Consider the following 50310-nt stretch of genomic DNA (forward strand, 5'->3'; position numbering starts at 1 on the left):
TCGAGCATCAAGCGATCACTGCTGCGGGGCCTGCCCCTGACGTGGACTGCCGTAAAGAGGTCGGCGACCACCTCCCATGCTTCATCAGAGAGCTCATAACGCTTTGCCATCACAGAATTCCTTTCCGTTGATGGTCGGCGACTGTACCGAACACAGGCTGTTCCGCGGCCACATTTCAGTTTCTTGGGATTTCAGACAGAGCCTAGCCAGCGCCAACACCGGGCCCAAGTGCGCCAGATCATTGCCGGCCGTCTGCGGCTTGTCCTTCCCCCCCTTCAGGACTCATGCGCCACAGGGCATAGGCCACCAGCACCTGCTGACTTATGTCGAAGTCAACCTTATCCCCAAAGTATCTGTTCTTGATAGCGTACAGTGTATGTCGCTTCGACTCGCCCAACGGCCGAGCTTTCTCTTCCTCCACCAGATAACGGTCGATCATCTGCTTGACCGTGTGCGCAGCTCGGGTGGCGCGCTCGATAGCACCAGGTTCAGCTAACTCGGTTTCCCGTCGCTTCGCTCAGGCCACTGCAGCCTGTTTGCGGGCGAACGTTTGGCTCTCTTGGTAGACTGTCACCTTGTCGCGATTGATGCGGATCTGGACGAGATAGCTGCTGCTGCCATCGGCCTTTTACGCGTTCTGATCGTTGCCATCTGAGATTGGTACACGTCTGTACCAAACGTTTGGTAATAACGCCTCAAAACCCCGAAAATTGGTACAAAACACGTTGAACGAAATGACCGCAATATCAGGCTACAACCCAGAAAATATGCGCCCTGAGCCGTCACGCCGCTTCAGCGTTGCACCTATGATGGATCGGGTCGATTAATTGGGCTCGCCGAATGATTACTGGGGCTAGAGGGTGCTTGATAATTTGCTGTAGCAAAAAATAAGCAAGTTAGGCGGGATGACCATGCAATTGGTCATTTTTTAGGCAGGTAAATAGGCAGCACTCCGGTCTGGCACTGCCGGTGTTTCTCAGGTGGTCATGACCGGTCATGATCCCGCACGCTGAACCGGACCACACCCCACACCTCGAATGTATCCCCCTCCATGATGTACCGCGACGGGTACTTGGGGTTCTCCGACCGCAGGACCAGCACACCGTGCTCACGGCACATGCGCTTGCAGACCGGTTCGCCGTTCACCGCCGCAATAACGATGTCGCCGTGCTTGGCCTCGACGCTTCGATCAACGACCAGAAGGTCACCGGAGTACATCCCGATACCCTGCATGCTTTCGCCCTCGATCTTGACCAGGTAGGTCCAGGGCGCACGCACCTGCATCAGGTCGTCCAGGCTGAGCTGGGGCATGTCGTCGATTTCGAAGTCAAGGGCGGTGTTCATTGGCGGGGCCTCCATACTGTATTAATGAACAGTATGGTATTGGCCTGGGATGGCGCCGGCAACTGCCGACAAGCGGGATGTGCTAGTGCAGCGGGGGAAGTTTTTTGCCCATCAACTTGGAGACAGTGCGAAGCTGGTAGTCGGAAACCGCCTGGGCCAAGGACTCGGAATGGAGCCGCAGACGCTCTACCTCCTCCGCCGGCGCGCCATAGTCTCTGGCCTCCCAGTACCGTTTGAGAGCTTGCATCGACTGCTCGATCAGCGGTTCGCCTGCCTCAACGGCAGCGGCAAATTCATCCTTGTCCATCGGGGATACCCTTATTTGGTCAGGGCAGTATAGGCGTACTGGGCTAAGACCAGGAATATCGCGCTGACGCTAGCGGCATGCGCCTGCGGCTGCCGCCAGTTCCTTCTCGTACCCGATGCGCTGTCTGCGCTCTGCCAGCAGGGCCCGCACCTTCACCTCAAGGCTGTCGGTCTTGCGCAGGCTGGCGGCAGCCCAGGGCGGTACGGCCACGTCAGGAGTGTGGCAAGGGACCTGCACAGGCACCTCGACGCGCACGGTACGAATCTCCGGCTCGGCCCGGCCTGCACAGCCCGCAAGCAGGAGAAAGCCTGCTAGCACCCCCACCCCGTGCAGGGATCGGCTTGCAATGTTCATAGGCCAAGCTCCTTGTCGATGATCGAGGTTGCAGCCGTGCATTGGTCGCCACCAGTGCGCTCCTGCTGGATGCGGTTTGCAGCTTGGTAGTCCGGCTCGGCACTGGCGCGGGCTTCGGCTAAAGCTTTCTCGGCGGCAGCCTGGCGCTGCTGGGCGGCCAGCTGCAGGTCACCCAATGCCTTCCCCTGCTCATTGGCCAGGGCGACCAGGTTGTCTCTGGCCTGCTGGCACTGGCCGACTTGCTGCGCCAGGTCAGCAGCTTCGCCGCTCGCCTTCTGGATCTGGCCATGCTGCCACCAGATAACGCCGGCGGCGGCCAAGGCCAGCAACAGCCAGAGCGGTATGGCCTTCAATACCGCAAGCACGGCGTTCATGCCAGGGCCCGCCGCACACCTTCGTCGATGATCGCCGGCGTGTACGGGTTGCTGCCGTTCTCGTGGATGATGATGCTGACCACCATCCCGCGCAGGACGGCAGGGTCTTTGATGTTGATCACGTCAGTTGGCCTCACACCGATGCGCTTGGCCACCGCCGAAGCATAAGCCTGGGTGTCGTTCTCGTTGCTCGGCGCCCAGCGATTGATCGTTTCGAGCACGGTGTCGATGCCCTTCCCGCCCACGCCGGGCATACCGTCCTTACCTCGGTAGTTGATGAGTAGCTTGCCTAGAGCACGGATGCCGTTCTCTGGCGTGTCGAAGATGGCAAAGCGGCCGCCCGGCTCCTTGCCGATCTGGCCTTGCCAGTCATTGCGGGGGTTGTAGTCGATGTTGCCGGGATTGCGATTGCGTATGCCGCGAGGTGTGGACATGCTTTTCTCCAGGCGAAAAAACCCGCGCTGGGCGGGCTAATAACGTACTTGCTGGTTAGGCAGCTGCGGCCGCTTCCATCAGCATTTTTTCGAGCGATGCCAGCTCGGTGCCAGCAAGTGCCGTATTGAAGGCTGAGAATGCGTTGCTGGTCATTTGCCGCGAAGCCGCGCTACCGGTGTTGGCCACGCGCAGCGCACCCATATTGAGTTCAGGCATCAGGCTGATGGCCTTGACCAGGTCGTTCGTGTACGACCACATTTCCACGCCGTCATAGCGGATGCTGATCCGGCCCAGGTTGCGATCAAAGATCAGCACCACCGCAGTCATCTTGGTGGCGCTGAGCTTCTTAGCCCATCCGTTGGATGTGGTCTCGGCAACCGAGATCGTGCCGAAGTTTGCGGTTACAAGGCCCGAGCCGCTAGCGTTCGAGTACATGCCCCACGGTGCTGGGGTGTCGTTGTTCAGGCCTGCCGAGGTGCTGCCGAAGGCCAGGTGCTCGGCACATACCAAGCCGACCGTGAACGATCCAGACGTGACGAACGGGTTCATTACCAGTGCCTGAGCAATCGCATTGACCTTGTAGCCCGTCTTGCCGTTGACCATCGTCACGAAGTTGGCCAAGGCGTTGGATGATCCGTAGCTGGGGATGGCGAACTGCTCTACCCGGTCGAGCACCACGCCGCCCTTCGCGCCATACGGCGCCAGGCACGGCCAGAACTTGATGCTGGGGATGTTGACCACCTCGTCTTCCGCTTGCGAGTAGTCGATCTTCGGGGCGCCTGGTACGGATGCCGAGCCAGGGGTACGCAGAGCATAGAGGGCCATTATTGAAGCTCCATGGAGAAGGCACACAGCCAGTTGTAAAGGGGTTTGTTGTCGAAGCGGGAGAAGTCCCGAAGGTCCGTGTCTCGGATACAGCCGCGGCGCCCGGCGCCGTTCTGTGGTGAGCTGAGCAGCGGTTGCAAGGCGTACGTCAGCACCGTGCCCGCAGCGATTGCAGCAGTTGCAGTGATGACGATGGATGCGCCGTCAGCGCCCATCACGATCGATTCAATGGTTCCGGCCGAGAGCTGGAAGCCCAGCTTGCCTGGGTCGGTTACCAGGGTGGTGTCGGCAGCCAGCCGGCCAATGGGGCCTGGCGTTCCGGCATTGCCATTGGGCATGTTATTCAGGCGCAGCGTGATGACAGCCCCTGCGAGCGTGGCCGACAGCACTTTGAGCGGCTGCCACTTGCCGCTGACTTGGGTCAGTCGCTCGGCTCTAGCCTCCAGCTCACCGGTCTTTATGTAGCCCTCGGCCTGCATGTGATACGTGTCGAAGTAGGGGTAGGCGTACTTCGGCCCAACCATGACGACGTTGGGGTTCTCGTTGTGCGACTGAAGTTGTGCCAATGGAATTGCCGGGATGGTCCCGGTTTCCCCAGTCAGCATCTGGGTGATGTAGGCCAGCGGCGCGATGGCTTGGCCGGTGATAGCCAGGATGTCGGCACGATAATCGCTGATCCACTCCGCCATGATCGCAACGTATTCCGCCTGCGTCGTGTTGACCTGACTTTCGCCATGCACGATGGACAGGCTTTGGACCTGGTAGTCCCAGCCGTTGGCGGCGGCAATGTTCTTGGCTGCAGTGACGTGGGCCAGCGCGTTGTTGTAGATGGTGGTGCCTTTCTTCAGGCCGGCATACGCGGTACCGCCGAGCGCAGAAATGCTGTACAGCAGTCGCGGGCTGATCGAGCTGGTGCGCTCATGCCAGCGGCGGAACGCCAGCATGTAGGAGGTTGCAGGGGTTTCGCCTGCGACACCGGAGACGTACTCGCGGACTGGCTCCAGGGTTGTGGCCCCGACCCAGGATGTAGGGCGCGGGCCACCTGGCAGGGTGAACAGGTTGTCGGTGTAACCCTTTGGCGTGAACGGGGAGAACAGGTTGCCCTTCTTCCCGTCGATCGTGTACTCGCCGTTTGCATCGAGGACCAGGCCGCGTGAGCCAAGGGTCAGGGACTGACCGGTAGCCAGCTTGTGCAGCAGTACTTGACCGTCACGCAATACGCGACCGTCCGTGAGGATCGTGTGCGGTTGCGCAGATCCCGCAGAGATCTTTAGCGCCCGAACCATGTCGAAAGCCACTGCCTGGGCTACCAGCCAAGTTCCCATCTGGGTTAGCTGAGTGGCTCCAAGGGGGTCGTAGGACCAAACCTGATCGCTTACGACCGCCGCCTGGCGCTTTCCTTGAGGCTTCTCATTTTGCTCCTGGACCAGCTTGGCATCGTAGGTGGCTGACGGTGTGATCTGGGCTGAATCGCCCGACTGCATCATCACCGACTCGCCAGACAGGAAGAGTGTGGCTTGCTGGTATGCCTCAGTCAGGGGCCGCTTGCGGGCTTCAACTGTCTGCACAACCGTGTCGCCCATGGTGAGGAAGGCACCTTGACGCAGATCGGGGCCAAGCGGGCGTTTCTTTTGCACGGGTAGCGTCAGCAGCATGTTGCCAATGCTCCAGATGATAGGGGCCTCGCCTGTTACAGGGCCGAGAGGTCGTTTTCGTGGGGTGATATCGAGCAGGCGTGCGGGCTGATTGGTGAACCTCACCCACTTTTTGGTGTTGTTGTTCCAGGAGTACCAGCCGTTCAGATTCGCGTCGGGATCACCGTCGACAACGGCTACAACCGCATCACGCGTCTGCGGGTCTGCATTCATGGCTGCGTACGACGCATAACGCTTGTTGTTGAGGTCGTCACCGAGAGCGGCGGCCGTTGCGAGCATATCGGCCTTTGCTTCGGCCTCCGCCGCGTCTACTGCATCAACTGACTCACCAATGTCCTGGATGCCTTCGTCGCGTGCAGCATTCACTGCGGATTTCGCCGCAGCTACGGTTGGGCCAACCTCGTTCTTGGCGTTAATCACCAGGTTGTGGAAGGCCTGATACGTGTTGCGTGGGCGGCCGAACCTGTCGAGGAAGGTTTCCTCGGTACTGTTCATTCCCTCGTCGAGGTGCTTGGCGTTGTCGAACAAATCCCGTGGGTCGCTCGAACCGAGAGGGTTGTTGGTGTTGTAATCCATGTGTACTCCGGGCACAAAAAAGTCCGCACATGGCGGGCTGGCTCGTCGGGTTCCGGTCAGGCCGGCGGGAACTGGTGGTCGTAGGTGTAAACGCGGGCGTCGTAGGGCATGCCCTTCATGGCCACGTTTCCGTTTGCCGGGTCAGAACTGGTGATCAGCGTTGGGTAAGCCCAGCGAGAAGCCGGGGCGAACAGGATGTGCGGCGGTTCGAGCGGGCCGTCCACCACTGGGGTGAAATCGAGCGACTCAACCCGGGCGGTGTATTCGTCCACGATCACAGCGTCCCACGGCCCCGACAGCGTGCCGTCCAGGCGGCGCACGCCGATCAGGTTTTGCTCAGTGAGCGACCATGGCAGCGGCTCGGATGAGCGGAGAAGCGTTCCCGCGTCCGTTACCATGAAGTCCAGCAGGATCGAGCTGTAGCAGCGCCTGTCATCGGCAACTGCTGCAAAGCTCAGGTAGCCGCTGTTGCTGCCATCCATCTCGGTTTCCCAACTGTAGATGTCGGTCCGGAACTTCTGGTGGCCACGCCTGCGCATGCCGAACCGCCATGCTCGGGTCTTGTCGCTGAAACCGGGCATCTTGATCTTCTCGACCTTGAAGCCTTGGTCGCCTGGCCAGCGGCACTCGACCGTTTCCCATGCCCAGGTATCGCGGGAGAAGTACTCCACATCGACACCATCGAAATCGTTGATCGACGGCATCGAGCCGCTGATCTTCAGCATCTTGGTCATGTTCTGCGGCGAGTAGGTCTGGGTCTTGGGGCCATAGCTCACGTCGAAGATGGACCGGGCACTGTCCCGCACCGGGCGCAGCAGGCCCCGAAAGGTCACCAGCTCGGCAAACCCACACGCCAGCGCGTTGTTGACCATGTCCTTCACGGTGATCGTCGCGTCTAGCGTCTCGTCGTAGGTATCGCCCCTGGCTACGCAGATATCGTGGAAGGCCTGCCACTCCGGCATATCGAGGTCACCGTCCGTGTATCCCCTCTGCTTGAGCTGGTAGATGCACCAAGGTGCGATGTCCCGCGTCGGCCCTACCCCACCCTCAAGCAAGGGCAGGATGCGGGTCACCTCGGCGCTCACCTGGCTCTCGGACTGGGCCGAAAGCCGGTCGCCACCCCGGATGTCCGCCGTCATCACGGTCAAACCTGGGTAGCTGGTGGGCGAGCTCTGCAGCAGCCCGCGCAGGTCGTACCAGGTAGTGTCGTCCTGCAGTTCTGGCTCAACCCGGCCGGGGAAGTACTCGTTGCGCTTCTTGATCCTGGCCTCGGCCCGCATTGGGTATGGAAGCGAGATGCGGTTAGTGAAGCCCTGGGCATCCCGGCTGCCCCCGGTGTGCTGCATGTTTATGACCGTCCAGGCACCGCCGATATCGGCATCCCGGTATTCGAAGGTGTGGAACGCCGGGATTTTGTAGATCAGTCCGGTGGTGCCGATGCCGCACAGGCCATTGGCAAAGAACACGCTCCACTCCAGTTCGGTGACCTTCTCCCCTTCCGGGCAGCAGGCAATCGGGCCCCGGTAGCCGCCCTGCAGGTTGGTGCTGTCCAGGCTGATGTTGCCGTTCACCGTCTCCATGGCGTCGAAGCCTGGCCACGAGGTGTCAGCGCTTCCGCTGGAGGACAGTCGTTCAACCTCCATAAGCGAGGTGCTGAACGCAGTGATCCGGTACCGCAGGCCGCGCGGGCCGATGCTGGCCAGGCCCTGACCCAGCGCCAGCCCCACAACCGGGGCGCCGCCGTCGTAGTCCAGCGTCATTTCGGCTGGCTGCTCGGGCGTGCCGCTGGTAGTGGTCGTGCCGGTGGTGCGCGCTGGGGATGAGCCCAGGATGACCGAGGCACCCGTGGCGTTGATGGCCTGCCCAGCAAAAGGGCTCAGCTCCACAAAACGAAGGCGCCCGCTGCTCTGCTGCGCCTGGAACGGCATGCCGCTCAGTAGCGAGTTCAGCGTGTTTACCAAGCCAGCGAGGTCCGTGGTCGCCGTGTTGAGCGTGATTGGGTAGTTGGTCGAACCGCGCACCAGCGTGAAGCTGAGCGGCGTGGCGTCGAAGTTGTAGCGTGTGGGCGCCGCCGAACCGGTCATGGTCGATGCGGTACCAGGGTTGGCCGGTACGGCTGGGCTGTAGGGCGTGTAGCTGTGCACCACGTAAACACCAGCGTTCGCCCCGGCCACCTCGATCGCCATGCCTGGGGTCGGGTTGAGCATGCCAAGCGGCCCGCGCACGATGTCCCGGCCTGCGCCGCCGTCGATCACGGTGTAGGTGTACGGGGCAACGACCCGAATGATGATCCCGCTGGACCAGTCAGTAGGGAAGCCGCCGGCACCTGAAGGCACCGCGATGTTGTCGCCATCGAACCGATAGGCCGAGGCCGAAGCGCTCTTGGTCAGGTCCGTGGATACGGTCAGCTCTAGGCCGGCAGAGCCGCTGGAACTGGCCCCCACCTCAGGCGCGTTGTACCAGAGCTGGTGCGCCGGATCGCCGGACAGGTCAGCCCCAGGCGGGTAAATTGCGAACGTCGCATCCGATCCCAGCGAGATCAGCGGGGTTTCGCCCACGCGGACCTTGGAGATTGGAATGTCGTACTCGCCTTCGCCCACATAAAGCAGCATTTGCACGCGCTGGTCACGCGGGGCAAGGAACCGGCGCCGGGGCTGGGCCAGGTACGACGGATACGTGCGCTGGTGGCCCGCGATCTGCCGCACCGGGTCGCCCAGCTTGACCTTGTTGCCCTTGGCGCTGGCTTCAGACAGAGGGTCACCCTGCTGCGTGCCGAGGTTCGAGGGCATGCCGGGCATCTTGGGCATGATGGCCTTAACGACCGCCTGGGCGCCTTTGAACAGGGCCACGGTGATCGAGAATGGATCGGTACCCTTGGGCTCGCGGTAGATTTGGAGCAGATCCGAGGGCCTGAATTCGACCAGGTGCCACTGATCGTGCTCGATCACCTCCTCGTTCAGCAAGATGCTGATGGGCGGGCTTTCGCGGTGCTCGTAGGATGGTGCCTGCTCGCGCAGCCAGGCCTCGATGGTCATGCGGCGGTCGGTCTTCCACGTACCAAGGGGCGCCGTGTTACTGATCTTGTTCGGGTAAAATTCGATCACGGTAGTACACCACCTTCGGGTTCGCGGCTTCGAACTCGCCAGTTGTCCGCAGGCATGCGCCTCCGGGGTTTGTGTCCAGCACCTTCAGCCGGCCCTCGCTGTGCACCACCACGCCCACGTGCAGGCACAGCGCGCCCCGGAACACAGCGGCAATCGCCCCAGGCTCAGGCTGGCATTCCTCCATGCCCTGGCGCAGGTCGTGGTAAGCGGTGGTGTTGGCCTTCAGCCTGTTCTTGCCTACATCGCCCAGGCTGGGCAGCAGCGGCAGGCCGAACACCTGGTGGCGCACAGCGATGCACAGGCCCCAGCAATCGAAGGCAATAGGACCCCGTGCACCCTCGCGGTACGGGGCGCGCATGAATTTCTCGATCATGGTCAGATGTACTTCAGGCCGGGTGCCAGGTTGGTGGTCAGGATGGTGCGCAGACCGTTGGTGTTGAGCAGGTCGAAGAAGCCGGCGGTGAGCTTGGCGATGTCCTCGTCATACTCCCTACTCAGCAGGGTCATGCGGTACTTTTCCTGGGGAAACGACAGGTCCTCGGCCAGGTACCGCCGGAAGGTGATGATGAAGCGGCTGCCGGCGGCGCGGGCGGCCTCTACAGCCTCTTGAACCTCACCGGTCACGTTGTCCAGGCCCAGCACCAGGTTCTGGAACGCGCTGTTGTCGTTCTTGGGCAGGGCCAGGTCCATTGCCATGGCGATGAAGGTCAGGGTCCGGCCGTCTTCGGTGGTGCACACCCTGTCCTCGTACCCGGAGCAGAAGTAATGGGCGATGGTGCCGCCCTCCTCCTGGGCCTCGATCGTGTCGACTAGTTCGCCGCGGCCCGAGGCGTAGCACTCTTCAATCAGGCTCATGCTTCAGGCCACTCCCTGTTGACGGCGAGGTCGATGATGTCCTTGTTCAGCCAGTACTGCGGGAACTGCTCCCACGGTGCTGGGATGAGTGGCCGCTCTTTCAGCTCAACGACCGCCGAATAGCGCCAGCGGGTGATTTGCGTCAGGTCCGGGCCGGACGGGATGCTCTTGAAGTGGGCTTGGTACAGCGCGAACCCCGCGGGGGTCTGCAGGCGTATCTCGAACCACTCCAGTCCGTTGTTGATGCTCCGGGCATACCACGCCTCGAACAGCCCCGCCTCGGCCTGGCTGAAGTTGAAGTTGAACCGCACCTCGGTGGGAACGTAGCGGTGCCGGAGCCGGTACCGCGTTCGCCCCGTCACCATCTGGGTGGCCCGCATCGGGTCCACCGTGCTCAGGCCATACCCCTCCTGAAGAGGAAGCGGCAACTCTGCCGGGTATTGAATCATTGCCATTCCTCAGCTGGGCTGGTGTGGGTTATGTGAGGGGCTTGAGCCCCAGCGCTTCCTCGAGTCGAGCCAGGCGGCGTTGCAGCAGCTGCTCTTTCTCGTCAACGGGCTCCGGGGCCTGGTCGCCCTGCTTTTCGTCCTGCTGGTCTGTGTCGGCCATGCCATTCCTCGCTATGTGCCTTGGCGCTTGAGGCCGTAGGTGCTTTCGAGCGCCTGGGCCCGGTCACCGCCGCCGTAGATGTCGGCCACGAATAGTTCGACCTCTGCTGTGCCGTCATCCCGCGTCTTCTGATTCACGGTGCCAGCGCGTGACTGGTCCTGAATCAGGTTGACGTAGACGTTGGTGTTCTGGGCAACAGTGCTGCCATTGCTTGCAGAGCTCGATGACGACGAAGCCGAACGGGCAGATGCGATGGGTGTGACGTTGCCAGTGCGCAGCGCCTCCACAGCTGACACGCCACCAAAGCGGCGAATGTCAGCCTGCGACCACACCACCTCGCCCTTGTGCACCACACCAGCTGGCTCGTACTTGCCACCAGGCCCGGTGTAGCCGCCCTCGGCAAACCCGCCGCTGATGCCCCGAATCAGCGCATAGGCAGCGATCAGCGCAGTACCGCCGACAACCGCCGCAGCGCCGAAGGAGCCAATCGATGCGACAAGTGCCGCTGGCGCCCAGGAGGCAAGAGTTTCCACGGCCGCAGATACGTTCGCCGCCAGGGTGGTGGCGATCGTGGAAAGGGTCGAGGCTTCGGCGATGCCGTCCGCCGCAACCTTCGCGGCAGCCTTTTCGCCTTCGGCGACCACCACGGCGCCCTTTTCCGTCTCGATGCCCGCAAGTTTCAGCGCCTGCATGACCAGGAATCTGGCTGTGATGTCGGCGAACGCTGTCAGCATCGTGTTGGCAATGGTGCCCGCCAAGTTGCCGAAGGCATCGCCCAGGCTTTCCGTGCCCTTGACCAGTCCCTGAATGCTGCTGGAGATCGAGGAAGTGGTCTCACCCAGGATCGACTCAGTGGCCGCCCTGGCCTGTGAGTTGTAGTCAGTAGCGATGTCGACGTAGTTCTGCCACGACTCCGATACACCCACCAGCCACTGGCTGCGCATCGCGTCCTGCGCTGCGTAGTAGTTCTGCTGGTCGACCATGCGGGTAGCGAGGGCCGCCCGCAACGCGTCAGTCTCGCCCTTGTACAGGTCGGTGTCGTTGGCCGTAGGGTTGTCGAGCTTGTTGTAGTCGCGGGTCAGCTTGTCCAGTTGCTTCTGATAGTCCTGACGGATTTTCAGGTCTTCTTGAAGGCGCTGACGCAGCCGATCGCTCTGCCCTGCACCGGCCAGCTCGTTCTGCTGTCCCTCGCGGGAAAGCTCGAGCTGCGAGTTCAGGTTTTCCACGAAGGCCTTCAGCTTGGCCTCGTTCTGGAACCGCTCCTTGGTCAGCTCGTTGGCCCGCTCCAGCGCCGCGTTCTGCTTCTGCTGCGCCAGGTTGAGCTCAGCCATCGCCAGGACCTGCTTCTGCGATGCAGTGAGGGTCTTCCTCTCCTTGAGGCTGGCAATCTCAGTTTCGAGCTCGATCAGCTTCCTGGCTTCGGTGCCTAGCTTCTGGGTCTGGTCTACCTCGCCGGCAATTACGCGGCTCTGTTGTTGCAAAACGGCGTAGCGCTGGCGAGCCTCGTCCAGCATTCGCTGACCGGCATCATCGCGAACCGTCGGGGCTTTGGGCGACTTGGGATCCTTGAATTGTTCGGCTATGTTCGCTTTTACCCTGGCCACAGTTTCTGCCGCGAGGCGCGAGTCATTCGGGTTGTTTTTCCGGATAACATCAAGCGACTTCTCGTATTCCTTCAGCGCCTCAGTGCGCTTCCTTGCGTTCGTCCAGGCAGACTTTTCAAGGGCGTCCACCTTGGCCATCGCGTTTACAGTTCGCTCATTCGCATCAGCTGCATCCTTGTCGAACTTCGCTATGTCGTCTTGGGCGGCTTTTTTGTCTTTGAGGAACTGGAGCTCGTCGGTATAGAACTCCACCATCTTATCTTTGTCTTGGAAGAACCCAACGTCGCCACGCTGAGCGCTTGCTAGATTGGCTTGGGCCTGCGCGATATCTGCATCAATGTTGGGACGACCTATATCCTTGAGGCGGTCCGCAGCATTTGCCACAGCGTTGTATCCACGCTCCCAGAAACTCAGATTTTCAATGATTTTGGGGGTGCGATTATTGATCGCATCAGCAAAAGCATCAGTCGCTAGCTTGACCGCATCCGCGTGTTTGCCTTGCTGCTCAAGCGCAGTGATCTGGGAGTAAACAGCAGCCGTCAAGTAGTGATATTGCTTGTTGAGCTCTGCCGAAGCCTTGACCGGCTCATCCGCGAGCCTGGTGAACTCTGCCACTGTGTCAGATACGGCCTTGCCTGTGGCAACCTCCATCGATACCGCAGCCTGGGCAACCTGCTCGAAGCTTTCGCCGGCGATCTTCCCGCCACCGGCTATCTCGGCGAGGGCCGCAGCTGCCGCACCAGTAGAGCCAACAGTTGAGCTGATCTGGCGGGCCATGCTGCCAAGCCGGTCGGCCGTAACCCCTGACGCGCTCCCTGTTAGGATTAGGGCATTATTGAATCGGTCAGCCTCTTCCGATCCCTTATAGAAGGCATACCCAAGTGCCGCGGCGCTTGCTACCGCAACGCTAAGGGGTGTTAACAGTCCAAGGATGTATCCGCCCATGGCCCTGGCTGCATCACCGATGCCTCCGAAGGAGTCCTTGATCTGCGAGCCCTGCTGAAGGAATACCGTAAGAGGTGCTTGACCGCCCTGCAGGCTAATGAAAATGTCAGAGAACTGCGCCGGAAGCATCCGCAGAGCGGCTGCGTTCTGCTTGGCAGTGTTTCCTGTGCGATTGAGGCTGTCGTCGAACCCAGTAAGCGCAGCGCGCGACTGGTCAATACGGGTTTTGTACGACGCAAAAGTCTCGGCATCTAGGTTGCCAAGCTTGTTTTGTTGGGCGAGCTTTCGCTCCTGCTCGTCCAGCTTGTTCAGAGCTCGAGTGGTTGGGTCAATGCTGGCAAGAAGGTCTTCAAGGCTTTCAGCTTGGCTTGAGCTAGCTGATTCTGCCTGTTTTGTGGCAGCTGTGACTTTCTGGGTTGATTCCGTCAGACGAGCCTGGCTCGACGCAAGGACCATGTTACCTGACAGCAGGCCCTGCTCAGCCTCCGAAAGGCCAGTCGCAACATTTGCGAGGTTTCGCTGCTCTTGGGCCGCTCGAACTGATGCATCAGCAATCGCAAGGATCCGGGCCCGAGCCTGGTCGGCGGTCTCTCCTACTTGAGTCTGCGCACGAGAAACCCCAGAGAGTGATGCCAAAGATTCTTGGATCTTTCTGTTGTAGGCGTCATAAGCTGCGCCGTTGATCTGCCCCGATTCCCTGGCCTGGGCCAGAGCCGCTTCCTGCGCAGCAAGGTCATTCAATTTTTTGGTTAGCGGGTCAATCTTGCCAAGAAGACTGTCTAGCTCCTTCCGCTGATTCGCAGCAGCCTTGGCTGCGGCATCTGCGCTTTTTGCAGCTGCGTCAGTCGACGAAGATGCCTTGTCGTTGGCTGCTTGTACTTTCGACAGGGACATCGCGAGGTTGGAGTAATCGCCGCCTGACTTGCGCAGGGTTGAGCTTGCCCTGATGCCAGCCTGTTCAAGGGCTTCGAGGGCGGCTCGAATATCTGTTACTTGCTGCTCTGCGCTGCGCCCATCTACCTCGAGCTCTAGGCGGGATTTGAGTGCCATGCTTTTCTCCGGGCAACAAAAAACCCGCACTGGGCGGGTTTCTATGGTGTTCTGCTGATTGTCAGATGGCTGGAAGCTCGCTGCCGCAATGCTTACACTTGATGGCTGCTGCCATCACCTGCTCAGCGCAGAATGGGCAGGTCTTCTTTTCCGAGGTATCTGCAGCTATACCTGGCTCTGGGCTCGCTGGAGCGACCACTACGGCTTCTTCTGGCTTTTTAAAAGCCCAGATCAGCGCGGCAACCCAACCAATGATTGTCCAACCAAGAAAGAGGTTGAGAACTGCGATTGATTGAAGGTTGCTCTTCTTCCTGATCCACGCCTCAAAGGTCGGCAGAAGGTACAGCGCTGGCACAAAGAACAAAGCGCTGAACGCGATGGCTATACCAATAGAGTTGAGCGCTGGCTCTCTGCCCATGGACACGCTGTAGGCGGCGAAGAAGGCCAGAATTACGAACCTGACAAAGAACATCCCTGACTCCGAAGTATTCGACTATGCGGCAATTTACCATCAAGTCGGCGCATAACGAAGAAGCCAGATGCATCAAGGCTGTCGTTTCTCTTGTTCGGCAAGTGCTGAATGGTCGCGGCTGGCCGCTTGGTCATCACTGGACGGAAACCCAGTACCAGCCAGAGCGATGTCGTAGTAGCGTTTGGCCTTCCAACGACCCGCCCCGGTCCATTGCCGGCAAGCCCATGGACCAGGGCAAAATCGACCAGGAGGTCGCATGAGCTACGAACAAGAGATGCATCGCTTCATTGAGCAACAGCAGAATTACATTCAAGAGCTAGCTAATACTGTTGAAACTATGGCGTGTTTGACTCGAGGACTGCTCAAGGCTGTGCATGAGTCTTCAGGGGATAGCGGCATTGATGCAGTCTTCGATACGGCGCTTGCGGCCGCGAGCGGTATGCGCTGGAGCGGCGAAGCCAGAGCCAACAAGGTTCTGATCAAGCAGCTTTGCGACGAGGCTAAAACCGCTAGATAATCGGGTTCAGCCCAAGTGCTTCTTCGAGGCGCGTGAGCCGGCGCTCCAACAGGTCGGCCTCATCACTCGCGAGTTTCTTCAGTTCCTCGAGCGTTTTCACGGGTTTATCATCCGGCTGCTCTTCGATTTCTTCCAGATTTTGCATGCTCATCTCCTAACTTTAGTCCTCTCCAGCCAGTGCGGACTCGTCCAATGCGAATATCACCTCGTCGACCATGCGCCTGGGCAAAGGCAGCGGGTGAACCTCCAGCCAGTCAGTGATCTCCCGCGCAGACAACCTCAGCGGCTGAACAGCGGCTGCACCAACCAGGTAGCGACGGCCACGGGCGGCATTGCGAAACGCGTTCAGCAGACTGCCGGTGATCACATCCAATTCAGGCTCATCCGGCACGGCGATGCGCAGCTTCTGATAGATCAGGCTTCGCTTTTCTGTTCGCTGACCCCATTCCCGCTCCCATTCGAAGCGGGCGATTGCTTTCCCTTGATTTCTTCGAGCTCCGCCCGGTTGTCGGCAGCAATGGCTGCGGCACGGCGCAGGACGAAGTAGAAGAAGTCAGCATCACCGCGCAGCATTTCGGTGCAGGTGTTCTCGCTGTAGGCCAGCGGCTTGCCATTCTCGTCCTGTGCGCCCTGCCAGTCTTGCACGATGAACGACGCCAGGAGCAGACAATGGTTGTCATGCTCGGACTTCTCGCCCTCGATCACGCCTACTGCTTCCTGGCCGAACTGTGCATCGTTGCGCGCCAGTCGGCGGCGCATGCGCTCCAGAGCAATCTGGTACTGCTGGTTGTCCAGCGGCATCAGCAAAATCTTGGTGTCAGCATCGAACTCTTCCCAGCGCGCCTCGGCGCTTTTGGTGGTGTCGATCTTTTTCAGCTTGAGAGCCATGAATAATCCTCACGCCACGCCAAAAAAGGCCGCCCCGGCCGGCGTTATGCCGGAGCAGCCGAAAGTAATCAGGAAACGGTAATGGTTGCGGTATCGGTCTTGGTGCCGTCGGCAACGCTGGTCGCGGTGATGGTCGCGGTGCCGGCGCTGAGACCGGTTACTAGGCCGCTGCTGCTGACAGATGCCACACCAGGAGCGCTGGACGACCAAGTGACGTTCTGCGGTGCACCCGCTGGGGTGACGGTCTTGGTCATCTGCTGGGTGTCGCCCACATCCAGGGACGCAGTAGCCGGCGAGACATCGACAGCGGTCACGGCAACGACAGGCACACGGGTCACGGTCGGGGCAACCTTGGCCACGGTGTAGTTCAGCGTGACCTCGATCAGGTCGCGCTTGCCGCCGTTCGGCAGGTCGCCGTCGATCTCGATCGCCGGGAAGTCGAAGATGTATTGATTGCCCAGGCTGTCCTCGATCGGGAAGGAAAGTGCGATCGGCAGACGGGTGAAGGTGTTCTTCCAGATCTGCCAGGCCCGGTTAGACCAGGCCATGGTAATGGTGCCGGTGATGGCCGCCTCGGTGGCGATCTGTGCACCCGGGCCGAGCTTGCTGTTGCCGATGCAGCGCTGGGCCTGAAGGCTGTTGTCCAGATTCACAGTCAGCGCCGAAACGCACGCCACGCCTTCCAGAGACTGGCCATCAACCGTCAGGGTGCCGACGTTGATGTTCGACATGAACGGCGTAGTCGTCGGCGGATTGACCGGGGTTACGGTATTCGAATCGCCGTCGGCGTAGTCCAGGCCAACCATGGTGAAGGTGGTGGTGATCTTGCCGTCGGACGGGATGTCCAGCGCGAAGACCGACGCGTGCATGCCCTTGAACAGGGTGTACACGCTTACGTCGTTGAAGTTCTTGGCGATGGTGAAGGTACGACGGGTGTCGCCAACGGTCAGAACATTGCCGGTCCAGGTACCGTAGAAGGCAGCCTCGAGCAGCTTATCGAACGAGCCGAAGGACAGTTCGCCGACCAGGTCGCCCTGAATGTCGGCGCTGGTGGCCACCGAGCCCTGGCTGATTCGTGACTCGGTGATCTCGTCGCTGACTTGGGTGTTCACGGTTGGCGACAGGGTGTTGCTCGTCAGGCGCAGGGTATCCCAGTTGCCTGTGGTCGGGGTGATGCCGGGAGTGACCTCAGGGATGAGGTAACTGGTGACGCGGGCGCCAGACGACATGTGAATGTCTCCTTTCTGCGGGCATAAAAAAACCCGCTCGCGGCGGGTGGGTCATGGTGTTGCGGGTCAGCCGGCGCGGAACCGGATGTTCACGTTGATCTGGTAGTAGTCCTCGAAGTCGCCTACCACCTGCTGGGAAACCTCCAGGCATTCGATATGGCCGTCCTGCCAGGACTGGAAGTGCTCGGACAGGGCATCAGCCAGCTTATTGATGCCGGATAGCCCGGTGGATCGACGGCAGAAGCACTGGATCACCACCTGGCCAGGCCGGCGGTAGTGCGGCTTGTCTGCCATGCCCGCGAACGCAGCCGTGGCATAAAGGATCTCGAATGCGCACCATACGCCGGTAGCGGGCGGCTTAAACGCCCCACCGCTCGGGTTGGGGCTGTTTGCATACTCAATCCTAGCCTGCTCAATACCAGTGAACGAAGCCATCCGGGCAGTGAGCGTCTTGCGGACTGTCTCGAAAGGTACGGTCATATCCATTTCTCAGTGACGGAAATAAAGGAAATCCCGTACACGCCCTTTGGGGCCATGCGGCTGTAGCCGTCAGGCGTGATCCTGATGCTTGGTCCGCTCGGATAGCCGCCGAACTCGATCACCTCGCCGTAGGCGCTATTGTTCTGCAACACCACTCTGCTGAACGGCTTGAGGTCGGTCAGTGCGCCGCGTGCAGCTGACTTGGTCTCAGCGCCGAGCACGTCCAGGCGCGTGTTGACGCTATAGTCCTCAGCGCCAATGGACACGATGTGGTTTCCCATGTAGTTGCCGCTGTCGATGGGCGAGTTGATCACGACCTGGTCAACCAGCTCCAAGACGATCTGCCGCTGCATCTCGGTCAGGTCCTTCTCGATCTGGTCAGCGAATAGGGTCGGCAAAGTGGACCATCCGGCCATCAGGTAGCCCTCAGCTGAATCTGGTAGTGCACGCCAACCGGATCAGTTGTCGCCTCAATCACCCGATACTGTTTTGGCTGGTTGGTGATCAGATCAGGAGCGGTGACGATGTGCTCGGGAGCCGGCTTGTCGGTGACTTCGTTTACCAAGGCAATCAGCCGCACATCGGTGGCCAGAATGTTGATGCCGTCAATCTGGTCCTTCTTGTATCGACTCAACACGCCGCGGCCGGTGTAGATGACCGGTTCGGCTGTGCTTACCTCTGCCACCGGATCCCAGGCGCCTTCGCCCGGATAGGTACCGGTGAAGTCGCGCACCGCCTCTGCGAATGCCGTATCCAACAGCCGACCGAACGACGACTGCATGCTGGCTTTGATCTGCATGTCACACCGCCTGGCTGGTCTTCCTGAGTGAGTATTCGACCACGCAACGGCAGCGGATCCGCTCGTTGAGCGGGGCACCTAGCGAGGTGTCGCATGGGAACATAAGCATCGCGCCGCTGGGCGAAGTGAACGCCTGCTCAGCCATCACGGTCTGCCCATTCATGGCGCCGTGGGTATTTCGCTCACGGCCATCCATCGTGGTCTTCCACTTCTTCGCGAAGGTGTACTGGCCGTTGCTGCGCGCGGTCAGCTGCTGCCAGCCCTCTTCCCGGCCCTTGTTGTAGGCCTCGGCCGTGTTTGTCTGGGCCAGAGCCTCCGCATAGGTGCTGAGCAAGCGCTGCGCATAGGCCGTCGTGGCTCTGTCGATGGTGGCCTTGGCCAGTGGCTTGCCTTCCTGTATCGCATCGCGAACCGCAGCATCAAACGCGGGGTCGCGGCGCACCCTGGTCAGGTAGTTGCGCATCTGGGCCGGGTCACCACTGGCGAGCTGGTCACGGGCTCGCTCGATCGCTTCCGCCGAGGCGCCGCTTAGGCCCACTACCCCGCCAGTTCGGCGACCTGTCTGCCGACTCAGGCGACCCGCTAGGTTCAGCGCGGTGGTGCGTGCCGAGTCTCCCCGGTCGCGGCCCATAGACAGCACGACACGTACCGCGTCCATTTGGTCACGCGCCACCTGGTCCCGCAGCGCGGCCGCCTGGGTGCTCAGGAAGTCGCTCACGCTGCGCTCGCCCATGTCGATCTCGCGGCGCAATCCAGGGATGATGATCGCCAGCAACTCCTTGCTGGCACCTCGCGCATATGCGGCGCGCAGGCGCTCCAGCAGCACCGCCAGCAGTCCCAGTGACATGATCTCGGCGATGCGGTCCTCGTCATTGTCGGCGACGGCTTGTTCAAGCTGTGCGAGGCTGATGTATCGAATGGTCTGAGCTACCTGATCGAGGTATGCCAGCTTGGCCTCGCCCTCCAGCCGCTTGATCTCGGCCTCTACCTCTGATGCCTTCATACGACGAACACCGCCACACCGCACAGCCTGGTGCTGCGCAGGAGCGGTGCCACCAGCTCATCAACCACGGTGATGACCGGACGGGTCGGAACGCCGCCGGCATCCGCAGAGGCCTGATACTCGATCTCCAGCACATCGACCTTCTGCCGCTTGATGGCTTCGGAGGCGACATAGTCAGGACTGAGGCTGCCGGGAGCGACGATCTCGCGCAGCGCAGCCTCGTAGGTGGCCCGCTCGATCTCGGCCGGCACCTCGGTGGGCGGGATGGCCGCGCCTTCGTTGTCAGTGGCACCTGTGCGTGGCCACTGGAGCTCCTGCCCGCGACCTCCAGTCTTGCTACCGGAGAACATCGACTCCCAGCGCCCGCAGCTGTTTTGCTGCTGGTACTTGCCGTCGATGTAGGCCGATGCCCGGATGAGCGCGGCCTGCTTCGCCTGTTCGCTGCCTGTCCAAGCGGCATTCGCCCGCGCAGCGTGGTAGGCGTCGGCGCCTGCGACGGATCCGTAGAATTCTGGCATCGGGATGTCTCGAATAAGTGGGCGCCGGATTTGCCGGAACGCCCGGGGTTGTTACGCGTGCTTAGCCAGCTCGGCCTGCAGCTCTTCCAGGGTCACATCGTCGCCGACCTGTACGCCCTTTTCCTTGAGCTTGGCGATGGCGTCAGCCTTGGCCTTGCCCTCGGCTTCTGCCAAGCGCTTTTGCAGGGTCTCGACCTTGGCATTAGGGCCGATTTCGATACCCAGCTTCTTCAGCTTGGCCCGCAGCACTTCCGTGTCGTCCTGGCCATCGTCAGCATCTTCGCTGACTGCCAGCAGGCCCTGCTCTACCAGGCCAGACAGCACGTGGTGGGCTTTGATCTTGCCCCACCCTGCGACCTCGACTTCTTGGCCGGTAGGCAGCACCGACCCATCGGGCAGGTGCAGCGCGTTGACGGTGTTGTTGGTCACTTTGGCCATGATCAGATCCCATCCCCGTACTTGACGAGGTTCGGTTGGCGAATATCCAGGCCGCCCAGGCGGAAGATGCCAGGGATTTCCCAGCGCAGCGGGCCGGCCTGGAAGGCAGGCAGGAAGCGGTGAGGCATCGGGATGTGCATCTTGAGCACCTTGGGATCGCGACGGTACGCCACCATGCGGGCGGTACCGCCGGAACCGGCGGCCAGCAGGCCGTTGATACCGCGAATCATCAGTGGGCGGCCGGTGGTCTGGGTGTAGATGTTCGCCTGCATGATGAACTGCAGGACCGTCATGGTGGTGTTGGTCATGACGGTCTGAGCCAGCTGCTGGAGCTTCTCGAACGGGAGCAGCAGGGTGTCGGCAATCGACGTGTACTGCGTGCTCGAGTAGGTCGGCATCAGCACGGCGTTGATGTCCGCGATCATCTGCTGTGGGGTCGCAGCGGCCCAGTTGCCGTTAGGCACGACGATGGCAGCCACGTTGCTGTTGGCGATCAGGCCCTGGAAGCCCTTGCGCGTATCGCCGCGCAGCGCGACGTTGTCGACCATCTCCTCATAGGCTCGGCGAGCAGCGGCGGCGTCTTCGGCTTGCAGCGGCAGGCCCAGCATCTGCGCTTGGCTGATTTCTTCCAGGCCGAAGCCGTAGCCGATACCAGCGGTGTACACGCCAGTCTCGAACTTGCTCCGCTCGGAGCCAGCGCGCGGGATGTCGTCGGCATTGCCGTTGATCCAGTCGGCTTTACCGAACTTGTCGCTGGAGTAGTAGGTGACGGTCTTCACCCACTCGGGCGCGCTGTTGTCGACCGGAATCAGTTCGGCGTACTGGATGTCGCCGTACACGATCTGGTTGACCTCGCGCTCGATGTGCGTGGTCTGGCTGAGCACGAAGCCAAGCGCAGCCTGGGCATCGAGCAGTTTGATTTGCGACATGCTAGACGCTCCTTACTTGATGAAGATATCGGCCAAAGCGCCCGCAGCAGCGGACGTCTCGAAGCGCGAATTGGGGATCACGGTGTTGCCGGTCGCCACGTTGGTGAAGGCTCCGGCGGCGGTCACTGCTACAGGGTCACCGGCCACAACTGCTACTGCGGCAACCACGGTGATCGGGCCCTTTCGCAGGATGCGGGCCGACTCATAGCGGCTGAACTTCTCGCCTACCAGCACGGAGCGGTCGCGAGTCGCCACGCCCAGGAAGCCGGTGCCGGCGAACGGGATGCAGCCCTTGTCATTGGAGCCCTGAGCAACGGCGGTGCCGAATGCGATGCCGTCGGTGTTCTCGACGGTGCGCGAGATCAGGTCTGCTTGCTCCATCTCAGGAACATGGCCGGCCTTCTTGCTCGGGATGTTGGTGGTGTAGTTGGTCTGGATGGCTGGCATGGATCAGGCCCCCTGTTGAACTGGAGTTTTCCAGGCATTGGCGGTGCGCTGCTCGTAAGCAGACTGGCCGTTGTCATGGATGCTCTGTGGCTTGCCATCCTGATTGCTCAGGTGCTGGCGAACCGGGTCTTTGGCGGCTTCTTCGGCCAAGATGTCGAAGCGGGCATCGACATAGGCCTCGGCCTTGCCTGCCACTGCGGCATCGCCCAACTTGGCGACGACCACGGCTTTGCGAATCTCGGCATCGCTCTTGCCGGTGTAGTCGCCGTCGGCGATGGAGCGGGCCTTGGCGATCAAGTCGCCCCTGGCCTTCACGCGCTCGTCGATCTGGGCGTCGGTGATCTGCTTGCCCTTCAGGTCGTCGATTTCGGCGTCCTTGCGGGCCAGCTCGGCATCCTTGGTAGAAATGGCAGCCGCATGTGCCGCCTCGGCTGTGCTCAGCTTGGTGGCTGCGTCAGCCAGGCGGCCTTGCAGGGTGGCGATGACGACAGCGCCCTGGTCGGTTACTTCAACCGGGATGCCGTCGACGGTAACCGTCTTCAGGGTCATGGGTTTTTCCTCGGGGGTTGGGGTGTGTTGTGGCCAGGAATCGCCAATGCTTGCCCGGCTGCCGGCGCGCCCTCGCTGAACGATGGCGATGTGGTCGGCGATGATGTTGGTCTGCTTGGCCTGGTAGGGTGTGCCGTCACCAGCAATGCCGTCTTCCCAGACGAGCTCGCAGCTGTAGCCGACGCTCAGCTCACGCTTGCCGGCCTGCACCGCTGACACGGCAGCACCGTCGGTGATCTTCAGGCCGATCTTCAGGTACTCGCCGTCACGCAGCACGTCATCGCCAGTGGTGCCGACTGCGACCTGCTTCCAGTTGGCGGCGGTAACGGGTTGCGATGGATGATCATTGGTGATCGGGATCTTGGAGAACGTGCTGAGCGAGGCCTTGGCGAAGACCTCGGCCTCGTCGCGATAGACGTTCACCACGTTCAGATCCGGCCTACCCACCTCTCGCCCGAGGTACTGCTGCACACCTGTGCGTGCAGTGAGGGCAAAAGCTTCCAGGTAGCCGGAATCGCTCAGCTTGGTGTCACCCAGGCTGACTTTGTCGGTGATGTGCATGATTTACCTCAGGGCAACTACCCGGCAGGCGATTGTGAAGCTCGCGCCCAGGGCCAGCAGCGGCGCCGAGAAGGTCACGACGATGGTATTGGCGGCGGTGGCCACCACGTTGTGGATGGCATAGCCAGCAGGCAGCGCAGCGGTCGGGAAAAGCAGGATGTCGTCGCCAGCCAGTACGCCTGAAACGGTCAGGGTGACGCTGCGCACGCCGGCCGACAGGGCTACAGTGGCGGTCTGGGTCACGTTGACTGTGCCAAGCGCTACCTTGGGCGACGGGCCGGTGATAGCTGACAGCAGTACTAGGTCGGCCCAGGTTCCGCCGACCTGCCGCCACTGGATGGCCGTGCTGGTCTTCTGCAGTTCGACCGACTTTCCATTGGTGCCCATCAGCGAAGACACAGCGATGAGGTTGACCCAGTCGGCGCCGATCTGGCGTGCCTGGATGTAGCCGCCTGCGACTTGCACCTCGACAGACTTGCCGTCGGCGGGCGGGTGCGCGGCCAGGTACTGGGCTGTAGCCTGCTGTACCTGAGCGTCGGTAGCGTTGGCGCCGTCCCGCACAGGATGCGCTGCCAGATATGCCAACACGGCGTCACTGATCTGTGCCTGGGTGGCGTTCTGACCATCCTTGGGCGGGTTCTTGGCCAGGTAGGTAGTAACTGCCTGGCTGATCTGCTCAGGCGTTGCATTCTGTCCAGGCGCTGGCGGGTTGTCTTTCAGGTACATGCTCACCGCAGCAGCGATCTGCTCGGGCGTGGCGTTGGTGCCAGGGCTGCCCCGGTTGAATGCCTGGTAGTCGGCATACGTGCCTTCGTGGCCGTTGTCGAGCCACAGCTGGTAGGCCGACTTGCCGGGCGCACCAGGCGACTCCATCACCACTTGCTCTTCGCTGATGGTGGGAGAGAAGTCCTGGGCCTCGTCAGGGTCTGATGTGTAGCCGTTGGGGCCGACGTACATACCCTGCGTATCGGAAATCGGAACGGTCATCGAGCCCAAGACCTGCAGCATGACCTTGTTGCCCTGATGCACCGAGCGCAGCACGGGCAGACGGGTCAGCACCTGGCCTGGCCCTGCTTTGATCTCAGGCACTTGGGGACGCTCCGTAATAGGCGATGTTGACGATGGCGCCGGCCTGCTGGCCGATCAGCCGCATATCCAGCATGACCGCGTCGTAGACCATCGACTCACCGATACTTAATGGCATGCCAATCGACTGGGTCGGGTCGGCACCGTCATCGCGGTATCGAACTGGAGCGCCTTCGATCTTCATCAGGGCAACGATGGTACCGGCAGGCGGCACAGGTGCAGCTGACACGCTGTCGGCGGGCACAGCCATCTGCTGGTAACCCAAGGCATACAGCTGGCGGGTACCGGCGTAGGTGCCGCTTGGGCCAATGAGCATCACCGGCACCACCTCTCGCGGGCCGCCGTCTCCGATCACTGTTGGCAGGATGTCTGGCATATCAACTCCGTGTCATTGCTGCTGCGTTGGCTGCGCCTTGGGCTGCTGGGCGACCTGGTCGGCCTCGTCGATCTCCGGGTCTTCCTCGTCAGGCAACTGCGATCCGTACTCGGAAATCGCGGCCTCCAGCCCAGGCAGAACGCTTTCCTCGACCAGCACGTTGGTGGCGGCCTTGCTCAGCGCTTCTTCTGGGAACAGACCCGATTCCTTCAGCGTCTTGATCGTTTCCGCGGTGCGCTTGCCGTTTTCCGACTTCTCGGCGGCTGTCGGCTGCCACAGGGGTAGCCAGGCGTAGTGGATCTTCGGGTCGCGCGCGCCGAGGGCGGAACGAATCAAGCACTCATCGAGCGTGGACAGTGCGGGCCGCATATCCAGCTCCTGCATGGCCTGGATGCGGTCGTAGTAGTTGCGCAGGTCCGATTCGCCCGTGCTGCTCATGCCGGCCGGGGACTGGCCCGCCAGGCGCGTCAGGGGTATGTCAGCTGCGCCAGCCACTGCCTGGAGAAAGCGGTCGATGATGTCCGGCAGGCTGCCGAAGCTGGCCGACTTGCTGTCGTACTCTTCCTGGGCGTCCAGCAGTATCTGCCCGTTGATGCCCTTGGCCATCGCAGCAAGCCTCAGCCGCTCGAGCACCTGGTTCTTGTAGGCAGGGTCCTGCAGCTGATTCATGAAGTCCGGGATCTTGATCACGTCGACCTTGGCCTCGAACACCAGGCTGGCGACGTTGCCCATCGTGCTGTCCGACTGCTTAATCGTGTCCAGGATCGACTGCAGCACCGAGTCGCCCCAGCCGTACTCGACGCCGACGTCCAGCTCAGGGTCTGGCAGTTCAGCGCCGATGAAGATGATCAGCCGCGATGGGTGGACCTGAATCTGGCTACCGGTGAGCGTGTACCACTTGGGCCGGTCGAACAGGTCCGATTGAGGGTCTTGCTCGATGTCACCCGGGGCCAGCTTGCGCTTGCTCATGACGGTCAGGTACTTGATGCCGCCCTTCCCGATCCTCTCGGGATTGAGCGGCAACGCGGTATCCCGATCCCCGGTTCCGATGTAGATGGCAGCACCGCCGAACAACCGAGCCCGCGTCATGGCCTGCTTCACCTTCCGGCGAACGTCCAGGCGCTTCTCCTCGGCCTCAAGCTTCTCGATCTGGTCCTTGCTGGCCTGCCAGCCCCGCCAGCGCCGTGTGGCGTCCAGCGGTGGGATATCGACGATCTTGCGCGGCAGCCATGCCCCACGGTAGGCGTTGCTCAGTTCCTGCTCGCTCAGCAGCGTGGGCGCGTAAATCGAACTCGACGCCTTGTCGCGATCGGTACCCAGGTTCGCCACCAGGTTGACCAGCTTGTCGCTGAAGTATCGGACGACGCCCATTAGGAGACACCTGCGAGGGAGTACTTGGTGATTGGGTACTCTTTGTGGATGAAGTAGCCGCCGGCATCTGGCCGGTGGTCGTTGCCCTGCTTCTTGTCAGGCTCGCCGTTGGTGTCCCAGATCTGCTGCTCGAGGTCTTCGGCGTAGGTCGGGCACTTGTCGGCGTTCACGCGGTATCGGCGTTCGCCCTTGGCGTTGCAGAACATGGCGTTCATGGAGTTGATGCGGTCTTTCACCGGCGGGTTGCTACCGGGCGCCGAGACCATGAAGCCCGCCTGCTTGAGCAGGGAGATGTCGGTCTCGCTAGCCTTCACGGACTTGCGCGAGTCGCCAGAGGCGTCGGGGTAAACCCGGATCTGCCGCGTGCTCCGGTAGTCCGTGCCGTCGTAGAGCCAGTAGCGCTCCTTGATCTTCTTGATCATGTCCGGCGTGTCGTAACCGTTGATGATCTCGTCGACTGCGTGCGGCAGGCCAAGGCGCTTGACGTGGACGACCGCTGACATCTTGCCGACGTTGAAGTCCATGCCGATGAACAGGACCTCGCCAGGCTGGATGGTCTCCTGGCTGGCGTTGAGCTTACGGTCATAGGCTGTGTAGATCGTCCCGGACGTCAGGTTGACGAACTGGCCATTGAGGTAGGCCATGATCAGCTGCTCGGGGTACGAATCCATCAGCGACGGTATGTAGTCGGGCGGCAGGTTCAGCTCGTTGTCGAACGTGCTGGCCTGCACCAGGCCGTACATGGCGTTCAGCGCCGGTTTGTCGCGTAGCTGCTTAACGAACTGCTGGTAGACGAACTTGAAACCCTCTGGGGTAGTCGTCACGTCCACGCCGTTCTTCAGTCCGTCGACCTTGTAGCGCATCCGGGCGATGATCTTACGCCAGGCGTGCTCGGCCTTGAGCTTGGGCAGCACATCCAGCTCATCGACCAGAGCGTGCCCGATCTTGAAGCCCACGATGGTCTGCGGCTTCTCCATCGAGCGGCAGATGGTCGTGCTGCGGTACTGTCCGCCGCTGTAGAACTCGACCTCCTTGTCGCTCTCCTTGGTCTTGACCTTCAGCCCCCAGTCGAACGCCACTTCCTCAATGGTCGGGAAGAAGATGTCGCGTATCTGCGGGTAGGTCGGGGCGAAATAGCCAGAGTCGATGCGCGGCCACTCCCACACGTGCTTGCACAGCGCTGCGCAGCCAACCCAGGTCTTGCCCGAGCCAAACCCGGCCACGAAGCCGCGAAACTTGTGCGGCATGTTGATGAATTGCGACTGCGGGACGTTAAGGGTTGGCATCTGGCTTCCTCGCATCCCGGACAATGACCTCTACCCGTTGAGGTATGAGCCCATCGTCACCGCCACCATCCTGAATGCGCTTTATCTCTGCCTTCCGCTTCTCTACCTCAAGCCGCTTGAGCTCAAGGTCGAGGGGGTCTTTCTCAGAAAACAAGTTCAGGTGCTTGCCCAGCAGCTCCAGCCCCTTGAGCACGTTCTTGGCGTCGAACTCGAAGGCTGGGGCCAGCTCACCGGTTGGTGTCTCTACGATGATCTGCTCACCGGACCGATCCAGCACTGGCGCAACCTGGCGGCAGCGCTCAACGACCTCAACGATCCCAGCCAGCACGTAGTCCTGGGTGATCGCTGTTCGCTGCGACCTCTCCTGAGTGGCTTCCCTGAGCGCTTTTTCAATCTCAGGTTTTCTCAGGTTCTCCTGCCCGATGGATGCGGCTGTCTTCTGACTGTACCCTGCACGAATCGCGGCCTGCGTGGCATTCAGATCTTTCAGGTACTCCTCCACGAAACGCTGCTGTTTTGCTGTCAGCGCCATAGGGAATTCCTTGAGACTTGGGTGCCTCGCTGGGGCAGTATTAAAGGTGATGTGAATTTTACTGAGGGACTAGGTATGCAGTTCGCTTCTGTTGCAAAGGCGTCGGTCCTTGCACTCGCCATTGCAGCCGTCTCGGCAGCCGGCTTTTCGGCGGTCAGATCCGGCCTAGACGTCTATCAAAAGTCCGTCGAGTTTTCACAGGCTCAATGGGACAAAAACATAACCATCAAACCCGATCACGCGACGCCTGATGATCAACTGCTATCTGCAGCAAAGTTCATCTATGCATGGGCTCTCGGAAAAGACAGCCTGTACTACAGGCTAGACCCTGGGAAAAGCAGCCCGCTGGATGCCCTCCTGGCGGCTTCGGATGCCTGCGCGCGAGTGCCAAGCCAATATCAGGACGACCAGGTAGCAACCCTGGTTATTCGAGTTCCTGAAGCGCCTTGGGAAGCGCGCCAGCTAGCCGAGATAGTGAGGCGGCACGCAATCGCCTATACCATAGACACCGGATCTGATTTTATTGAGATCCCGTTTATCTTCATGGGTCAATCTGAACCCTGAACCCGGCGCCACGAAACGGCGCATGTCGATTTTGTGGCGCGCTACCTCACCAACCGATCAAACCGAGGCGGGATCAGCTTGGCCATGTTCCCCCGTGAGTACACGACGAAGAACATGAAGCCAACCATGCAGATGGTTAGCGGGAACTGAGCCAGGGCCAGGAACGATGTGTAGTTGACGGCGATGCGGTAGGCCTCGGCCAGGTTCGCCCCCGCCAGCATCCCGGCCATCAGGCCTACGAACTGACGGTGGCGGTCGGTCTTCTTCCGGTACCCGGCGATGATAAGGAAGATCACCAGGTGGCAGATGCCGCGTGTGGTCAGCAGCACTTCCGGGGCTACGGCCTGAACCCAAGCGAAGATCCCATGCATCCAGGCAGACAGCGTTTCTATGATGGTGCTCGCGTCATCCTTCATCTCGCTTACCTCGCAGTAGGCCGGAAGGGATGAAGCGCTCGAAGAATTCTACCCAGGCAGGCTTCTTCCCTCCTTCCGACCACGCTTTGAGTGATCCGAACATGGTAGAGGCCAGTGCTGAGATGACCAGGGCCACGCCAGCAGCAACCACGTTGTACGGGTAGAGGATCAGTATGCCCAGGCCAGCCAGGTAGCCAGCGATGAACGAGAAAACGGCGTAGAGGATCTTCGACCCCCATTTCAGTTCGGCAGTGGAGGCCAGGAAGGCACAGCACCCGCCAATCGCGCCCATGATGATTACGTGGTCAATCGGTATCTGTGTGGCTGACACGACGCCAGCGCCTGTTGCCGCACCGACTATGATCGCGCTTGAAATCCCATCTGCGCTCATAAGCTCTCCCGGTGGGCGGTGGTGATGATCGCCAGCCCTACCATGAGGCCGGTGGAATCCATTCGACTCCCAGGAGCCTCGACAAGATGGCGAAGGTGAGCAGCGCAGCACCTGAGCAGGCGGCGAACTCGAGCATTCGGGTGGCGATCAGCTGGTCTTCCTCGCTGGGCCGTTTGAGAGCCTGGATGAAGATGAACGTGGCGAAGAAGACATTGCAGCTGATGTCGCGATGCATGACGTAGTTGAGCATCGCCAGCCCAAGGGCCAGCAGACTCCAACAGGTTGATCGAGTCACTGAGCCTCCGGGGACTCTTGAGGGCCTCTCGGGGCAATAAAAAACCCGGCGCGAGGGCCGGGTTCTGTTCGTCAATCCTCAACACACGCAGGAATGACAGGATGAGGGAATAATGTTGCACGGTTGCGCGGTTGTCAAGCCGCTTCTGCCATCAAAATGCCTTCGTCCTCCAAAATCTTGGCAGATGCCGCCAGCGCCTCGACAACCATCTCATCCAGCACCTTCTCGATGGCCTTCTTCCATCGCCAGTAAGTGGTCCGGTTCAGACCCTGGTTGTCCCACGTGTTGATGTCGTAGAACTCTGCAGGCAGCACGATCATATCGGTTGAGCGCTTCACGTACTGCTCGCGGCGAGCCTGGCCGGCGTCCTCGGGCATGTCACCACCAGCCAAGTGCTGAACAACGCCAACATGCAGCGACTCGAACTCTGCGCGCTCTCGGGCAGTACGGCTGGCTACCTCATGTCCCGACTGCGCCTGCACGCCCTTCACGGGCGGGATGGCCCAGGCCGTCACCGCCTTGTACCGGAACAGGTTCGGCGCCTGGGTGGCGATCAGCGGCACCAACTTGCCGATCGCATCCACCTTCTTGGCCTTGTGGGTCGAGAACCTGGCCGTAAGGGCATTCCAGTGCCGCGGGATCAGCTTGCTGTGCAGGCGGGCATGCACCCAGCAGTCCAGAAGCATGGCTGCATCCTTGCCAGTGACCTCGCCTTTGAGCTTTGATGCCTGCACCTTCGGCTCGAAGTCGCCACCCCCTACTCCGCTCATGGCCTCTGCCGCCAGGGCGCGAACGATTGCTGCCAACACGCTTTGGTATTTCATCGGCCCTGCTCCTTCTTGAGGCGAACTTGGATAGATCGGGCGTGCAGTGCACAACATGTTGAGATGACGCCAATGGCCAGCAGCAATGCCCAGGCCGTGTCGCTGATAGTCCAGGTCATGCTGCTGCCCTCTTGAGGTCACGAAGTTTCTGGCGGTACAGGGCCTTGATGGCCTGCAGGTCTTCGATGGTGTAGCGGCGCGGCGCCTGGTCGGCCTCGAGCGCTTCGACTGCGGCCAGACCAATGCGCTGGATCAGCCCCAAGCGGTACTCGGCCACGTTCCCGGACAGGTAGCGGTTGTCGTGTTTGCTTTGTGCGTGGCAGTTGCTCTCGTCGAAGCGCAGGTGCGGCGCAGCACCAGTGCTGCGATAGTGCCCGGCATCTACGGCATTACCGTTCCAGTCCAGGGGTCGCCCGCTGGAGATGCACGCATACCCCGCCAAACGGTCACGCTCGCGGATGTAAGCGTTGAACGCGGCTTGGGCCTCCCGTAGGTGCTCACCCTTCGTCTTGAGCTTCTCGCGACGCTCCTGGAGGTCCTGGCGCTTCTGCTTGGTGATGGCCTTGGCCGCGACCTTCTGCAGCTTCAGGTCTTTGGCCATGGCCAGGGCACAGGCCGGGCTGCAAACCTTTTGCGTCGATAGCATGGGCTTGAAGCGCTGGCCGCAGCCTGGCGCTTTGCACTTCTTCGGCTTCGGTGTTTTGAGGGCGGTCATTGGTACACGCTCCCAGGCTGGCCAGGCTCGTTGCTGCCGGTGCAAGCCAGATCATGATCGCTTGCATGGGGGCAACGCTTGCAGCCGCACACCGGGCACAAAATCATCTTTGTGAACGACAGCGGTACCCAGCCTAACGGGCCTTCCATGCCCAAACGGTGCTCTTTGATGCAGCGGTGGCATTCGCATTGATGGCTCATACCTCGTCCCCCCACTTGTAGAACACACCACCCATGGCAAGCGCGGTACCGAAGATCGTCCAAAAGGCCGGGCCGTTCATGTACACGCCGACCATTGCCAGCTGCGCTGCAAGCGCGCCGCCCAAGAGCGCAGTGATCGCTGAATATCCATGCTTCATGCCGCCACCTCGCCCACCAGGTCGCCGAAGAAAACGCCTCTGGGTGTGAACTCGGCCAGGATGCGGTCGGTGTAGGCCACGCCCTGCGCGCGATTGAACAGGCTGGTCACCGGGAAACCGTCTGGGCCAAACAGCTTGCACTCGCCCATCATCGCCAGCTTCTCCTCGTACGGTAGGTGGCGCATGACCCGATACCAGGCCTGCTGGAATTCGGCGTCTTCGTTGAGCAGGATCTGCACGCCGATGTGCAGCTTGCAATAGCGCCGGGCGTCGGCCGCGTCACCGATCTGGGTCATCTCCGCGATGCGCTTGTAGAACGCGAACCACAGGGCGTTCTGGTCCAGGGTGCGGTCCTTGCCAGGGCGCAGGCTGACCACCACGAATTTATTGTCGCGAAACATGCTGGTCAGCTTGCTGATGGCCTCGGAGAGCCTGGTGGTGCTGTTAACGCTGATCTTGTCGGTCATCACGCCACCTCACACTCAGGCCAGATCAACTGCGCCTCACGCAGCGCACCCGCACGGTCCAGGCTCTGCTCCATCAGCACCATCTGGAAAGCCTTGGGGCCTACGATTACGGTCCATACGCGTTTCATGGGGTCACCTCCGGCATTTGCCAAAACGAGCCTTTATTGCTGACCAGCCCATCCTTTTTCAGGCGCTGCAAGGCAGCCGAAATCTGCTTGACCGTGAAATCTCTTCCCTTTTTCGAGAGCTGATGCTGGAAGTGCTGGGCAAAGCCTGGGGCATCCTCAACGCAATACATCACGCAGTACTCGATGCTCTGTGGGGTATCGATCCAGTGATAGCGCCTCATGGGGTCACCTTCAGGCCTTGGGCCTCAATGGCTGCCAAAACATCCGGCGCGTAGTACATGTACCCCGGCTCCTCGCCAGGAAGCACGACAGCCACCGCCTCGCGGGAGGCCTGCCAGAACAGCCAATAACACTGCGCCGCATAGTTCAGGTACTCGCCGTCCTCACCTTTGGCCAGGTGGCCGGCGAATAGGCCGCCCTCTGGGCTAAGCGCGAACTTCTCGAACTGCTCGCGCACGCTGTCGCGCACCTTGTTGGTGTCCATCAGTGCTTCTCCTGCGCGTGCCACTTGGCCTTGTATTCGGCGATGAAGTCGGCCGGGAACTGCGACCGCCACCCGCACCGACACTTGAACTGCTCGCCATCCCAGGAGGTGCGCGGCATCAGGTGCGGGCAACGCTCACCACCGCAGTACGGCGAGTAGCCTTCTCGGGTCATCAGGTTTTCTCGAACGAGGCTCACACCCCCTCCCCGGCCGGCTGCCCGGCGCGCTTGATGTTCAACTTGGCCAGCAGGTGTGCACGGCATGCGGCGGCGCTGGCTGGGATCTGTTGCAGGTCCAGCAGGCGGGCCTGGCGTTGGCTGGCGTACTCGTCGGCCAGCTGCGCGGCGCCCTTCTGGCTGTCGTGGCCGATGCCGGTGGCGATATCGCCCAGAGGCTCGCCGGCAACCAGCATGCGAATGGTGATGTCGTAGGCCCGGGCGAAAACCTTCTCGGCCCGCTCCACCTCCATCGATCCCAGGTTCTGCGCCTCACACTGCAGAGCCGCGTGGCGCACCGCTGCGTGCGTCCAAACGCGTGACCCTGCCCTGCTGGGGTGGAAGTTCTCCAGCGCCTCTGCCAGGGCCCTCGCAAGCGGCGGAATGCCCATCTCCTCCGGGGTCGGCTGGCACAGCTTGATGAACTTGCCGCTGCTCGGGGCGAAGTCGGTGCCCAGCACCCGGCACTTCTGGATGCCGAAGCGGATCTGCTCGAGCGTGTTGATGCCAGCGGCGACGAAGGACTTGATCCAGCTGCGTTTGGCAGCCTTCAGCGCGTCATCGTCCGGCCAGGCCTGCTTCCACGCTGGGAAGATGGCCTGCAGCTCCTTGAACAGGGCGTTGACGACCTCGGTGGTGCCAGGGTCTAGCTGCTTGGCCGGGGCGTGCACCTCGGCTGGCAGGTTGCCGGTCTTGGCCATGATCTGCGTCACGCTGCGCAGTTTTGGTTGTGCGCTCATAAGGACCCCAGGTCGTTTGCCCAAGTTGTGTCGTCGAAGTCAGGGCCGCTGCGGCGCTGGCCTTGCTGGGCACCCGGCAGCACCTTCTCCGGAAACAGGCCGGTCCAGCCGTTGCTGATCGACTGGTTGATCACGGCCTCAGGTGCGTGGTGCTTAGCCAGCTGGGCGGCCTGGCGCTCGCAGGAGGTCTTGGTCATCCGCTTGCCAATTTCCTTGCGGTGCTGGCACCAATCAGCCCATACGGAATCGCTGACGTTTGCCGGCTTGGCAGTCATCGGATCGAACTTAGGAGCCTTCTTCGGAGCCGCAGGAGCGTCAGCGACTGCCCCCCTCGGTTCTTTGATGGTTCCTTGATGGTTTATTGATGGATTGGGTGCAGCTCCTGCACCCCGTTCTGTCGTGGTTTGCACCCCGTTCTGTCGTGAGCTGCACCCCGTTGTGTCTTCATTTGCACCCCGTTCGGAACCGGGTGCAGCTGTTGCACCCCGTTCTACGCACAGGTCATAGACGGTCGGACGGCGGTCGTGACGGTCGATATAGGCGCCGGCAATAGCCTGATTTCCAAGTCGAATCACCCCGATCTCCAGCAGGTGGTCGAGCTTGTACTTGACCGTGCGGATGGACAGCCCGGTGTCATCGCTGATGCTGGCCGAGGACGGGAAAGCCCCTCGACCGTTCTTGTCGGCGTAGTTGGCCAGGACCAGAAGCACGTAGCGCGCCGTGGCGTCCACGATATCGCGCTGTTCCAGGGCCCAGGACATGGATTGGACGCTCATGCCGAGCCCCCGAACGCTACGCTCAGGTTGATGGAGTAGACATGGTCCCAGGCAGCAGCAGGCCAGGCGACCACCTTTCCATAGCGCGGGCACGGCACCTTCTCTGGGGTGATGCCGTTGTCCTTGCAATATTTCTTGAGGGGGCGGAATCCCTGCTTGCCTAGATGGATGCCCAGCGCCGACTCAACAGCGGTAACGGTGGCATGGCGCGTGTTTCGACCCAGTTCGGCTTCCAGCTGATTGGCTCGGCGCACGGCGGCGGATGCGGTTGCCATGGCGGTTGCTTCGCGGCGACTGCCGATCTCGGCCTTAGTGGCGACTGCCTGGTCGCGCTCGGCGGTGATCAGCAGCTTCTCCTGTTCAGCAGCCATTGCTAGCTGAATCAGCTCCATGCGGGAGAGCTCGCGGGGCTGGGCAACCTGGGCCTCCAGCTCGCGCCAGCGCTTGATTACGGCCATGCGCATTGCTGCGCTGTAGCCAGTGAGCAGGCAGTCGGTGTGCTCGCGGTCGAGCAGGTACTCGGTCTGCTGGCGGTTCTGGCCATCGAGGTAGGTGCATCCAGATTTGGATGGATCTTCGCCAAGGTCGGCGAGCATCTTTTCGATGTCTCGCTTGACGTGGAAGTGCTGCTTCCCGGTCAGGACGGCGATTTCACGCGAAGACATCGTGCGCGCCACGAAATCGTGGTTCGCATTTTGTGGCGCCGGCATGTTGCTGGGTTGTAGACTCATGTTCTGCGTATGCATATAATTGGTCTCAGTTATGTGTTGCAGAGAGCCGGGCCGCAATCCCGGCTTTTTTGTGCCCGTAAGAAGCCCGAAAGAGGGCCTCTTTCTTTTCACAATCAGGGAACATCGAGGCCCTTTTTGTGCCCTACCAGCCCCAACACCGGGGCCTTGTGTCGCATTTGTCTCAATTGCTCCTGGACCGCGAGTGAGCGACTCATCTCCAAGTACTCCTCCGTCGATCTATCCAGGCTCCAGCCAAGGTCGGCAGCCAGCTGTCGAACCTCAGCCTTCACCTCGATTGGCAGCAATTCGAAGGTGGTTTCAGGCATAGGCCCTCCATAGGGGCTTCAGGCCGTCTTATCCTGCTCACCGGCACCGTTCATTTCTCGGAGCAGATCAGCAGCGCCCAGGCGACGGCCAAGATTGGCCAGTTCGTGCACGTAGGTAGCGAGCTGCATGCCGGCCATACGTGCTTCCATGCGCAGCTTTCGGACCTCTTCAGGCTTCCAGCGCGACTTGATCACTTCGCTGCGTTTGTTGGCGGGGTCCAGGTGCATTCAGGGATTTCCTTGTGATTGAAGAATGGTTACGCAGCCGACTTGCGAGCAGGTATTGGGCGAATCTCATTCGCCTCGATGTGCCCGTCGTCATGCATCGTGATTCGGATGTCTCGCTTGGCGCGGAACATTTGGGAGACGGCGCTTTGCTGAATCCCCAGAGCCTTGGCGAGGTCGCTCTGGGTTCCATGCCCGGCCAGGTATTCCTCAAGGGAAACAGTGTTCATCTGGGCTGCCTCATGGGGGTTTTGTCGGATATTAGCACTGCTGTTTTACAATATTCAAGGACAAAGAGTAGCAGTGCTGTTTGCTTAAGAATCAGCTGTGCTACTAAATCACGCGCATGAAGAAACCCATCAGAACCCCTTTGTCTGCAGAGCAGCTTGCCGATGCCAAGCGGCTGCATGACATCTACAAAAAGCGCGTCAAGGAATCTAGGGAAGATCCAACCAAGCCGTCCTTGACCCAGACCGAGGTCGGTGAGCGATGCGAATGGAAATCTCCTCAGAGCACTGTCAGCCAGTACATGACTGGGAAGGTAGCTTTGAATCTCGATGCGCTCGTGAAACTGTCCGAGGCTCTAGATTTTGAGCCGGCCGAGGTAAGCCCTACTCTTGCCGCGGGCATCAGAAGAGTTTCAGCTGCACAGCACATGGATCATGAGGCACAAGCCGCCAATTCGCCCCTGCCTGAATCGGCTGATGTTCCTCAGTCCGAAGATGAGCGCTATGCATTCGTTCCGCAATACGACGCAAAAGCAGCCGCGGGCCTCGGCAGCGAGAACCCTCACGTAGAGGTTCATTCCACATTGGCATTCAAGCGCGACTGGCTGAAGTCAAAGGGCGTGAAGCCTGAAAGCCTAGTGGTGATCTACGCCGAGGGGCAAAGCATGTGGCCGACGATCAACAGCGGAGACGTGCTGCTGGTCGACCAGTCGAGGATCGAGCCAACTGATGGCCAGGTGTTCGTGCTAGCTGGTACCGACGGTGCAATCGTGAAGCGCTTGATTCAGGGGCCTCTCGGCCAATGGACCTTGCGTAGCGACAACGAAGACAAGGACGAGTATCCAGATCGGTCCCACCTGCGCAGCAAGGGGAACGAGCATCGGATCATAGGAAAGGTAATTTGGAGAGGCGGAGACCTCTAAATTTTGATCATCATCAAGGAGAAATGATGTCACGCATGATGCTTGCTTTGCTTTGCTCCACCATCACACCTTTAGCTTTTGGGGATACCTCCCTTTACGTTCCTTCCGACTCCAAGGCCACATTCACGGTTCTGGAGCGCAGTGGCTCTGGCAATGAGAGGACGATCACAACGAAACGCGTCGGATCGAGTGGAACCTCTTATTCTCGTCGGCTCTACAACTGTGCGGATCGCACTGTGAAGTACTTAGGCAGCGGAGAAACTCTCGAGCAAATGAACGCATCGCAGCCCGATCCGCGGATGGGCCCTATCGTCTCTGGGTCGATTGCTGATTACGTTGGGGATGAAGCTTGCCGTTAACGCAAAGCCTTCATCAAAGGTTTTGATGGCTGCTGGCGGCTCAGTCTTGAGCGCTAGTGTCGATATCAACTTACAGGGAGTTCATCCATGATCCGCTACGCCCGACATCTACTATTTGCAGCCATGGCAATGGCTCTGGTTGGCTGTGCAGGCACTCCATTCACTTTCGGGCAGGCCAGCCAAGTCAAGGTTGGTATGACCGAAGATCAGCTTTACGAGATCATGGGCAATCCTTACATGGTCGTCTCCCAGGAAGACGGGCAGCGTTTCATCTACACGCACGCCACAGCTTTTGGCGGCGCCAAGTCAGTCTCGTTCGAGACAAAAGATGGGAAGGTGACCAAGGTCCCTTACATTCCCAAGGACTACATCGCCAAACCAAGCCCGGATGAGTGATCTGCCTATCCCCTAAAGCCCGCCCAGTGCGGGCTTTTTTGTGGGCGGCAAAAAAATATCAGCACTGCTGTTGACTCACAAATAACAGCAGTGCTACTTTTAATCCATCGAGGCACTACACAGCCCCTCGACAGGCCCTCAAGCCGACCGCTCTTTACACATCGATGGGAACCTCGCAGATCGATCCCGGCAACGGTACAGGGCGAGCAATAAATTTCGATCTCCATGCCAGCTCTGGAACTGGCCAGCTCGAAATCAGGCGGAACGTCAGCACGGCAGAAACACAGGCCGGGCCACGGGAAGCGGATGGAGGGTTGCGCTGCAAACGCTCCCTGCCGGGATGCCCTTAGAACGGGCGTCTGCACCTGGCAAAGCGCAATCAGTGAGGAAACACAGATTTCACTGGCTGGCCTTGGCGACAGGGCCAGACGGGAAATCAAACCAGCGGAGCAAAACCATGAGCATCACGAAAGAGCAACTGATCGAAAACATCCAGGACTTCTTTGGCGATACCAGCCTGCCGCGCTCCGAGGTCATCGACGGATTGGAGGAGGCAGCAAGCATCATCGAGATGCAGCTGAATGCTATGGAAGAGGAAGACGCCGACGATTGACTCCCTGACAGCCGGAAAGACGGCCCGATGCCCTGCTCCCCATCGCAGGGTGCATCGGTGAGCGATCTGTTGAATTCAGTAGGGCTCTCCCCGGCGCCGGGGATGCCGTAAAGGGCCGACCCTTGTCAGGCGGTTCCGCTGATACCGGTGTTCCTGGGTGGTTCGACTCCATCCGCAGATCGTTCACCGATGCAGAGAAGCGCCCAGCTGAGGGCGCGGTTAACGAAGCACCTGTGGACGTCCCTTCCCTCGCTCCGGGGGTAAACGAATTGCGCCGCTGGATGGGTCCACGCCAAGCCAGCTGCCGGGGTAGCGCCCGGCATCTGCATCACCCCTTCCCTTCACATCGACCGCATTGGCAGGCGCCAGGCCACCTTTCACGGTGGGTTTGGTCACCTTCGCCTGGCTCCTGGCCAATGCGGTCCAGAGGATCACTCAATGAGCGGAATGAGCGTTTCCGGCCAGATCATGATTCAAGAGCCTGAGGCCGGCGGATTTTCGGCCCATGTCTACCCGACGCGCCTTGATGCGGCCATTCAGTTGCTGCGCGTGATGATTCGCCGCGCCACTGACGAGCAGCAGGCCATGGATCAAGTCGAAAAGGCCGTAGCTGAGCTTATCAGCGAGGAGCGGCACGATCTGGATATGGAAATGGCAACCGAGCGCCGGCGCTGTGGTGAAGAGCCATGAGCGGCTGGATCAAGCTCCTGGACAGGATTCCAGATCAGGGCCAGCGCGTACTCGTGTACTCGTCTGATCTCAGGGTCATGTCCGGGCAGTACTTCATGCACGAGCCAGGAATCCACGACGGCGACACTGGGTTCTGCGATGAGAACGGAGACGACATTTTCCCCGTTACCCACTGGCAGCCCCTCCCTTCCCCACCCACCGAGTAACCCACCACCTGGAGGCGACCATGTCCGCACTTCAAGCAGCACAATGGCAGTACGACAACCAGTTGCCTCCTGAGGTGAGTGAAACGCCCCAGGAGCGCGCAGAACGTCACTGGATCGAGGAAGGCATCGACCAGCTGATGCGCGGCGCGGATTACCTGTTTCAGCGCCGTATGCGCCCCCAGCAGGGCGTAACGCAAGAGCGCTTCGCCGAAGCCGTGGACGAGTTCGCTATGGGCCAGCTCGGGCTACAGGGCGCGAGCAAGTCAGTGCTGGGCAGGCTGGTCCTGGCTGCCCACTTCAAGATCGGCAGCGAGGCGCGTACAGCAGCCGACGAGCTCATGGCGGTACCGAATACCGACACTGTGCTGCGCGAGATAGCGCGCACCCTTCTCCAGCCATTGGTAAAGGACGGTTTGGTGGCCCAGGCCGAGGATGAGCTATGAGAAGCCCCCATGTGCTAATCGACGAGGAGCTTGACGCCCTCGCCGACCCAGCCACGCCGATCGTCTGCTCTGCGCTTGTCCAGCGCACGCTCACGGAAATGATGAGCGACCAGCGCATCACCATCGAAGAGTTCAACCACTATTGCGGGCGCCTCAACAAGATTGTTGATGGGCGCAAGGAGGTCGCGTGACTACTCCCATTTTCCCAACGCTCATCGATGAGCAGATCGCCGAGCTGCCCGAGGCACTGGCTCTGCCCAGAGACCGCGTTCTGATGCTGTTCAAAGGCCCGACTCTCTTCGAAGCCAAGCAGGCAGCAGCAGAGGCATTCATCGAGAACCCCGAGGCAATCACCAAAAGCTGGTGGATGTGCGGCGAGTGGACGGTTGGATATGAGGTGCGGGCATGAGCGAGGTCTGCCTGCTTCTTGATATTGATTTCTTGCGCGATGACGCTGTGCGCGAGTCGTTGACTATCAACATAGCCACGACTGGTTGCCTGCCTTCTGATGAGGCTCTTGCGGAGATTATACAGAAAGAGGTCATTGCCCACCTTTCTAAGCATCCATGGGTGACTCAGCAATGACCCGCTACCAGCGCGCCCGTCGCCTGGTCATCTGGCGCGGCTCCTTCTCTGCCCTCTTCGCCTGTACCGCCTTCATGCTGGCCAGTGCTCTGGCTGGCAGCATCACTTCCTGAATCACGTAGCCGAGCACGGCGGCCCTTCGGGATAACCGTACCCTTCGGGAGCGTAAGCGGCCGAGAGCGCGCAACCATCCACCGCAGCCAGGGCCTGGAGCGTACCTCCGTGCCTGGGTGACCTGGCATTCCCTATTCCAACTGACGGCGCCGGCCTGGCGCGAGGTTTTCCTATGCAACCCGGCTACTACCGCGACCTCAGCAACGAGGCGTACCACAGCGGCGAAGGCGTGTCCAAGTCGCAGCTAGACCTGATCGCCAAGGCCCCGGCCTTGTTCCAGTGGAGCAAGGCGGCGCCGGAAGATCCCGAGAAGAAGAAGGCGCTGGACCTGGGCGACGCAGTGCATGCCCTGCTGCTTGAGCCGGAACGGTACGCTGCCGAGTACGCAGTTGGGCCCGCTGATGCGCCGCGAAACACGAAGGCCGGCAAGGAAAAGTGGGAAGAGTTCGAATCCACGCTCTCCGGCCAGACCGTCCTGTCGGCAGAGGACGGCAGGAAGATTGGCCTGATCCGCGAAAGCGTCATGGCTCACCCGCATGCCAGGTTCCTGCTCGAGACACAGGGCGACGCCGAGGCCAGCATCTACTGGAACGACGATCGAGAGGGCGTGCTGTGCCGCTGCCGACCAGACAAGACCATCGAGCGCCTTGGATGGATTCTGGACCTCAAGACGACCGCCGACATGAGCAAGTTCGCCCGGTCTTTCTACGACTACCGCTACCACGTTCAGGACAGCTACTACAGCGACGGCTACGCAGCGCACTTTGGCGAGGCGCCGGCCGCGTTCGTGTTCCTGGTCGTGAGCACCAGCATTGAATGCGGCAAGTACCCGGTTCGCCTGTTCACTATGGACTTCGAAGCCAAGGCCGCAGGCCGAACCGAGTATCACCGCAACATCGAAGTCTACGCCGACTGCCTTCGACACAACGAGTGGCCGGCCATCGAAACCCTCACGCTGCCCTACTGGGCGAAGGACAAGCTATGACAGAGGTAAACCCATTCGCCCCACGTGGCATGGCGGAGCACGTCAACCACGGCACGGTGAACATCGAACAGAGCCGGGCCGTCACCGAAGCCCAGGGCAAGCTCCTGCTGGCCAAGCGATTCCCGCGTGATGAGGCCCTGGCCTACAGCAAGATCATGAACTCATGCAGCCGGCCAAGCCTGGCAGCTTCCGGCGAGTACGCCTACCCGCGGGGCGGACAAACCGTATCCGGCCCTTCTATCCGCCTTGCCGAAGAGCTGGCCAGGTGCTGGGGCAACATCGAGTACGGCATCCGCGAGCTGAGCCGTCAGCAAGGCAACAGTGAGATGGAGGCCTATGCCTGGGACCTGGAGACGAACACTTACTCGTCGCAAAAATTCACCGTTCGCCACATCCGTGACAAGCGCGGCGGCGGCCAGGCCCTGACTGAAGAGCGCGACATCTACGAAATCACCGCGAACATGGGCGGTCGCCGCCTACGTGCACGATTGCTGGCCATCCTACCGCCGGATCTGGTCGAGGCTGCCGTTTTACAGTGCCGCAAGACACTGGCCGGCGATAACAGCCTGCCACTTGCTGACCGTGTTCGCGCCCTGGTCGACGCATTCGCCCAGCAAGGCGTGACCGAGAAGCATCTGCGCGCCTATCTCAACAAGAGCCTGGACGAGATCCTGCCCGAGGAAATCGCCTCTCTGCGCGGTGTGTTCAACAGCATCAAGAACGGACAGGCGGCTGTCGGTGATTTCTTCTCGATCAAGCCGGCCGAAAGCCAAACCGCAGACCTCAACGCCGCCCTCACCGAGGCGCAAAGGAGTGAAGGGTGAATCCAACAATCGACCTGGAGGCCGCAAAAGCGGCCTTCTTCGCGTCTGGCGGTCAGCTTGTGGTGCTGGAGGGCTTCACCTACCAGCCGCTGCCGCAACGCAAGCACCCCGAACCATGCCGGAAGAAACGCAAGGGCCCGCCGCCCGTCCAGAACGGCACGCGCCAGGAAATGGCCATGGCCCGCGCAGATATGGTGGCGAAGATGGCCGAAACCATGACCTGCCGAGAGGCCAGCCTAGAGCTGAATGTGTCCCAGTCATCACTGTGGGACATGGCGAAGCGCTACGGCTTCAAGTTCCTCCCAGGCAATCGTGGCAAGAACACGGAAACGCCAGAAACAGAGGATCGCGATGCCAGGTTGGCCGAGCGCATTCTTGCCCTTCGTGATGTTGGAGTATCGAGGTACGCCGCCGCCCTCAAGCTCGAGATCGGCCATTCCACCTTGAATCGCATCGTTGAGAAGTTCGACATCGACTTCCCGCGTAAACGAACCAGGAGGTAGCCATGCAAAGCAGAAGAAAGCAAGTCTTCCCCCTTCCGTACTACCAGGGACGCACCGCCCGAGCCGCTGGCCGGTGCCGAGCCTCCCAGCCATACCCCGAAATGACAGTCGACAGCGCCTGGTGGCTTGGGGGCTGGCACGACTGCGATATAGAGCTTACCGATGAACCGAAGAATCACCCGATCGCTACAGCTGCACAGGCGGCGTGAGCAATTCAACCTACCGCCCAGCGGATTGAAGGAGTTGCCGTATGGCGATGACGCCGCAAGAGCGCGACAAGCGCCGGCGCGAGAAGGCCGAGCGCTTGCAGGAAGAAGACCTGCGCTTGAAGGTTCGACCAGGGACTAAACAGGCCCTGCAAGAGCTGATGGAGTGGGCCGGGATCGAGGAACAGGGCGAGGCGATGACGCTGATGATTCATCACATCGAAGCGCTCGGGCATCACGCACTGCTCCGGATCGCGCGCCACGAAATCGAAGCACACCGGAATGTGGCGCGCACTGAGCCGCTGCGGCTGTCGGCCAGGAAACGAACCGGCCAGAACCTGCGCGCCATCTGCGGCTGGGCTGACGCTACCTACAGCCAGATGATCGAGGCGCTGATCCACGGCATCCACGCTTTGGGCCGGCTTCACGCGGCGAAGTTTCTCACCCCGCCGCGGCACGAGATCAGCATCTCGCCACGCCTGGCCCTGGCCTTCGACCGGAAGAGCATGCTGATGATCCAGCAGGATCCCGGGGACGAAATTTTGAAGCCTCGGTGACGCTGCGCAAACTACTGTCATTCGTCGAATATGAAATTCTCACGCAACTTTATACTTGATACATCAAGACAAACCTTAATTAGCCCTAGGGTGAACTCCAAATGATAGTCGGTCGGCCCAGTAATGAGAGCTGGTACGTCATCCCTCATCAAAATGGAGGAATCCATAGAGCGGAAGGTGGCATGGCTCGCAACCCCAGAAAGGCCCCGGTATATGGTGTCGTACAGCGGGATCAAATCTGCGACGCCAGCGGCGTCAAAACACGAAAATCCCGCTCCGCCCCCATCTGCCCGGCGACTTACCTCATTCAAGTCCGCAATGTTTTGTTCGGTTAGCCCTTTGCCTGACAAGGAACGGATCATTGCCTTCGCCTGTTTTGCCTCAGCTATGTCTCCCTCTCTCGCAATTCTGAAAAAAACCGAAGGATCATTGATAAGCGCGCCGGCGTAAAACAGTGCTTCCACAGCAGAACGGGTTAAGGTCTGCGCGTCAACCACTAGCCCTCGCTCGCAAAGAATAATCGCAGCCTGACAGCTCCGGACAGTTCTTTGAAGAAAGGTCAAAGAAGCAATCATATGAGGCTGACTTAGGTCGGCACCAGCGGCCATCATGAGTTGATACGCCGAGTCTGATGCAGTCTCAGCATCAAAAAATGATTTTGGATACTTGTCGCGCTGGACAGCACGAAAAATCTCAATTTCAGCGGATAGAAAACCTTTTTCAGCTAGGTCTTCCCTGTCATCAGGTTTATCCATTCGTTGCTCCGGCTTCAAGTCGCTGGTCATTTTCAAGTCTTCAACCCTCAAAATATCACAGTCGCATCCAGCCATGGATGGCGGCGCATGCATGGAGAAAGCCATGATCGAAGCCACCGAGAAGCAGCTCGGCCTGCTCTGGCACACCTTGGGCCTTTGCCCTGAGCGTCCTGATCGCCGCAATATCAGCCGCAACCACTTCCTCACCAGCCCGGGCTACGACGACGCGAAAAACCTGGATGTTCTGGTGGCGGCCGGCCTGATGACCTGCGGCAAGCCTCCAGCCTTCTGCTCACAGGATGAGGTGGTCTATCGCGCCACGGACGAGGGGAAGCAGTTCGCCTTGGACAAGCTGCCACCGCCACCTCCGCCGGCCAAGCGCACCAAGTTCGACGAGTACCTGGACGAGTGCGAGTGCTATGACGGCTTCGCGCACTTCCTAGGGATCAACCAGCCCCAGATCCAGCAGCGCGGCGACTGGGGAAACTACGAATACCGGATGGTGCGCTACCCGCGCGGAAGCGCCTACTACGAGCATCGTCGCCCTACCAGATTTGCTTACTGGTCGCCCTACCAGACCCTTGAAGTTGCTGGTGAATGGGCTCCGACCATGAAAGCGGCCAAGGCCAGCTACAAGGAAGCCCTGCGGCTCCAGCTGGCTCAGCGCCGCGCCGAGAAGAAGCGCCTCGCTGCCTGACCCTCCCGCGCTGCCCGCCAGCGCCTTCCCCTATTCAACGATAACGCCTCCTCGGCGAGGGCGGCGCCTGCACGCATGGAGCAAGCCATGACCTACACGCTTCACCTTGGCAAGTGCATCGACGCGATGCGGGCTATGCCTGATAACTCGGTTGACAGCATCGTCACCGACCCGCCATACGGGCTGAGATTCATGGGAAAGCGCTGGGACTACGACGTGCCTGGCGTAGATACTTGGGTCGAATGCCTACGAGTTCTCAAGCCCGGCGGGCACCTTCTGGCCTTCGCCGGCACTCGGACCCAGCACCGCATGGCCGTCCGCATCGAGGATGCCGGTTTCGAGATCCGCGACATGATCGCCTGGGTTTACGGATCTGGCTTTCCCAAGTCGCACAACCTGGACGGCGACTGGCGAGGCTGGGGCACTGCGCTCAAGCCTGCCCTGGAGCCGATCACGGTCGCCCGAAAGCCGATTGTTGGCACCGTGGCGGCGAACGTGCTGGTGCACGGCACTGGCGCACTCAACATAGACGCCTGCCGCGTCACGCCAACTGGAGAGAGCCGTGTACGGTCCGACGAGGACAGTCAGGACAAGCGTTACGCCAACTCAGGATCAACAAACTTTGCGGCAAAGCCCGGAGTGCGCGGCGGCGCCCCCTTGGGGCGCTGGCCAGCCAACCTGGTTCACGACGGTAGCGATTTAGTCAGATCCTCCTTTCCTGAGGCATCTGGCCAGCAAGGCGACCTGAAATCGCATGCCAAATGCAGGCAGTCCCCTAACGGGATTTTCGGCGGAATGCGTCCTGCCTTGGACCACTCGGCCCGGATGGAGGCTGACAAGAGCGCGGCGCGATTCTTCTACTGCGCCAAAGCGAGCCGCGCGGATCGCAACGAAGGGCTTTCTGCCGGAGATCAACCAGCCGTGGCCGCCGGCGCCACCATGCGGGAGCGAGAGAACGCCGACTGGCCCAAGCGCAATGGAAACCATCACCCCACCGTAAAGCCGACAGAGCTCATGGCCTACCTGCTGCGCCTGGTTACCCCGCCGGGCGGTACCGTCCTCGACCCGTTCATGGGAAGCGGAAGCACCGGCAAGGCCGCCATGCGTGAAGGATTCAACTTCATCGGCTGCGAACTTGATCCGGAGTACTTGGCAATCGCCAAGACGCGCATCGAGCATGAGCAGACCAAGGTTGCCGCGGCGAGCGAGAACGCTGCAGCTACCGAATCGCAGCTGAGCCTCTTCGGCAGCTGAACACCCCACCCTTCCCATTCAGTCACGCCACCCCGGCGAGGTATCCCATGCCCACAGAAAACCGATCCAGCAATATAGAGATGGTCAGCGTGCCGCGCGACGAGGTCGAGCGCCTGGTCAAGCTCCTTGCCTATCAAGCGCACCCATACCCATCGCCGCATGCCGAGTACTGGCAAAGCGTGCTTGATCAGCCAGTCCAGCACCAGGGCGAGCCGGTGGCGGTGCTGTATGCCAATGGCACCGTACTGACCAAGGCGGACTGCGGCGATGTCTTCGATATTTGCTGCAAGGTGGAAACCCCGCTATACACCCACGCCGACCCTGCCGAGGTTGATCCTGTGCCGGAATGCTTCTGCGTAGAACACGGCTTGCATATCGAGCAGCTGAAAGCCCAGCTGGCCGAGGCGCATGCGCTGTTGCGCAAAGTTCGTGACGGTCTTCTGCAATGGCATCACCGGTCTGCTGCGGAAGAAATCGAGCTGATCGACGCCGCCCTATCCACCAGCGCAGAGCCGAAATGCGGCAAATGCCATGGTCGCGGCCTACTGCGCATTGCCACTGTTTGCGGCCCTGCGGACAAGAGCTGCCCGGAATGCGCCAGCGCAGATCCGAGCGCGCCAACCCACGACCCGAAGTTAATCAGCATCGTGCACACGCCCCCGGCTGAGTACGACGAACCCTGAAGGAGTACTTCCGTACTCTTTTCGCTGTAACCCCTCTCCCCTCTATTCACTGACGCTGCTCTGTGGGCGGCAAGGGCGAATACATGTCTGAAAATGACCCCTGCTCCGAATACAACAAGGAAGAAGACCGCTGCAACAGCGGCTTCCCTGTTTTGCACGCCATCTGTCGTGGGATGCCGAGCGGCTGCCATGCGTGCGGAAGGCCTTACACCAAGCCGATGTGCATGCAGGAAGAACTGCCAGCGCACTTGGTTCGCAAGGACGGCATGCCGCTCGGCTGGCCGGTCAAGTAACTCCCTCTCACCTCTATTCACTGCCGCGATATGGCGGCCAAGGAAGCGCTATGCCCAAGAAAAGGGTGGGCATGAAAGCCCGCATCGAAAAGAAGCTCAGCAAGCGCCTGGTCGAGCTGTTGCCGTCGGTCTATCGCAATGCCTGGCGTGATCAGGAGCAGTCGGAACTGGCGTATGACCAGGGCTCCAGTGTTCGCCACGTTCTGAGCGTGGGCGGCGGACTGGACTATTGGGGTGAAGGACAGGACGCCTACACCGTCTGGGAGGATTGGCAGCTGAACTGGTGCTGGCACAGGACTTTTGAGTACTACCCGATCGGTCATCGCTTTGAGGGATATCCCAATACGGAAGGATTCCGCCCAACCACCATCAACCTGCTGAAGCTGGCCGCCCAATGCGAGCAGACCAGTAAGGGGTATCCATGATGGCCCGCCTCGCCATCTGCCTCCTGCTGCTGGCCACCGGCGCCAGCGCAACCGAACTGCCATCAGGCGTCTGGTCCTTCGAGGACAAGCCCCGCAGCGTCGTCTGCTACGTCATGAACTCGCTGGGCAACAACGCTATCAGCTGCGTGAAGGTCTGGCTGCCGCAAGTCGCCGGCAACGAGCGCCAGCTCTCCCCGCACGAAACCCAACCCGAACCTACACCCGCTATGGCGCCTGGGCGCTGGCTTGATGAGAGGTATCAGCTGTGAGCAAGTATCGAAAAGGTCAGCTTTACACACGTCGCATGCGCCCGTCCGATGACAGCGACAGTTGGCGCTTGGCAATGCGCCTAGCGTTTTACACAACCATGCTTCGCAGCGGCGAATATAAGAATGCCTACGTGCTCTGCCGTCACGGCGTGAAAGGGATAATGGAGGTTGGCCGGAGTCGTAAAGACCTGACGTCCACCCTGTTCATGTCCGGGTGCCGCAACTTCAAAGAAATCCAGCGCAAGAGCAAGTTCGGCAACATCGAGCGCGCCAGAGCGGCCAAGACCAAGCAGGTGGCACCATGACCGACCTGATCGAAGTGGAGACAACAGACCTGGCCGGCGAGGCGCTGGGGTGGGCGGTCGGCAAGGCTGAAGGCTTGGAGCTGGAATTAGAGCCGCCGCACTACGGCGCGTCTTGGCGGGTGTTTGCGCGCCACCGCTACACCGCGACCGAGGAAGCCAAGCGCTATAACCCGTGGGAAGATTGGTCGCTGGGCGGCAACCTGATCGATAAGTACTCCGCCATGATCCGTGGTTATCCAAACCAGATGTATGAATCCCTGGCTATCGCGCGAGTCCGTATCAGCGGGGCCTTGGCCTGGCAATCTGGGCAGACACCACTTATCGCGCTGTGCCGCGTAATCGTCGCCGCCAAGGTTGGCGATATCGTGCAGGTTCCGAAGGAATTGATGGTAGGACCCCACGACCATCGACGCTGCAGTCTCGATAGATAGCTGGATCGCTAGTAAGTGCAAGGGCAGCGCCTCCCCAAAGATGCGGCCGATCCTTTATACGTTCGAATCAGGCGTTTCTTCGCCTTTGTAACCCCAGCCCGCTTTTTTGGCCTTCTCCACCAGCTCCATGATCAGTTCCATATTCGGCAGGCGCGCTTGACCGCGTGCAGCTTGAAGGGTGCCGTCCTTACGCTTCCAGATGAACCGATAGCCGCGCTGCTGCGATCCGTCGCTGTAGTTGTAGTGGCACCACTGAAAACACAGAGTCCAGCCACTTTCGAACTTTTTTTCCACATTTTCGATAATCGTAACGCGCGCTTGAACAGCCATAGAAACCTCAAACTCAGTTAAGTGCTTAATTGCACAATTAAGATCTTAACTGCGTTTTGGCGTGGTGTAACCCCCTTTGTATCAATGCCTGACCTTCTAATCCTACAACTCAAGCCCGCCGACATGTGCGGGATGGAGAGCTATTGCCATGACGAAACACAAGCACACGCCAGGCCCTTGGGAAGTTCTGAATGAAACCGAGGTGTTCACCGGCCTTGGCGCCGACAGCGGAGACGGTGTGAAGGCGCTGTCCTCAGATGGCTGGATGATCGCGGATTGCGGCGATTGCTTGACCTTCACCGAGATCGGCCCGGCAGAACTCAGCCGCGACTTGCGCCGGGCCAACGCAAAGCTGATCGCCGCTGCGCCGGACTTGCTGGTGGACCTGATCGACGCCGCCGGCCAGCTGCGCCAGTACGAAGTGCTGCACCGCGCCAAAAGCACCGCCGACAGCCTGGCGAAGGCCGAGGTCAATGCCACCCTGGCAGCGCGCTTCGAGCAGACCATCGCCAAGGCTACGGCCTGACCAACCTGCCGCCACCGGCGGCGTGGAGACCATCCATGAACCTGATCGACTGCTACGTCACGAAGATCCTCAGCGAGCCGTACCGAATGTTCGGCCAGTGGTGGGTCGATGTTGAGTACGACGGCGAAGGCCGCATCAGCAAAACAAAGCTCATGTTCCGCACCGAGGAAGCCGCCCAGGCGGCCAAGGTCGGGCACCACTTTCTGGCCTAAGGAGGCCCGCATGAACACCTATTTCCTGCTCATGGCCCAATACGGCGGCCAGGCCATCATCCCGCTCGAGCGAGTGTGCCTCGACTACTTCAGCCACCTGACCCCGGAGAAAATGAAGGGCAAGGTGGCCAGGGGCGAAATCAACCTTCCCCTGGTGTGCATGGAAGCCAGCCAGAAGTCTGCCCGGGGCGTGCACCTGAATGACCTTGCCGCCTACCTCGACGCGCAACACGCTAAAGCCAAGACCGAGCACGACAAGCTCATGGGTCGCGGTCTTCGACGCGTCTCTTGATCCTCCTCTGGGCCTCGATCACGGGGCCCGTTATCACCTTCTCGATCCATTCCCACCCTTTATATGGATCGCCATTCCCCCGCAGGTGCGTATAGCGCCGCATCGAGTTCCAATCCCGGTGACCAGAAACAGAGGCCACCTTCGGGATATCCCACCCCATTTCGAATAGACGGCTTACGCCATCGTGGCGAAGGTCGTGAAAGTGCAGGTCGTCCAGCTCAAGGAAGTTGCAGGCTCGGGTGAACGAGGCCGAGATTGACTTCGAGTTGTACGGAAATACCTCGTCAGCAACGCAAGGCATCGACTGAAGAATGCGCCAGGCTTCTTCGGGCATGTGGCACCACACGTCGTTCCCGTATTTCTGGCCAGGGTTCTTCATGTCGGTGATGAGGACCGTGCGGTCCTTCTCATTCAGGGCGTCCCAGCGAATTCGCGTGATTTCCTCCTGCCGGCGCGTGGAGAAAAGGGCGAACAGCACCACTCGCAGCATGTCGATCTCCTGCTTGCGGCGGTCGCGCATCTCCTCGAAGTACGTGAGGAGCTTGTCCAGTTCATCCAAGGTCGGGCGCCTGTTGCGCTCCCGGCTTTTGCTTACGGCACCCATCTTGCGCAGCACCTTTCTGGCGTCAGGCATGGCATGCGGGTCAACGTCGTATCCCCAGGCTGGCCTGGCCACCGACAGTACCGCCCCTAGGTGCGCCAGATCGTTGCCCACGGTCTGCGCCTGGATGCCGTCGTTCTCCATCCGCCACATGGCGTACTCGACAAGCTTCTGGCTGGTCAGCTCTATATCGGTCACGTCGCCCAGCCAGGTCTCCTTGATGGCGTTGAGGGTGGCGCGCTTGGTTTTGCCCAGGGGCCTGAGCTTTTCGTACTGGTCTAGGTAACGGTCAACCATGTGCTTGACTGTCACGCCGTCTCGGTTCGCCTTCTCGATCGCGCCGGGTTCGTGCAGTTCTGCCTCACGCTTCCTGATCCAAGCTTGGGCTGTGGTCTTTCGGTCGAACGTCTGGCTTTCCTGATAAACTGTCTGG

78 protein-coding genes and 2 pseudogenes (1 of these 80 only partly in view) are annotated in these 50310 nt (G+C 60.6%); 26 read left to right on the plus strand and 54 right to left on the minus strand.

Annotated elements, in window-relative coordinates:
* The 16 genes and pseudogenes from FS777_RS18430 to FS777_RS18500 form a co-directional block, all read right to left on the minus strand.
* Positions 1 to 110: pseudogene (locus FS777_RS18430) on the minus strand (IS5/IS1182 family transposase); the annotation flags it as partial.
* Positions 111 to 201: 91 nt separating this feature from the next.
* A pseudogene (locus FS777_RS18435) lies at positions 202 to 651 on the minus strand (site-specific integrase); the annotation flags it as partial.
* A 333-nt stretch (positions 652 to 984) separates the two neighbouring features.
* Positions 985 to 1359, minus strand: coding sequence for a S24 family peptidase (locus FS777_RS18440; protein ID WP_145256882.1), 375 nt, complete (start codon positions 1357 to 1359; stop codon positions 985 to 987).
* Between the two features lie 67 nt (positions 1360 to 1426).
* Positions 1427 to 1651 (minus strand): hypothetical protein, encoded by a 225-nt coding sequence (locus FS777_RS18445; RefSeq protein WP_145256885.1) that lies wholly within the window; start codon positions 1649 to 1651, stop codon positions 1427 to 1429.
* 69 nt (positions 1652 to 1720) lie between these two features.
* Positions 1721 to 2005, minus strand: a complete 285-nt coding sequence (locus FS777_RS18450; protein ID WP_145256888.1) for a hypothetical protein — start codon at positions 2003 to 2005, stop codon at positions 1721 to 1723.
* Positions 2002 to 2379, minus strand: coding sequence for a hypothetical protein (locus tag FS777_RS18455; RefSeq protein ID WP_145256891.1), 378 nt, complete (start codon positions 2377 to 2379; stop codon positions 2002 to 2004). Before FS777_RS18455 ends, FS777_RS18450 begins: the two co-directional genes overlap by 4 nt.
* On the minus strand, positions 2376 to 2813 hold the full coding sequence (locus FS777_RS18460; RefSeq protein WP_145256893.1) for a structural protein P5: 438 nt from the start codon (positions 2811 to 2813) through the stop codon (positions 2376 to 2378). Before FS777_RS18460 ends, FS777_RS18455 begins: the two co-directional genes overlap by 4 nt.
* 55 nt (positions 2814 to 2868) lie before the next feature.
* The gene (locus tag FS777_RS18465; RefSeq protein WP_145256896.1) at positions 2869 to 3639 is read right to left on the minus strand and encodes a hypothetical protein; all 771 of its coding nucleotides are present in this window, start codon (positions 3637 to 3639) and stop codon (positions 2869 to 2871) included.
* Positions 3639 to 5870, minus strand: a complete 2232-nt coding sequence (locus tag FS777_RS18470; RefSeq protein ID WP_145256899.1) for a hypothetical protein — start codon at positions 5868 to 5870, stop codon at positions 3639 to 3641. The genes FS777_RS18465 and FS777_RS18470 overlap by 1 nt, the downstream gene beginning before the upstream one ends.
* 56 nt (positions 5871 to 5926) lie before the next feature.
* On the minus strand, positions 5927 to 8974 hold the full coding sequence (locus FS777_RS18475) for a host specificity factor TipJ family phage tail protein (RefSeq protein WP_145256901.1): 3048 nt from the start codon (positions 8972 to 8974) through the stop codon (positions 5927 to 5929).
* Positions 8943 to 9347: a hypothetical protein gene (locus FS777_RS18480; RefSeq protein WP_145256905.1), complete on the minus strand. Its 405-nt coding sequence runs from the start codon at positions 9345 to 9347 to the stop codon at positions 8943 to 8945. The genes FS777_RS18475 and FS777_RS18480 overlap by 32 nt, the downstream gene beginning before the upstream one ends.
* 2 nt (positions 9348 to 9349) lie before the next feature.
* Positions 9350 to 9829 (minus strand): DUF1833 family protein, encoded by a 480-nt coding sequence (locus tag FS777_RS18485; protein ID WP_049696208.1) that lies wholly within the window; start codon positions 9827 to 9829, stop codon positions 9350 to 9352.
* Entirely contained in the window at positions 9826 to 10278 is a 453-nt protein-coding gene (locus FS777_RS18490) for a transposase (protein WP_145256908.1), read from the minus strand. The genes FS777_RS18485 and FS777_RS18490 overlap by 4 nt, the downstream gene beginning before the upstream one ends.
* Before the next feature lie 28 nt (positions 10279 to 10306).
* Positions 10307 to 10438, minus strand: a complete 132-nt coding sequence (locus FS777_RS21755; RefSeq protein ID WP_256675199.1) for a hypothetical protein — start codon at positions 10436 to 10438, stop codon at positions 10307 to 10309.
* A gap of 11 nt (positions 10439 to 10449) precedes the next feature.
* Entirely contained in the window at positions 10450 to 14037 is a 3588-nt protein-coding gene (locus tag FS777_RS18495) for a phage tail length tape measure family protein (RefSeq protein WP_145256911.1), read from the minus strand.
* Between the two features lie 61 nt (positions 14038 to 14098).
* Positions 14099 to 14509 carry a superinfection immunity protein gene (locus FS777_RS18500; RefSeq protein WP_256675200.1) on the minus strand — a complete coding sequence of 137 codons (411 nt, stop codon included), beginning with the start codon at positions 14507 to 14509 and terminating at the stop codon, positions 14099 to 14101.
* A 256-nt stretch (positions 14510 to 14765) separates the two neighbouring features.
* Here FS777_RS18500 and FS777_RS18505 point away from each other — a divergent pair, with 256 nt between their 5' ends.
* The gene (locus FS777_RS18505; RefSeq protein ID WP_145256914.1) at positions 14766 to 15026 is read left to right on the plus strand and encodes a hypothetical protein; all 261 of its coding nucleotides are present in this window, start codon (positions 14766 to 14768) and stop codon (positions 15024 to 15026) included.
* Here the strand turns inward: FS777_RS18505 and FS777_RS21465 are convergent.
* The 18 genes from FS777_RS21465 to FS777_RS18590 all read right to left on the minus strand — a co-directional run bounded on the left by FS777_RS21465 (position 15019) and on the right by FS777_RS18590 (position 27518).
* On the minus strand, positions 15019 to 15171 hold the full coding sequence (locus FS777_RS21465) for a hypothetical protein (RefSeq protein WP_178091292.1): 153 nt from the start codon (positions 15169 to 15171) through the stop codon (positions 15019 to 15021). The genes FS777_RS18505 and FS777_RS21465 overlap by 8 nt on opposite strands.
* Positions 15172 to 15186: 15 nt before the next feature.
* Complete coding sequence (locus FS777_RS18510; RefSeq protein ID WP_145257123.1) at positions 15187 to 15393, minus strand: hypothetical protein; 207 nt, start codon at positions 15391 to 15393, stop codon at positions 15187 to 15189.
* Between the two features lie 47 nt (positions 15394 to 15440).
* Entirely contained in the window at positions 15441 to 15914 is a 474-nt protein-coding gene (locus FS777_RS18515) for a hypothetical protein (protein ID WP_145256917.1), read from the minus strand.
* Positions 15915 to 15982: 68 nt separating this feature from the next.
* On the minus strand, positions 15983 to 17143 hold the full coding sequence (locus tag FS777_RS18520; RefSeq protein ID WP_145256920.1) for a phage tail tube protein: 1161 nt from the start codon (positions 17141 to 17143) through the stop codon (positions 15983 to 15985).
* Positions 17144 to 17209: 66 nt separating this feature from the next.
* Positions 17210 to 17623 (minus strand): phage tail terminator-like protein, encoded by a 414-nt coding sequence (locus tag FS777_RS18525; protein WP_145256923.1) that lies wholly within the window; start codon positions 17621 to 17623, stop codon positions 17210 to 17212.
* On the minus strand, positions 17620 to 18039 hold the full coding sequence (locus FS777_RS18530; RefSeq protein ID WP_145256926.1) for an HK97 gp10 family phage protein: 420 nt from the start codon (positions 18037 to 18039) through the stop codon (positions 17620 to 17622). Before FS777_RS18530 ends, FS777_RS18525 begins: the two co-directional genes overlap by 4 nt.
* On the minus strand, positions 18039 to 18422 hold the full coding sequence (locus FS777_RS18535; RefSeq protein WP_145256929.1) for a hypothetical protein: 384 nt from the start codon (positions 18420 to 18422) through the stop codon (positions 18039 to 18041). Before FS777_RS18535 ends, FS777_RS18530 begins: the two co-directional genes overlap by 1 nt.
* Position 18423: 1 nt before the next feature.
* Complete coding sequence (locus tag FS777_RS18540; RefSeq protein WP_145256932.1) at positions 18424 to 19425, minus strand: phage minor head protein; 1002 nt, start codon at positions 19423 to 19425, stop codon at positions 18424 to 18426.
* A complete protein-coding gene (locus FS777_RS18545; protein WP_145256935.1) occupies positions 19422 to 19943 on the minus strand; it encodes a DnaT-like ssDNA-binding protein in 522 nt (173 codons plus the stop codon). The genes FS777_RS18540 and FS777_RS18545 overlap by 4 nt, the downstream gene beginning before the upstream one ends.
* A 51-nt stretch (positions 19944 to 19994) precedes the next feature.
* Complete coding sequence (locus tag FS777_RS18550; protein ID WP_145256938.1) at positions 19995 to 20381, minus strand: hypothetical protein; 387 nt, start codon at positions 20379 to 20381, stop codon at positions 19995 to 19997.
* Between the two features lie 2 nt (positions 20382 to 20383).
* Complete coding sequence (locus FS777_RS18555) at positions 20384 to 21310, minus strand: DUF2184 domain-containing protein (protein ID WP_145256940.1); 927 nt, start codon at positions 21308 to 21310, stop codon at positions 20384 to 20386.
* Between the two features lie 12 nt (positions 21311 to 21322).
* Positions 21323 to 21757 carry a DUF2190 family protein gene (locus tag FS777_RS18560; protein ID WP_145256943.1) on the minus strand — a complete coding sequence of 145 codons (435 nt, stop codon included), beginning with the start codon at positions 21755 to 21757 and terminating at the stop codon, positions 21323 to 21325.
* 3 nt (positions 21758 to 21760) lie between these two features.
* Positions 21761 to 22867 (minus strand): DUF2213 domain-containing protein, encoded by a 1107-nt coding sequence (locus FS777_RS18565; RefSeq protein WP_145256946.1) that lies wholly within the window; start codon positions 22865 to 22867, stop codon positions 21761 to 21763.
* Positions 22868 to 22870: 3 nt separating this feature from the next.
* A complete protein-coding gene (locus FS777_RS18570) occupies positions 22871 to 23956 on the minus strand; it encodes a hypothetical protein (protein WP_145256949.1) in 1086 nt (361 codons plus the stop codon).
* Entirely contained in the window at positions 23949 to 24329 is a 381-nt protein-coding gene (locus FS777_RS18575; RefSeq protein ID WP_049696226.1) for a hypothetical protein, read from the minus strand. The genes FS777_RS18570 and FS777_RS18575 overlap by 8 nt, the downstream gene beginning before the upstream one ends.
* 12 nt (positions 24330 to 24341) lie before the next feature.
* Entirely contained in the window at positions 24342 to 25700 is a 1359-nt protein-coding gene (locus FS777_RS18580) for a DUF1073 domain-containing protein (RefSeq protein ID WP_145256952.1), read from the minus strand.
* Positions 25700 to 26986, minus strand: coding sequence for a terminase large subunit domain-containing protein (locus FS777_RS18585; protein WP_145256955.1), 1287 nt, complete (start codon positions 26984 to 26986; stop codon positions 25700 to 25702). Before FS777_RS18585 ends, FS777_RS18580 begins: the two co-directional genes overlap by 1 nt.
* Entirely contained in the window at positions 26973 to 27518 is a 546-nt protein-coding gene (locus FS777_RS18590) for a terminase small subunit (protein WP_145256958.1), read from the minus strand. Before FS777_RS18590 ends, FS777_RS18585 begins: the two co-directional genes overlap by 14 nt.
* Positions 27519 to 27593: 75 nt before the next feature.
* Between FS777_RS18590 and FS777_RS18595 the strand changes: the two genes are divergently transcribed.
* Positions 27594 to 28082, plus strand: a complete 489-nt coding sequence (locus FS777_RS18595; protein ID WP_145256961.1) for a hypothetical protein — start codon at positions 27594 to 27596, stop codon at positions 28080 to 28082.
* 41 nt (positions 28083 to 28123) lie between these two features.
* Here the strand turns inward: FS777_RS18595 and FS777_RS18600 are convergent, their stop codons facing one another.
* From FS777_RS18600 to FS777_RS18675, 17 genes are all read right to left on the minus strand, one after another.
* Entirely contained in the window at positions 28124 to 28498 is a 375-nt protein-coding gene (locus FS777_RS18600; RefSeq protein WP_145256964.1) for a phage holin family protein, read from the minus strand.
* Entirely contained in the window at positions 28488 to 28889 is a 402-nt protein-coding gene (locus FS777_RS18605; protein WP_144188813.1) for a putative holin, read from the minus strand. The genes FS777_RS18600 and FS777_RS18605 overlap by 11 nt, the downstream gene beginning before the upstream one ends.
* Positions 28890 to 28926: 37 nt before the next feature.
* The gene (locus FS777_RS18610; RefSeq protein ID WP_145256967.1) at positions 28927 to 29184 is read right to left on the minus strand and encodes a hypothetical protein; all 258 of its coding nucleotides are present in this window, start codon (positions 29182 to 29184) and stop codon (positions 28927 to 28929) included.
* A gap of 134 nt (positions 29185 to 29318) precedes the next feature.
* A complete protein-coding gene (locus tag FS777_RS18615) occupies positions 29319 to 30008 on the minus strand; it encodes a hypothetical protein (protein WP_145256969.1) in 690 nt (229 codons plus the stop codon).
* Positions 30009 to 30123: 115 nt separating this feature from the next.
* On the minus strand, positions 30124 to 30723 hold the full coding sequence (locus FS777_RS18620; protein ID WP_145256974.1) for a recombination protein NinG: 600 nt from the start codon (positions 30721 to 30723) through the stop codon (positions 30124 to 30126).
* A 196-nt stretch (positions 30724 to 30919) separates the two neighbouring features.
* Complete coding sequence (locus FS777_RS21470; RefSeq protein ID WP_178091293.1) at positions 30920 to 31081, minus strand: hypothetical protein; 162 nt, start codon at positions 31079 to 31081, stop codon at positions 30920 to 30922.
* Positions 31078 to 31548 (minus strand): hypothetical protein, encoded by a 471-nt coding sequence (locus tag FS777_RS18630; RefSeq protein WP_145256980.1) that lies wholly within the window; start codon positions 31546 to 31548, stop codon positions 31078 to 31080. Before FS777_RS18630 ends, FS777_RS21470 begins: the two co-directional genes overlap by 4 nt.
* Positions 31548 to 31676: a hypothetical protein gene (locus FS777_RS21760; RefSeq protein ID WP_255326967.1), complete on the minus strand. Its 129-nt coding sequence runs from the start codon at positions 31674 to 31676 to the stop codon at positions 31548 to 31550. The genes FS777_RS18630 and FS777_RS21760 overlap by 1 nt, the downstream gene beginning before the upstream one ends.
* Positions 31673 to 31897 carry a hypothetical protein gene (locus FS777_RS18635; protein ID WP_145256983.1) on the minus strand — a complete coding sequence of 75 codons (225 nt, stop codon included), beginning with the start codon at positions 31895 to 31897 and terminating at the stop codon, positions 31673 to 31675. Before FS777_RS18635 ends, FS777_RS21760 begins: the two co-directional genes overlap by 4 nt.
* Positions 31894 to 32160 carry a hypothetical protein gene (locus FS777_RS18640; protein WP_145256986.1) on the minus strand — a complete coding sequence of 89 codons (267 nt, stop codon included), beginning with the start codon at positions 32158 to 32160 and terminating at the stop codon, positions 31894 to 31896. The genes FS777_RS18635 and FS777_RS18640 overlap by 4 nt, the downstream gene beginning before the upstream one ends.
* A complete protein-coding gene (locus tag FS777_RS18645; RefSeq protein ID WP_145256989.1) occupies positions 32160 to 32357 on the minus strand; it encodes a hypothetical protein in 198 nt (65 codons plus the stop codon). The genes FS777_RS18640 and FS777_RS18645 overlap by 1 nt, the downstream gene beginning before the upstream one ends.
* A complete protein-coding gene (locus tag FS777_RS18650) occupies positions 32354 to 33115 on the minus strand; it encodes a replication protein P (RefSeq protein ID WP_145256992.1) in 762 nt (253 codons plus the stop codon). The genes FS777_RS18645 and FS777_RS18650 overlap by 4 nt, the downstream gene beginning before the upstream one ends.
* Complete coding sequence (locus FS777_RS18655; protein ID WP_256675201.1) at positions 33112 to 33876, minus strand: helix-turn-helix domain-containing protein; 765 nt, start codon at positions 33874 to 33876, stop codon at positions 33112 to 33114. The genes FS777_RS18650 and FS777_RS18655 overlap by 4 nt, the downstream gene beginning before the upstream one ends.
* An 11-nt stretch (positions 33877 to 33887) precedes the next feature.
* The gene (locus FS777_RS18660) at positions 33888 to 34556 is read right to left on the minus strand and encodes a Rha family transcriptional regulator (RefSeq protein ID WP_218570386.1); all 669 of its coding nucleotides are present in this window, start codon (positions 34554 to 34556) and stop codon (positions 33888 to 33890) included.
* Between the two features lie 179 nt (positions 34557 to 34735).
* On the minus strand, positions 34736 to 34948 hold the full coding sequence (locus tag FS777_RS18665; protein WP_027916432.1) for a hypothetical protein: 213 nt from the start codon (positions 34946 to 34948) through the stop codon (positions 34736 to 34738).
* A gap of 18 nt (positions 34949 to 34966) precedes the next feature.
* Positions 34967 to 35176 (minus strand): hypothetical protein, encoded by a 210-nt coding sequence (locus tag FS777_RS18670; RefSeq protein ID WP_014859732.1) that lies wholly within the window; start codon positions 35174 to 35176, stop codon positions 34967 to 34969.
* 29 nt (positions 35177 to 35205) lie between these two features.
* Positions 35206 to 35403 carry a Cro/CI family transcriptional regulator gene (locus tag FS777_RS18675; RefSeq protein ID WP_027916433.1) on the minus strand — a complete coding sequence of 66 codons (198 nt, stop codon included), beginning with the start codon at positions 35401 to 35403 and terminating at the stop codon, positions 35206 to 35208.
* A gap of 116 nt (positions 35404 to 35519) precedes the next feature.
* Here FS777_RS18675 and FS777_RS18680 point away from each other — a divergent pair, with 116 nt between their 5' ends.
* The 13 genes from FS777_RS18680 to FS777_RS18745 all read left to right on the plus strand — a co-directional run bounded on the left by FS777_RS18680 (position 35520) and on the right by FS777_RS18745 (position 42804).
* Complete coding sequence (locus tag FS777_RS18680) at positions 35520 to 36323, plus strand: LexA family transcriptional regulator (RefSeq protein WP_145257002.1); 804 nt, start codon at positions 35520 to 35522, stop codon at positions 36321 to 36323.
* A gap of 446 nt (positions 36324 to 36769) precedes the next feature.
* On the plus strand, positions 36770 to 37078 hold the full coding sequence (gene bamE, locus FS777_RS18690; RefSeq protein WP_145257008.1) for an outer membrane protein assembly factor BamE: 309 nt from the start codon (positions 36770 to 36772) through the stop codon (positions 37076 to 37078).
* A 457-nt stretch (positions 37079 to 37535) separates the two neighbouring features.
* Positions 37536 to 37691 (plus strand): hypothetical protein, encoded by a 156-nt coding sequence (locus FS777_RS21475; protein ID WP_172402815.1) that lies wholly within the window; start codon positions 37536 to 37538, stop codon positions 37689 to 37691.
* A gap of 438 nt (positions 37692 to 38129) precedes the next feature.
* Positions 38130 to 38381 carry a hypothetical protein gene (locus FS777_RS18695; RefSeq protein WP_256675202.1) on the plus strand — a complete coding sequence of 84 codons (252 nt, stop codon included), beginning with the start codon at positions 38130 to 38132 and terminating at the stop codon, positions 38379 to 38381.
* Positions 38378 to 38587 (plus strand): DUF551 domain-containing protein, encoded by a 210-nt coding sequence (locus FS777_RS21970; protein ID WP_145257011.1) that lies wholly within the window; start codon positions 38378 to 38380, stop codon positions 38585 to 38587. The genes FS777_RS18695 and FS777_RS21970 overlap by 4 nt, the downstream gene beginning before the upstream one ends.
* 20 nt (positions 38588 to 38607) lie before the next feature.
* A complete protein-coding gene (locus tag FS777_RS18705) occupies positions 38608 to 39030 on the plus strand; it encodes a hypothetical protein (protein ID WP_145257013.1) in 423 nt (140 codons plus the stop codon).
* Positions 39027 to 39221 carry a hypothetical protein gene (locus FS777_RS18710; protein ID WP_145257015.1) on the plus strand — a complete coding sequence of 65 codons (195 nt, stop codon included), beginning with the start codon at positions 39027 to 39029 and terminating at the stop codon, positions 39219 to 39221. The genes FS777_RS18705 and FS777_RS18710 overlap by 4 nt, the downstream gene beginning before the upstream one ends.
* Positions 39218 to 39439 (plus strand): hypothetical protein, encoded by a 222-nt coding sequence (locus tag FS777_RS18715; RefSeq protein ID WP_145257017.1) that lies wholly within the window; start codon positions 39218 to 39220, stop codon positions 39437 to 39439. The genes FS777_RS18710 and FS777_RS18715 overlap by 4 nt, the downstream gene beginning before the upstream one ends.
* Positions 39436 to 39615 carry a hypothetical protein gene (locus FS777_RS18720; protein ID WP_145257020.1) on the plus strand — a complete coding sequence of 60 codons (180 nt, stop codon included), beginning with the start codon at positions 39436 to 39438 and terminating at the stop codon, positions 39613 to 39615. The genes FS777_RS18715 and FS777_RS18720 overlap by 4 nt, the downstream gene beginning before the upstream one ends.
* Positions 39616 to 39901: 286 nt before the next feature.
* Positions 39902 to 40714, plus strand: coding sequence for a PD-(D/E)XK nuclease-like domain-containing protein (locus FS777_RS18725; protein ID WP_145257023.1), 813 nt, complete (start codon positions 39902 to 39904; stop codon positions 40712 to 40714).
* Positions 40711 to 41538 carry a hypothetical protein gene (locus FS777_RS18730; RefSeq protein WP_145257026.1) on the plus strand — a complete coding sequence of 276 codons (828 nt, stop codon included), beginning with the start codon at positions 40711 to 40713 and terminating at the stop codon, positions 41536 to 41538. Before FS777_RS18725 ends, FS777_RS18730 begins: the two co-directional genes overlap by 4 nt.
* Entirely contained in the window at positions 41535 to 42041 is a 507-nt protein-coding gene (locus FS777_RS18735; protein ID WP_145257029.1) for a hypothetical protein, read from the plus strand. The genes FS777_RS18730 and FS777_RS18735 overlap by 4 nt, the downstream gene beginning before the upstream one ends.
* A gap of 250 nt (positions 42042 to 42291) precedes the next feature.
* Complete coding sequence (locus FS777_RS18745; RefSeq protein WP_145257036.1) at positions 42292 to 42804, plus strand: hypothetical protein; 513 nt, start codon at positions 42292 to 42294, stop codon at positions 42802 to 42804.
* Between the two features lie 17 nt (positions 42805 to 42821).
* Here FS777_RS18745 and FS777_RS18750 read toward each other — a convergent pair whose 3' ends face one another.
* On the minus strand, positions 42822 to 43559 hold the full coding sequence (locus tag FS777_RS18750) for a DUF5677 domain-containing protein (protein WP_145257040.1): 738 nt from the start codon (positions 43557 to 43559) through the stop codon (positions 42822 to 42824).
* A gap of 103 nt (positions 43560 to 43662) precedes the next feature.
* Here FS777_RS18750 and FS777_RS18755 point away from each other — a divergent pair, with 103 nt between their 5' ends.
* From FS777_RS18755 to FS777_RS18790, 8 genes are all read left to right on the plus strand, one after another.
* A complete protein-coding gene (locus tag FS777_RS18755) occupies positions 43663 to 44256 on the plus strand; it encodes a hypothetical protein (protein ID WP_145257043.1) in 594 nt (197 codons plus the stop codon).
* 87 nt (positions 44257 to 44343) lie between these two features.
* Positions 44344 to 45510 carry a site-specific DNA-methyltransferase gene (locus FS777_RS18760; RefSeq protein WP_145257046.1) on the plus strand — a complete coding sequence of 389 codons (1167 nt, stop codon included), beginning with the start codon at positions 44344 to 44346 and terminating at the stop codon, positions 45508 to 45510.
* Between the two features lie 47 nt (positions 45511 to 45557).
* Positions 45558 to 46193, plus strand: a complete 636-nt coding sequence (locus tag FS777_RS18765; protein WP_145257049.1) for a hypothetical protein — start codon at positions 45558 to 45560, stop codon at positions 46191 to 46193.
* 83 nt (positions 46194 to 46276) lie between these two features.
* Positions 46277 to 46486, plus strand: coding sequence for a hypothetical protein (locus FS777_RS18770; RefSeq protein ID WP_145257052.1), 210 nt, complete (start codon positions 46277 to 46279; stop codon positions 46484 to 46486).
* A gap of 71 nt (positions 46487 to 46557) precedes the next feature.
* On the plus strand, positions 46558 to 46911 hold the full coding sequence (locus FS777_RS18775; protein ID WP_145257055.1) for a hypothetical protein: 354 nt from the start codon (positions 46558 to 46560) through the stop codon (positions 46909 to 46911).
* Positions 46911 to 47180, plus strand: coding sequence for a hypothetical protein (locus FS777_RS18780; protein ID WP_145257129.1), 270 nt, complete (start codon positions 46911 to 46913; stop codon positions 47178 to 47180). The genes FS777_RS18775 and FS777_RS18780 overlap by 1 nt, the downstream gene beginning before the upstream one ends.
* The gene (locus FS777_RS18785; protein WP_145257058.1) at positions 47177 to 47485 is read left to right on the plus strand and encodes a hypothetical protein; all 309 of its coding nucleotides are present in this window, start codon (positions 47177 to 47179) and stop codon (positions 47483 to 47485) included. Before FS777_RS18780 ends, FS777_RS18785 begins: the two co-directional genes overlap by 4 nt.
* The gene (locus FS777_RS18790) at positions 47482 to 47916 is read left to right on the plus strand and encodes a phage protein NinX family protein (protein ID WP_145257062.1); all 435 of its coding nucleotides are present in this window, start codon (positions 47482 to 47484) and stop codon (positions 47914 to 47916) included. The genes FS777_RS18785 and FS777_RS18790 overlap by 4 nt, the downstream gene beginning before the upstream one ends.
* A gap of 54 nt (positions 47917 to 47970) precedes the next feature.
* Here the strand turns inward: FS777_RS18790 and FS777_RS18795 are convergent, their stop codons facing one another.
* Positions 47971 to 48246: a hypothetical protein gene (locus tag FS777_RS18795; RefSeq protein WP_145257065.1), complete on the minus strand. Its 276-nt coding sequence runs from the start codon at positions 48244 to 48246 to the stop codon at positions 47971 to 47973.
* A gap of 148 nt (positions 48247 to 48394) precedes the next feature.
* On the opposite strand from FS777_RS18795, the gene FS777_RS18800 reads away from it, so the two are divergent.
* Genes FS777_RS18800 through FS777_RS18805 form a run of 3 tightly spaced genes read left to right on the plus strand, consistent with a single transcriptional unit; the run spans position 48395 to position 49276 of the window.
* Positions 48395 to 48772: a hypothetical protein gene (locus FS777_RS18800; protein ID WP_145257070.1), complete on the plus strand. Its 378-nt coding sequence runs from the start codon at positions 48395 to 48397 to the stop codon at positions 48770 to 48772.
* 35 nt (positions 48773 to 48807) lie between these two features.
* Positions 48808 to 48984: a hypothetical protein gene (locus FS777_RS21480; RefSeq protein WP_178091295.1), complete on the plus strand. Its 177-nt coding sequence runs from the start codon at positions 48808 to 48810 to the stop codon at positions 48982 to 48984.
* Between the two features lie 10 nt (positions 48985 to 48994).
* Positions 48995 to 49276, plus strand: coding sequence for a pyocin activator PrtN family protein (locus FS777_RS18805; RefSeq protein ID WP_145257073.1), 282 nt, complete (start codon positions 48995 to 48997; stop codon positions 49274 to 49276).
* Here the strand turns inward: FS777_RS18805 and FS777_RS18810 are convergent.
* Positions 49245 to 50310, minus strand: partial view of a site-specific integrase gene (locus FS777_RS18810; protein ID WP_145257077.1) — the 3' portion only. Its footprint extends 77 nt past the window's final position; the window shows 1066 of its 1143 coding nt (coding positions 78-1143); its start codon lies off the right edge, out of view; its stop codon occupies positions 49245 to 49247. The two genes, FS777_RS18805 and FS777_RS18810, sit on opposite strands and share 32 nt — an antisense overlap.

This window comes from Pseudomonas sp. DE0157 (genome assembly GCF_007678615.1).
Taxonomy (GTDB): Bacteria; Pseudomonadota; Gammaproteobacteria; order Pseudomonadales; family Pseudomonadaceae; genus Aquipseudomonas; species Aquipseudomonas parafulva_B.

What these genes read in the sequence shown, in the direction of transcription:
- FS777_RS18440 (WP_145256882.1), bottom strand. Translation starts at nt 1,359, where the DNA reads ATGGAGGCCCCGCCAATGAACACCGCCCTTGACTTCGAAATCGACGAC.
- FS777_RS18445 (WP_145256885.1), bottom strand. Translation starts at nt 1,651, where the DNA reads ATGGACAAGGATGAATTTGCCGCTGCCGTTGAGGCAGGCGAACCGCTG.
- FS777_RS18450 (WP_145256888.1), bottom strand. Translation starts at nt 2,005, where the DNA reads ATGAACATTGCAAGCCGATCCCTGCACGGGGTGGGGGTGCTAGCAGGC.
- FS777_RS18455 (WP_145256891.1), bottom strand. Translation starts at nt 2,379, where the DNA reads ATGAACGCCGTGCTTGCGGTATTGAAGGCCATACCGCTCTGGCTGTTG.
- FS777_RS18460 (WP_145256893.1), bottom strand. Translation starts at nt 2,813, where the DNA reads ATGTCCACACCTCGCGGCATACGCAATCGCAATCCCGGCAACATCGAC.
- FS777_RS18465 (WP_145256896.1), bottom strand. Translation starts at nt 3,639, where the DNA reads ATGGCCCTCTATGCTCTGCGTACCCCTGGCTCGGCATCCGTACCAGGC.
- FS777_RS18470 (WP_145256899.1), bottom strand. Translation starts at nt 5,870, where the DNA reads ATGGATTACAACACCAACAACCCTCTCGGTTCGAGCGACCCACGGGAT.
- FS777_RS18480 (WP_145256905.1), bottom strand. Translation starts at nt 9,347, where the DNA reads ATGATCGAGAAATTCATGCGCGCCCCGTACCGCGAGGGTGCACGGGGT.
- FS777_RS18485 (WP_049696208.1), bottom strand. Translation starts at nt 9,829, where the DNA reads ATGAGCCTGATTGAAGAGTGCTACGCCTCGGGCCGCGGCGAACTAGTC.
- FS777_RS18490 (WP_145256908.1), bottom strand. Translation starts at nt 10,278, where the DNA reads ATGATTCAATACCCGGCAGAGTTGCCGCTTCCTCTTCAGGAGGGGTAT.
- FS777_RS21755 (WP_256675199.1), bottom strand. Translation starts at nt 10,438, where the DNA reads ATGGCCGACACAGACCAGCAGGACGAAAAGCAGGGCGACCAGGCCCCG.
- FS777_RS18495 (WP_145256911.1), bottom strand. Translation starts at nt 14,037, where the DNA reads ATGGCACTCAAATCCCGCCTAGAGCTCGAGGTAGATGGGCGCAGCGCA.
- FS777_RS18500 (WP_256675200.1), bottom strand. Translation starts at nt 14,509, where the DNA reads ATGTTCTTTGTCAGGTTCGTAATTCTGGCCTTCTTCGCCGCCTACAGC.
- FS777_RS18505 (WP_145256914.1), top strand. Translation starts at nt 14,766, where the DNA reads ATGAGCTACGAACAAGAGATGCATCGCTTCATTGAGCAACAGCAGAAT.
- FS777_RS21465 (WP_178091292.1), bottom strand. Translation starts at nt 15,171, where the DNA reads ATGCAAAATCTGGAAGAAATCGAAGAGCAGCCGGATGATAAACCCGTG.
- FS777_RS18515 (WP_145256917.1), bottom strand. Translation starts at nt 15,914, where the DNA reads ATGGCTCTCAAGCTGAAAAAGATCGACACCACCAAAAGCGCCGAGGCG.
- FS777_RS18520 (WP_145256920.1), bottom strand. Translation starts at nt 17,143, where the DNA reads ATGTCGTCTGGCGCCCGCGTCACCAGTTACCTCATCCCTGAGGTCACT.
- FS777_RS18525 (WP_145256923.1), bottom strand. Translation starts at nt 17,623, where the DNA reads ATGACCGTACCTTTCGAGACAGTCCGCAAGACGCTCACTGCCCGGATG.
- FS777_RS18530 (WP_145256926.1), bottom strand. Translation starts at nt 18,039, where the DNA reads ATGGCCGGATGGTCCACTTTGCCGACCCTATTCGCTGACCAGATCGAG.
- FS777_RS18535 (WP_145256929.1), bottom strand. Translation starts at nt 18,422, where the DNA reads ATGCAGATCAAAGCCAGCATGCAGTCGTCGTTCGGTCGGCTGTTGGAT.
- FS777_RS18540 (WP_145256932.1), bottom strand. Translation starts at nt 19,425, where the DNA reads ATGAAGGCATCAGAGGTAGAGGCCGAGATCAAGCGGCTGGAGGGCGAG.
- FS777_RS18545 (WP_145256935.1), bottom strand. Translation starts at nt 19,943, where the DNA reads ATGCCAGAATTCTACGGATCCGTCGCAGGCGCCGACGCCTACCACGCT.
- FS777_RS18550 (WP_145256938.1), bottom strand. Translation starts at nt 20,381, where the DNA reads ATGGCCAAAGTGACCAACAACACCGTCAACGCGCTGCACCTGCCCGAT.
- FS777_RS18555 (WP_145256940.1), bottom strand. Translation starts at nt 21,310, where the DNA reads ATGTCGCAAATCAAACTGCTCGATGCCCAGGCTGCGCTTGGCTTCGTG.
- FS777_RS18560 (WP_145256943.1), bottom strand. Translation starts at nt 21,757, where the DNA reads ATGCCAGCCATCCAGACCAACTACACCACCAACATCCCGAGCAAGAAG.
- FS777_RS18565 (WP_145256946.1), bottom strand. Translation starts at nt 22,867, where the DNA reads ATGCACATCACCGACAAAGTCAGCCTGGGTGACACCAAGCTGAGCGAT.
- FS777_RS18575 (WP_049696226.1), bottom strand. Translation starts at nt 24,329, where the DNA reads ATGCCAGACATCCTGCCAACAGTGATCGGAGACGGCGGCCCGCGAGAG.
- FS777_RS18580 (WP_145256952.1), bottom strand. Translation starts at nt 25,700, where the DNA reads ATGGGCGTCGTCCGATACTTCAGCGACAAGCTGGTCAACCTGGTGGCG.
- FS777_RS18585 (WP_145256955.1), bottom strand. Translation starts at nt 26,986, where the DNA reads ATGCCAACCCTTAACGTCCCGCAGTCGCAATTCATCAACATGCCGCAC.
- FS777_RS18590 (WP_145256958.1), bottom strand. Translation starts at nt 27,518, where the DNA reads ATGGCGCTGACAGCAAAACAGCAGCGTTTCGTGGAGGAGTACCTGAAA.
- FS777_RS18595 (WP_145256961.1), top strand. Translation starts at nt 27,594, where the DNA reads ATGCAGTTCGCTTCTGTTGCAAAGGCGTCGGTCCTTGCACTCGCCATT.
- FS777_RS18600 (WP_145256964.1), bottom strand. Translation starts at nt 28,498, where the DNA reads ATGAAGGATGACGCGAGCACCATCATAGAAACGCTGTCTGCCTGGATG.
- FS777_RS18605 (WP_144188813.1), bottom strand. Translation starts at nt 28,889, where the DNA reads ATGAGCGCAGATGGGATTTCAAGCGCGATCATAGTCGGTGCGGCAACA.
- FS777_RS18615 (WP_145256969.1), bottom strand. Translation starts at nt 30,008, where the DNA reads ATGAAATACCAAAGCGTGTTGGCAGCAATCGTTCGCGCCCTGGCGGCA.
- FS777_RS18620 (WP_145256974.1), bottom strand. Translation starts at nt 30,723, where the DNA reads ATGACCGCCCTCAAAACACCGAAGCCGAAGAAGTGCAAAGCGCCAGGC.
- FS777_RS21470 (WP_178091293.1), bottom strand. Translation starts at nt 31,081, where the DNA reads ATGAAGCATGGATATTCAGCGATCACTGCGCTCTTGGGCGGCGCGCTT.
- FS777_RS18630 (WP_145256980.1), bottom strand. Translation starts at nt 31,548, where the DNA reads ATGACCGACAAGATCAGCGTTAACAGCACCACCAGGCTCTCCGAGGCC.
- FS777_RS21760 (WP_255326967.1), bottom strand. Translation starts at nt 31,676, where the DNA reads ATGAAACGCGTATGGACCGTAATCGTAGGCCCCAAGGCTTTCCAGATG.
- FS777_RS18635 (WP_145256983.1), bottom strand. Translation starts at nt 31,897, where the DNA reads ATGAGGCGCTATCACTGGATCGATACCCCACAGAGCATCGAGTACTGC.
- FS777_RS18640 (WP_145256986.1), bottom strand. Translation starts at nt 32,160, where the DNA reads ATGGACACCAACAAGGTGCGCGACAGCGTGCGCGAGCAGTTCGAGAAG.
- FS777_RS18650 (WP_145256992.1), bottom strand. Translation starts at nt 33,115, where the DNA reads ATGAGCGCACAACCAAAACTGCGCAGCGTGACGCAGATCATGGCCAAG.
- FS777_RS18655 (WP_256675201.1), bottom strand. Translation starts at nt 33,876, where the DNA reads ATGTCCTGGGCCCTGGAACAGCGCGATATCGTGGACGCCACGGCGCGC.
- FS777_RS18660 (WP_218570386.1), bottom strand. Translation starts at nt 34,556, where the DNA reads ATGTCTTCGCGTGAAATCGCCGTCCTGACCGGGAAGCAGCACTTCCAC.
- FS777_RS18665 (WP_027916432.1), bottom strand. Translation starts at nt 34,948, where the DNA reads ATGCCTGAAACCACCTTCGAATTGCTGCCAATCGAGGTGAAGGCTGAG.
- FS777_RS18670 (WP_014859732.1), bottom strand. Translation starts at nt 35,176, where the DNA reads ATGCACCTGGACCCCGCCAACAAACGCAGCGAAGTGATCAAGTCGCGC.
- FS777_RS18675 (WP_027916433.1), bottom strand. Translation starts at nt 35,403, where the DNA reads ATGAACACTGTTTCCCTTGAGGAATACCTGGCCGGGCATGGAACCCAG.
- FS777_RS18680 (WP_145257002.1), top strand. Translation starts at nt 35,520, where the DNA reads ATGAAGAAACCCATCAGAACCCCTTTGTCTGCAGAGCAGCTTGCCGAT.
- bamE (WP_145257008.1), top strand. Translation starts at nt 36,770, where the DNA reads ATGATCCGCTACGCCCGACATCTACTATTTGCAGCCATGGCAATGGCT.
- FS777_RS21475 (WP_172402815.1), top strand. Translation starts at nt 37,536, where the DNA reads ATGAGCATCACGAAAGAGCAACTGATCGAAAACATCCAGGACTTCTTT.
- FS777_RS18695 (WP_256675202.1), top strand. Translation starts at nt 38,130, where the DNA reads ATGAGCGGAATGAGCGTTTCCGGCCAGATCATGATTCAAGAGCCTGAG.
- FS777_RS21970 (WP_145257011.1), top strand. Translation starts at nt 38,378, where the DNA reads ATGAGCGGCTGGATCAAGCTCCTGGACAGGATTCCAGATCAGGGCCAG.
- FS777_RS18705 (WP_145257013.1), top strand. Translation starts at nt 38,608, where the DNA reads ATGTCCGCACTTCAAGCAGCACAATGGCAGTACGACAACCAGTTGCCT.
- FS777_RS18710 (WP_145257015.1), top strand. Translation starts at nt 39,027, where the DNA reads ATGAGAAGCCCCCATGTGCTAATCGACGAGGAGCTTGACGCCCTCGCC.
- FS777_RS18720 (WP_145257020.1), top strand. Translation starts at nt 39,436, where the DNA reads ATGAGCGAGGTCTGCCTGCTTCTTGATATTGATTTCTTGCGCGATGAC.
- FS777_RS18725 (WP_145257023.1), top strand. Translation starts at nt 39,902, where the DNA reads ATGCAACCCGGCTACTACCGCGACCTCAGCAACGAGGCGTACCACAGC.
- FS777_RS18730 (WP_145257026.1), top strand. Translation starts at nt 40,711, where the DNA reads ATGACAGAGGTAAACCCATTCGCCCCACGTGGCATGGCGGAGCACGTC.
- FS777_RS18745 (WP_145257036.1), top strand. Translation starts at nt 42,292, where the DNA reads ATGGCGATGACGCCGCAAGAGCGCGACAAGCGCCGGCGCGAGAAGGCC.
- FS777_RS18750 (WP_145257040.1), bottom strand. Translation starts at nt 43,559, where the DNA reads ATGGATAAACCTGATGACAGGGAAGACCTAGCTGAAAAAGGTTTTCTA.
- FS777_RS18755 (WP_145257043.1), top strand. Translation starts at nt 43,663, where the DNA reads ATGATCGAAGCCACCGAGAAGCAGCTCGGCCTGCTCTGGCACACCTTG.
- FS777_RS18760 (WP_145257046.1), top strand. Translation starts at nt 44,344, where the DNA reads ATGACCTACACGCTTCACCTTGGCAAGTGCATCGACGCGATGCGGGCT.
- FS777_RS18765 (WP_145257049.1), top strand. Translation starts at nt 45,558, where the DNA reads ATGCCCACAGAAAACCGATCCAGCAATATAGAGATGGTCAGCGTGCCG.
- FS777_RS18770 (WP_145257052.1), top strand. Translation starts at nt 46,277, where the DNA reads ATGTCTGAAAATGACCCCTGCTCCGAATACAACAAGGAAGAAGACCGC.
- FS777_RS18775 (WP_145257055.1), top strand. Translation starts at nt 46,558, where the DNA reads ATGAAAGCCCGCATCGAAAAGAAGCTCAGCAAGCGCCTGGTCGAGCTG.
- FS777_RS18780 (WP_145257129.1), top strand. Translation starts at nt 46,911, where the DNA reads ATGGCCCGCCTCGCCATCTGCCTCCTGCTGCTGGCCACCGGCGCCAGC.
- FS777_RS18790 (WP_145257062.1), top strand. Translation starts at nt 47,482, where the DNA reads ATGACCGACCTGATCGAAGTGGAGACAACAGACCTGGCCGGCGAGGCG.
- FS777_RS18795 (WP_145257065.1), bottom strand. Translation starts at nt 48,246, where the DNA reads ATGGCTGTTCAAGCGCGCGTTACGATTATCGAAAATGTGGAAAAAAAG.
- FS777_RS18800 (WP_145257070.1), top strand. Translation starts at nt 48,395, where the DNA reads ATGACGAAACACAAGCACACGCCAGGCCCTTGGGAAGTTCTGAATGAA.
- FS777_RS21480 (WP_178091295.1), top strand. Translation starts at nt 48,808, where the DNA reads ATGAACCTGATCGACTGCTACGTCACGAAGATCCTCAGCGAGCCGTAC.
- FS777_RS18805 (WP_145257073.1), top strand. Translation starts at nt 48,995, where the DNA reads ATGAACACCTATTTCCTGCTCATGGCCCAATACGGCGGCCAGGCCATC.